The 57,671-nt window shown below is 70.9% G+C and carries 38 protein-coding genes and 3 pseudogenes (1 of these 41 running past the window's edge); 24 read left to right on the forward strand and 17 right to left on the reverse strand.

Annotated elements, in window-relative coordinates; translation table 11 throughout:
* The first annotated feature begins 67 nt into the window (after positions 1-67).
* Both ESG85_RS11475 and ESG85_RS11480 read left to right on the forward strand, forming a co-directional pair.
* On the forward strand, positions 68-367 hold the full coding sequence (locus ESG85_RS11475) for a transposase (protein ID WP_128977975.1): 300 nt from the start codon (positions 68-70) through the stop codon (positions 365-367).
* 2 nt (positions 368-369) lie between these two features.
* Positions 370-1,251 carry an IS3 family transposase gene (locus tag ESG85_RS11480; RefSeq protein WP_246094928.1) on the forward strand — a complete coding sequence of 294 codons (882 nt, stop codon included), beginning with the start codon at positions 370-372 and terminating at the stop codon, positions 1,249-1,251.
* A 17-nt stretch (positions 1,252-1,268) separates the two neighbouring features.
* Here ESG85_RS11480 and ESG85_RS11485 read toward each other — a convergent pair whose 3' ends face one another.
* Entirely contained in the window at positions 1,269-2,240 is a 972-nt protein-coding gene (locus ESG85_RS11485) for a hypothetical protein (protein ID WP_128978159.1), read from the reverse strand.
* Positions 2,241-2,407: 167 nt separating this feature from the next.
* Between ESG85_RS11485 and ESG85_RS11490 the strand changes: the two genes are divergently transcribed.
* Together ESG85_RS11490 and ESG85_RS11495 are read left to right on the forward strand one after the other, a co-directional pair.
* On the forward strand, positions 2,408-3,661 hold the full coding sequence (locus ESG85_RS11490; protein WP_128978161.1) for an IS256 family transposase: 1,254 nt from the start codon (positions 2,408-2,410) through the stop codon (positions 3,659-3,661).
* A gap of 134 nt (positions 3,662-3,795) precedes the next feature.
* A complete protein-coding gene (locus ESG85_RS11495; RefSeq protein ID WP_055646586.1) occupies positions 3,796-4,821 on the forward strand; it encodes a hypothetical protein in 1,026 nt (341 codons plus the stop codon).
* Positions 4,822-5,782: 961 nt separating this feature from the next.
* Here the strand turns inward: ESG85_RS11495 and ESG85_RS11500 are convergent.
* On the reverse strand, positions 5,783-6,775 hold the full coding sequence (locus ESG85_RS11500) for a tyrosinase family protein (protein WP_164986221.1): 993 nt from the start codon (positions 6,773-6,775) through the stop codon (positions 5,783-5,785).
* Between the two features lie 430 nt (positions 6,776-7,205).
* On the opposite strand from ESG85_RS11500, the pseudogene ESG85_RS11505 reads away from it, so the two are divergent.
* From ESG85_RS11505 to ESG85_RS11515, 3 genes and pseudogenes are all read left to right on the forward strand, one after another.
* A pseudogene (locus ESG85_RS11505) lies at positions 7,206-7,905 on the forward strand (transposase family protein).
* A 235-nt stretch (positions 7,906-8,140) separates the two neighbouring features.
* Positions 8,141-8,656 carry a hypothetical protein gene (locus ESG85_RS11510; protein WP_128978165.1) on the forward strand — a complete coding sequence of 172 codons (516 nt, stop codon included), beginning with the start codon at positions 8,141-8,143 and terminating at the stop codon, positions 8,654-8,656.
* A gap of 108 nt (positions 8,657-8,764) precedes the next feature.
* Positions 8,765-9,199 (forward strand): hypothetical protein, encoded by a 435-nt coding sequence (locus tag ESG85_RS11515; protein WP_128978167.1) that lies wholly within the window; start codon positions 8,765-8,767, stop codon positions 9,197-9,199.
* A 274-nt stretch (positions 9,200-9,473) separates the two neighbouring features.
* Here ESG85_RS11515 and ESG85_RS11525 read toward each other — a convergent pair whose 3' ends face one another.
* Both ESG85_RS11525 and ESG85_RS11530 read right to left on the reverse strand, forming a co-directional pair.
* On the reverse strand, positions 9,474-10,103 hold the full coding sequence (locus ESG85_RS11525; protein WP_128978169.1) for a DJ-1/PfpI family protein: 630 nt from the start codon (positions 10,101-10,103) through the stop codon (positions 9,474-9,476).
* Between the two features lie 1,001 nt (positions 10,104-11,104).
* Positions 11,105-12,349: a hypothetical protein gene (locus ESG85_RS11530; protein WP_164986222.1), complete on the reverse strand. Its 1,245-nt coding sequence runs from the start codon at positions 12,347-12,349 to the stop codon at positions 11,105-11,107.
* A 1,039-nt stretch (positions 12,350-13,388) separates the two neighbouring features.
* On the opposite strand from ESG85_RS11530, the gene ESG85_RS11540 reads away from it, so the two are divergent.
* From ESG85_RS11540 to ESG85_RS11560, 4 genes and pseudogenes are all read left to right on the forward strand, one after another.
* Positions 13,389-14,576, forward strand: a complete 1,188-nt coding sequence (locus ESG85_RS11540) for a hypothetical protein (RefSeq protein WP_128978175.1) — start codon at positions 13,389-13,391, stop codon at positions 14,574-14,576.
* A gap of 980 nt (positions 14,577-15,556) precedes the next feature.
* Positions 15,557-24,316 (forward strand): SpvB/TcaC N-terminal domain-containing protein, encoded by an 8,760-nt coding sequence (locus ESG85_RS11550; RefSeq protein WP_128978177.1) that lies wholly within the window; start codon positions 15,557-15,559, stop codon positions 24,314-24,316.
* Positions 24,313-24,726, forward strand: coding sequence for a hypothetical protein (locus ESG85_RS11555; RefSeq protein WP_128978179.1), 414 nt, complete (start codon positions 24,313-24,315; stop codon positions 24,724-24,726). Before ESG85_RS11550 ends, ESG85_RS11555 begins: the two co-directional genes overlap by 4 nt.
* 89 nt (positions 24,727-24,815) lie before the next feature.
* Positions 24,816-25,148 (forward strand): annotated as a pseudogene (locus tag ESG85_RS11560) (IS30 family transposase); the annotation flags it as partial.
* A gap of 7 nt (positions 25,149-25,155) precedes the next feature.
* Here ESG85_RS11560 and ESG85_RS11565 read toward each other — a convergent pair.
* The 4 genes and pseudogenes from ESG85_RS11565 to ESG85_RS11580 form a co-directional block, all read right to left on the reverse strand.
* On the reverse strand, positions 25,156-26,274 hold the full coding sequence (locus tag ESG85_RS11565) for an MASE1 domain-containing protein (RefSeq protein WP_128978181.1): 1,119 nt from the start codon (positions 26,272-26,274) through the stop codon (positions 25,156-25,158).
* A 253-nt stretch (positions 26,275-26,527) separates the two neighbouring features.
* Positions 26,528-27,370: a PP2C family protein-serine/threonine phosphatase gene (locus tag ESG85_RS11570; protein ID WP_128978183.1), complete on the reverse strand. Its 843-nt coding sequence runs from the start codon at positions 27,368-27,370 to the stop codon at positions 26,528-26,530.
* Positions 27,371-27,761: 391 nt separating this feature from the next.
* A pseudogene (locus tag ESG85_RS35855) lies at positions 27,762-28,016 on the reverse strand (GNAT family N-acetyltransferase); the annotation flags it as partial.
* Between the two features lie 423 nt (positions 28,017-28,439).
* Complete coding sequence (locus ESG85_RS11580) at positions 28,440-29,021, reverse strand: hypothetical protein (protein ID WP_128978185.1); 582 nt, start codon at positions 29,019-29,021, stop codon at positions 28,440-28,442.
* Between the two features lie 771 nt (positions 29,022-29,792).
* Between ESG85_RS11580 and ESG85_RS11590 the strand changes: the two genes are divergently transcribed.
* Both ESG85_RS11590 and ESG85_RS11595 read left to right on the forward strand, forming a co-directional pair.
* Positions 29,793-30,188, forward strand: a complete 396-nt coding sequence (locus ESG85_RS11590) for a hypothetical protein (RefSeq protein ID WP_181019013.1) — start codon at positions 29,793-29,795, stop codon at positions 30,186-30,188.
* 194 nt (positions 30,189-30,382) lie between these two features.
* Complete coding sequence (locus ESG85_RS11595) at positions 30,383-30,907, forward strand: MepB family protein (protein WP_128978187.1); 525 nt, start codon at positions 30,383-30,385, stop codon at positions 30,905-30,907.
* Between the two features lie 29 nt (positions 30,908-30,936).
* Here ESG85_RS11595 and ESG85_RS11600 read toward each other — a convergent pair whose 3' ends face one another.
* From ESG85_RS11600 to ESG85_RS11610, 3 genes are all read right to left on the reverse strand, one after another.
* Positions 30,937-31,275, reverse strand: a complete 339-nt coding sequence (locus tag ESG85_RS11600) for a hypothetical protein (RefSeq protein ID WP_128978189.1) — start codon at positions 31,273-31,275, stop codon at positions 30,937-30,939.
* Between the two features lie 334 nt (positions 31,276-31,609).
* The gene (locus ESG85_RS11605) at positions 31,610-31,912 is read right to left on the reverse strand and encodes a hypothetical protein (RefSeq protein ID WP_128978191.1); all 303 of its coding nucleotides are present in this window, start codon (positions 31,910-31,912) and stop codon (positions 31,610-31,612) included.
* A gap of 160 nt (positions 31,913-32,072) precedes the next feature.
* On the reverse strand, positions 32,073-32,591 hold the full coding sequence (locus ESG85_RS11610; protein WP_128978193.1) for a hypothetical protein: 519 nt from the start codon (positions 32,589-32,591) through the stop codon (positions 32,073-32,075).
* Between the two features lie 330 nt (positions 32,592-32,921).
* Here ESG85_RS11610 and ESG85_RS11615 point away from each other — a divergent pair, with 330 nt between their 5' ends.
* The 6 genes from ESG85_RS11615 to ESG85_RS11635 all read left to right on the forward strand — a co-directional run bounded on the left by ESG85_RS11615 (position 32,922) and on the right by ESG85_RS11635 (position 42,061).
* Complete coding sequence (locus ESG85_RS11615; protein ID WP_164986223.1) at positions 32,922-33,596, forward strand: TetR/AcrR family transcriptional regulator; 675 nt, start codon at positions 32,922-32,924, stop codon at positions 33,594-33,596.
* 469 nt (positions 33,597-34,065) lie between these two features.
* Positions 34,066-35,439, forward strand: a complete 1,374-nt coding sequence (locus ESG85_RS11620; RefSeq protein WP_128978197.1) for a GH1 family beta-glucosidase — start codon at positions 34,066-34,068, stop codon at positions 35,437-35,439.
* A gap of 14 nt (positions 35,440-35,453) precedes the next feature.
* Positions 35,454-36,971 (forward strand): MFS transporter, encoded by a 1,518-nt coding sequence (locus tag ESG85_RS11625; RefSeq protein ID WP_246094941.1) that lies wholly within the window; start codon positions 35,454-35,456, stop codon positions 36,969-36,971.
* A gap of 544 nt (positions 36,972-37,515) precedes the next feature.
* Entirely contained in the window at positions 37,516-40,818 is a 3,303-nt protein-coding gene (locus ESG85_RS11630; RefSeq protein WP_128978199.1) for a S8 family peptidase, read from the forward strand.
* A 402-nt stretch (positions 40,819-41,220) separates the two neighbouring features.
* Entirely contained in the window at positions 41,221-41,382 is a 162-nt protein-coding gene (locus tag ESG85_RS34935; protein WP_164986224.1) for a hypothetical protein, read from the forward strand.
* Positions 41,383-41,470: 88 nt separating this feature from the next.
* Positions 41,471-42,061, forward strand: a complete 591-nt coding sequence (locus tag ESG85_RS11635) for a DUF6328 family protein (RefSeq protein WP_219825179.1) — start codon at positions 41,471-41,473, stop codon at positions 42,059-42,061.
* Between the two features lie 255 nt (positions 42,062-42,316).
* Here ESG85_RS11635 and ESG85_RS11640 read toward each other — a convergent pair whose 3' ends face one another.
* A complete protein-coding gene (locus ESG85_RS11640) occupies positions 42,317-43,789 on the reverse strand; it encodes an aminotransferase class I/II-fold pyridoxal phosphate-dependent enzyme (RefSeq protein WP_128978201.1) in 1,473 nt (490 codons plus the stop codon).
* Between the two features lie 288 nt (positions 43,790-44,077).
* Between ESG85_RS11640 and ESG85_RS11645 the strand changes: the two genes are divergently transcribed.
* Positions 44,078-44,887 carry an SDR family oxidoreductase gene (locus ESG85_RS11645; RefSeq protein WP_128978203.1) on the forward strand — a complete coding sequence of 270 codons (810 nt, stop codon included), beginning with the start codon at positions 44,078-44,080 and terminating at the stop codon, positions 44,885-44,887.
* Positions 44,888-45,211: 324 nt separating this feature from the next.
* Complete coding sequence (locus ESG85_RS11650; RefSeq protein ID WP_246094942.1) at positions 45,212-47,767, forward strand: galactose oxidase family protein; 2,556 nt, start codon at positions 45,212-45,214, stop codon at positions 47,765-47,767.
* On the opposite strand, the gene ESG85_RS11655 is transcribed toward ESG85_RS11650, so the two are convergent.
* Positions 47,760-47,975 carry a hypothetical protein gene (locus tag ESG85_RS11655; protein WP_128978205.1) on the reverse strand — a complete coding sequence of 72 codons (216 nt, stop codon included), beginning with the start codon at positions 47,973-47,975 and terminating at the stop codon, positions 47,760-47,762. The genes ESG85_RS11650 and ESG85_RS11655 overlap by 8 nt on opposite strands.
* A gap of 102 nt (positions 47,976-48,077) precedes the next feature.
* Between ESG85_RS11655 and ESG85_RS11660 the strand changes: the two genes are divergently transcribed.
* On the forward strand, positions 48,078-48,956 hold the full coding sequence (locus ESG85_RS11660; protein WP_128978207.1) for an HAD-IA family hydrolase: 879 nt from the start codon (positions 48,078-48,080) through the stop codon (positions 48,954-48,956).
* Positions 48,953-51,343, forward strand: coding sequence for a glycoside hydrolase family 65 protein (locus ESG85_RS11665; protein WP_128978209.1), 2,391 nt, complete (start codon positions 48,953-48,955; stop codon positions 51,341-51,343). Before ESG85_RS11660 ends, ESG85_RS11665 begins: the two co-directional genes overlap by 4 nt.
* 32 nt (positions 51,344-51,375) lie before the next feature.
* Here ESG85_RS11665 and ESG85_RS11670 read toward each other — a convergent pair whose 3' ends face one another.
* Entirely contained in the window at positions 51,376-52,365 is a 990-nt protein-coding gene (locus tag ESG85_RS11670) for an Acg family FMN-binding oxidoreductase (RefSeq protein ID WP_128978211.1), read from the reverse strand.
* A 377-nt stretch (positions 52,366-52,742) separates the two neighbouring features.
* Between ESG85_RS11670 and ESG85_RS35305 the strand changes: the two genes are divergently transcribed.
* Positions 52,743-52,967, forward strand: a complete 225-nt coding sequence (locus tag ESG85_RS35305; RefSeq protein WP_181019014.1) for a hypothetical protein — start codon at positions 52,743-52,745, stop codon at positions 52,965-52,967.
* A gap of 26 nt (positions 52,968-52,993) precedes the next feature.
* Here the strand turns inward: ESG85_RS35305 and ESG85_RS11680 are convergent, their stop codons facing one another.
* From ESG85_RS11680 to ESG85_RS36580, 3 genes are all read right to left on the reverse strand, one after another.
* Complete coding sequence (locus tag ESG85_RS11680; RefSeq protein WP_128978213.1) at positions 52,994-54,784, reverse strand: DEAD/DEAH box helicase; 1,791 nt, start codon at positions 54,782-54,784, stop codon at positions 52,994-52,996.
* A gap of 88 nt (positions 54,785-54,872) precedes the next feature.
* Positions 54,873-55,076 (reverse strand): cold-shock protein, encoded by a 204-nt coding sequence (locus tag ESG85_RS11685; protein WP_007502648.1) that lies wholly within the window; start codon positions 55,074-55,076, stop codon positions 54,873-54,875.
* Between the two features lie 219 nt (positions 55,077-55,295).
* On the reverse strand, positions 55,296-57,671 hold the 3' portion of the coding sequence (locus tag ESG85_RS36580; RefSeq protein WP_281288022.1) for a TIM-barrel domain-containing protein. The gene runs 750 nt beyond the window's last position; the window shows 2,376 of its 3,126 coding nt (coding positions 751-3,126); the start codon falls outside the window, past its right edge; its stop codon occupies positions 55,296-55,298.

Consider the following 57,671-nt stretch of genomic DNA (forward strand, 5'->3'; position numbering starts at 1 on the left):
TGAAGCTTCCCCTTGATCGTGGACACCTGGAGACTGGGATCTGAGGTTCCAGAGGAAGTAGCACCAGGTGGGAAGCAAGTACACGAAGCGGTACACCGAGGAGTTCAAGCGGGACGCGATCGCGCTCGTCGACTCCTCGGGCAAGACGGTCACCGCCGTCGCCCGGGAACTCGGCATCAGCTCCGAGTCCCTGCGCGGCTGGTACCGCCGGGCCAAGGCCGACCAGGGCGAGGGCGTCCCGGGCGAGCTGACCAGCGCGGAGCGTGAGGAACTCAAGCGGCTGCGGCGGGAGAACCGCGAACAGCAGCAGACGATCGAGATCCTGAAAAAAGCGACGGCCTTCTTCGTGAAGGAGAGCGACCGGTGACCATGTTGTACCGGTTGATCCATGCGGAGAAGGCGAACTACCCGATCGTGCTGTTGTGCCGGGTGCTGCACGTGACCCGCTCCTCCTACTACGCCTGGCGCGAGGGCGAGGCCGCCCGCCGAGAGCGCCAGGCCACCGACGACGCGCTCGCCCACGAGATCACCGTGCTCCACATCGCCTCCCGTCGCACCTACGGCGTCCCGCGCATCCACGCCGAGCTGCGGCGTCTGGGGCGGCGGGTGAACCGCAAGCGCATCGCCCGCGTCATGCGCGAGCGCGACATCCGCGGCGTCACCCGCCGCAAGCACCGCTCACTGACCCGGCCGGACAAGAAGGCGAAGCCGGCCCCGGACCTGATCGGCCGCGACTTCCACGCCGCGCGTCCCGGGATCAAGCTGGTCGGCGACATCACCTACCTGCCGACGGCCGAGGGCTGGCTCTACCTCGCCTGCTGGCTGGACCTGGCCACCCGCGAGGTCGTCGGCTACGCCATGGCCGACCACCACCGCGCCGAGCTCGTCGTCGACGCCCTCGACATGGCCTACGGCCGAGGCGGCCTGGAGCCGGGATGCGTGATCCACAGCGATCGCGGCAGCGAGTACACATCGACGCAATTCAGAGATCGAATACGGGAGTTGGGGCTGCGACAGAGCTGCGGACGCACCGGATCATGTTTCGACAACGCCGCGGCGGAGAGTTTCTGGGCCCTGCTCAAGGAAGAGATCGGAACCCGGACCTGGCCCGACCGGGCCACCGCCCGCGCCGAGGTCTTCACCTTCATCGAGACCTTCTACAACCGCCGCCGCCTACGCAAGCACAAGATCTTCGGCTACCTCACCCCGGCCGAGACCAGACAGCGGCACCAACACGCCCTCGCGGCATAACGAACGAGTGTCCGAGATCACGGGGAAACTTCATAGTCCATGACGTCCATGACCACGCCCGCGTAGCCGCCGCCGGGAGTGGCCGTGATGATGCCGAGGGTGATGTCCACCCAGACGGGCTTGTTCATCCACGCGTCGATGAACCCCATCAGCGCCCGGTAGAACGCGGACGGGCTCTCGTCGGCCTCCCACACCATGACCGTCCCGGCCACGAACTTGGCGGCCTCCGCATCGAACACCACCTTGTCGACGCTGGCGAAGGCGCGGGTTTGGCCCTCCTTGACCGCCCCGAACTCCAAGGACTTGTACGCCGGGGCGACGTGCTTGTCCGAACGCAAGCCGGCCGTCCAGTAGATCTCGTCCCGGCCACCCCACTGGTCGCCGACCGCGCGCCGACAGGTGAAGCTCTCGAACTGGAACTTGGCGTTGTAGGCGGGATACTCCGGGCCGGTGTCCGCCTCCACCTGCGGCGGGCCCACCACCACAGTGGTGCCGAAACCGACGTCGCCCACCGCCGCCTCGAACCCGGGGCTGTCCATCGGCGCCCCCGCGCTCACCGCGCCCAGGTCCACGACCGCGCAGTTCGCCCGCCCGGCGTTCTGCGCGCGGATCCTGGGCAGGTGCGCCTTCAGGTCTTCGACGGTAAATCCCTGGGACACCGGCTTGTCGGTGACGACCTTGGGCAGGACCGCCACCTCTCCGAGGTCGGAAACTGCGGCCCGGTACTCCGAGCCGGCGGCGGCGAGTTCCGCGTCGGTGAGGATCGTGCCGAGCGCGTCCAGCAGGTCCCGCTCCAGACTGTTCAGGCCCAGACCCTGGTTGCGGCGTTCCGCGGCGTGCAGTGCCACCCCGAAGAGCACGTTGCTCTCCCGGGCCTGCCGCAGCCCCCGCATCCATTTGCCGTCCGCGCGTGACCCGGTCCCGCGCAGCAGGTCGCGTACCCCGCCTGCGATGTCCCGTGCCTCTGCCTGATCATCGTTCGTCGCCATCGATGCGGGCCTTTTCCTCGGTGGTCCCGCGAGCGGGCACGAGCAATGCTCAGGACTTGTGGATCAGCTCCTTTGGAGGACGCGCGAAGGGCGTACCTTCCCGAGCGAGTGATCGTCAAGTCACCGAGTAGGCCCGCGCTACGAACGCGGGTCGGGAAGGCACGCCCGTGCTCAGAGTGGTCAACGAAGAAGGCACCACCGAGGCCGGTTCCCTGATCGACGAGATCGTCCGCGAGGGTGCTCGGCGGATGCTGGCCGCCGCCCTGGAGGCGGAGGTGGACCAGTACATAGCCGAGCTCGCCGGGCAGCGTGACGAGGCAGGTCGCCGACTGGTGGTCCGCAACGGCCGGCACCGGCCGCGGACCGTGACCACGGCTGCTGGGCCGGTCGAGGTGGCCGCCCCACGGGTGAACGACAAGCGGGTCGACGAGACGACGGGTGAACGGCAGCGGTTCTCCTCGAAGATCCTGGCGCCGTGGTGCAGGAAGTCCCCGAAGATCAGCGAGGTGCTGCCGCTGCTCTATCTCCACGGCCTGTCGTCGGGCGACTTCGTGCCCGCGATGGAACAGTTCCTGGGCTCCTCGGCCGGGCTGTCGCCGGCCACGGTGACCCGGCTGACGCAGCAGTGGACCGTCGACCACGCCGAGTTCCAGCGCCGTGACCTGGCCGGATCCGACTACGTCTATGTCTGGGCCGACGGCGTCCATCCCAAGATCCGCTTGTCCCAGACGCACTCCTGCCTCCTGGTCCTGATGGGCGTCCGCGTCGACGGCACCAAGGAACTTATCGCGATCACCGAGGGTCTGCGTGAGTCCACCGAGTCCTGGGAGGACCTGCTGCGCGACTGTCGGCGGCGCGGGATGCGCGACCCGATGCTCGTGGTCGGCGACGGTGCTATGGGCCTGTGGAGGGCGCTGTCGGAGGTGTTTCCGCAGGCCAGGCATCAGAGGTGTTGGGTTCACAAAACAAGGAACGTCTCGAACGCGCTGCCGAAGTCCGCGCAGCCCGGCGCGAAGAGGGCTCTGCAGGAGATCTACAACGCCGAGGACCGTGCGCACGCGGAGAAGGCGGTCTCCGCGTTCGAGAAGGCGTACGGAGCGAAGTTCCCCAAGGCTGTCAAGAAGATCACCGGCGAGGTCGACGAGCTGCTGGCGTTCTACGACTTCCCCGCCGAGCACTGGGTCCATCTCAGGACAACGAATCCGATCGAGTCGACCTTCTCCACTGTGAAGCTTCGGACCAAGGTCACCCGCGGCGCCGGCAGCCCGGCCGCGGCCCTCGCGATGGTCTTCAAACTCGTTGAGTCCGCCCAGGCCCGCTGGCGAGCGGTCACCGCACCGCACCTCGTCGCCCTCGTTCGAGCCGGCGCCCGCTTCGAGAACGGCCTCCTCGTCGAACGAGATGAGACCCTCGCAGCGTGATCCACCTCAACTGAGGGCCACCGACGAAATGTGCTGACCTGCGGTGATGGCTTCGGTCACGTATGTGGGATCCCGAGCTCGTCGTGGGGCGGCCACGAGGGCCGTTGTCAGAGGTCATTGGCAAGATTGCGGCCATGAATGTCACTCCTGTCACTCCGCCACGGCCGATCGACGTTGTCGCGGTCTTTCCCCAACTGGCTCCGCTGGCCCGCACGGCGACCCGCCTGCACCCCCGCCCCGGGGCGCCGACGTGGCACGACAGCTCGATCGGCGGGCCGCTGCTGTGGCCCGCCGAGGAGCCGTGGCCGCACTGCGAGGAACCGCATGTGGTGGACGGCATCAACCCAGCCCGGTCCCCGGCGGATCTGCGGCTGGAACGACGGATCTTCGCCGCCTCCCACGGCCGGGAAATGACTCCGGAGGAGCGGGAGACTCTGGCGCGGATCCGGCCCCCTCAAACGTATCCGGTGAAGGTGGCGGTCCAGCCGTACGAGGGCCCCATAGCGATGCTGCCCGTCGCGCAGCTGTACGTACGGGATGTGCCCGATCTGAGCCCGCCGGAGGGCAAGGACCTGCTGCAGGTTCTGTGGTGCCCTTTCGATCATCCGATCATGCCCAGGACCCTGCTCTTCTGGCGTTCGGCAGCCGCCGTCACCGACGTCCTCGACACGCCCCCCGAGCCGCCCGCAGTGCAGTTCGACGGCTATCTACCGGATCCGTGCGTACTCGAACCGGAGCAGATCACCGAGTACCCCGACCATCTGGAGCTGAGCGAAGAACTGCGGAAGCAGATCGAGCAGTGGAGTGTGCCGCAGGCAGCAGAGGAAGACCTGACCCCGGACACGTACTACGACCTTGTGCTGTCCAACGCGCCCGGCTGGAAGGTGGGCGGCTGGGCTGGCTGGAGCTCTACCGACCCCAGCCCGCAGCACTGCTCCGAGTGCGGCACCGGCATGGAGATTCTGATGACCGTCGCCACGTTCGAGGAAGGGGACGACGACGCGAACAGCTGGTCACCGCACCCCCACCCAGGCGCTGGACCGTACCCCGGCCACCGCGGCTACAACGCGACCGGCGTCCAGATAGGTAGCGGCTACCGGCAGCACCTGTTCGTCTGCCCAGCCGAGCCCGAGCATCCGCACATCGAGTTGATGACGTAGCCCGTCCGCAGTGTGCAGCCGGGGCATCACGGTGCGGGCATGCCGTGACGCCGGGTGGCCACGAGGCGCAGGGTCCCGAACAACCGACGGAGTTCGTTGACCTGCAGGAACGTGACCTTTGACGCGTGGAGTTCCCGCGCAGGTGGGCCAGCATGCCCTTCCACGAAGGTCGGTAGGGCACGAACGTAGGCACATCCTGACGGTGCCCGACCGGCCCCTGCCTGCGTTTCGTCACTCGGTAAGGCCCACTTCTTCGGTGCCTCACTGATCCACAAGTCTTGACAATTACTCAGCGGGCACCCACGGGAAGAAGAACCGGTGAGCGTCTGGGACTTCACACGCCGGTCCACTTGAGCGGTTCCATCGGATACACGGCGTCAACCCGGAAAGATGAGAGATACACCCGTACAGGGGACGCGAGCCCCGCCTGGCCCTGGCCCAAATCTTGGATGGTTTCGGCGATCTTGAGGGCGGTCACGCAGTTCCGGCTCCGAGCCCGACACTGCCTGCCGCAATGCCAGCTTCCGATCCTGGGGACCATCCGAGTCGGTCAACACGCCGTCAGGGCCACGCGAAGCGGAGATCTGCCGCGCAGCACGGTAGATACCCCATTCAAGATCACCAACGGCATCCGAAACTCGCCCGCTGATCCAAACGAAACTGCCTAGCGCTGCCGTTTCCGGCCGAGGGCCTGGGGACCAAACCTGGGGACCAGTGAGCGATACAAGGATCCCCACGCGTTGCATGACGTCCCCGAGGGCAGGCGGCCCCGCAGCGTGGTCAAGCTGGGACGATCTCGCCGGGGCCGGTTTGATCACAGCGTCGGAGCCGGCCTGGAGTCCCGTTCACCGGGTTGATCGCGCGGCAGTTCTCGACGTCCTGCCGAACCTGAACTGCGCTCCCTACCGGCCCCTTGGCGATCTGGTCAGTCGAAGAGAGCAGATGATGAGGCGTCGTCACGCTATCCGTGATCTGGATCCACCGGCTCCTCCGGCGACTCCTTGCGGATGGGGCGGTTCGTGTCGTAGCGGGGCGGGGTGACGACCGTGATGTGTCGGCAGTTCTTCTGGTTTTCCGGGAGCAGGTTTTCGTTCTCCGGCTCGGTCCACGGCCGAATCGCCGTTACGTCCGGGTTGTCGCTCGGGTTGCCGGCCCATGGCTCGAGCATGGTGAGGATTCCCGGGTCGTAGACGGGGATGGTGGGGTCGATGTCGCTGTCTCCCTCGTCCCCGTACACCTTTTCCGGGTCGAGCCGTTCGGCTTGGAACGTCTGCCAAAGGGCGAAGAGCCGGTCGACATTGGAATGCAGCAGAAAGACGAACGGGTCGTGGAAGGGGAAGTGAGGGTCCCCGCCGACGGTACCGCCGAACCATCCGTGCATCTGGTTGTGCGCCCGCTCCAGCCTTTTTCGGAACGCGGAGTACTGCTGCCCCAAGGGCAGGTCGTCGTCCTCGGCAGCGTCGACAATGGAGCGATCGGTGGGGGCCGGCGGCGATCCCTTGGGGACGTCACGCCAGATCTTCCGATTGCGGGGATCCGTCGAGGCCGGATCCGCCGGCCCGGTGGTTTCGAAGTTCTGGAACGGCCACCCTGCCTCGCCCCTCGGGCTTCCCATGAAGTCCGGCGTGAGCAGATTGACTCCGCTCGAATTCCGAGGGTTGGTGGTCCAGTCCCAGTAGTGGAGCGACAGCCGGTAGTCCACTGTGCGCAGCAGTACTTCCAGCCGGTTGCAGAGTTCGCGGTGCCACGGCAGGAACGCTATCCCACGGGCAGGGGCGAATGCGTGGACGTGCGTGGCCTGGTGAATCTCGTTCTGCTTGTCCCAGTACGAGACTCCGTCCGGATACCGGAATGCGGGATCGTCACTGAGTGAGACGAATGCGTCACGGAGCAGAGTGCGCTCCTCGGGTGAGACCTCTGCGACGTCGCGCCGAATTCCATCGCCGAGTGTCATTGTCGACCACCTGACTTTTCGATGTGCCCAGAGTCCCGGCCTGTGATCTCGCACCTGCCCGCGCTTCTGGCGGCCTGGCGAGCACCCACTGATGCCGAGGGCGCTCCAGCGAGCTGACGACGCTTGCAGTGGTGGACACGGACCACAAGCGCGATCGTCAGATCTGCATTGCCGGTCCCGTCGGCTCAAGGAGAACGACGTTCTTCTTGCCGCCGGTAATTCCAGTGTGCCCACGTGTACGCGCTGCTGTCGCGCCGGATCACACAACTCGGTCGGCCGAGAGGATCGAGCAGGCCAGGGCGACGATTCTGCGCCACTCAGCCTTTCCCAGCTGACGGTGCTGACCGCGTGCTGGACACGCATGCGCGACGACGAAGCTCCTGGTAGACGGGTTCTCGGCCAAGAGCACCCGTGTCTGCCAGGAGTTCGCGTGCTTGGCTACCCATCCTCGGTCGATATGTCCAATCGCACCCTGCGGTTCTTGACTGGGCGGCCGAAGGTCAGGCGGCAGGTTGGGACGCGTTTGCGGCGTCTGCCTGCGGTGCGGTGACACCTACGCCCAACTGGCCGCCGGGTTCGGCATCGGGGTCGCGATTGTCTACCGCTCCGCGAGGCCGTCGAGGCCCTAGCCGATCTTGCCCCGTCCTTGATCGAGGCGATGCGGACGATCCGGACGAAGGTGTTCGTCATCCTCGACGGCAGCCTGCTGCCGATCGACCGCGTCGCCGCCGGCACCCTCTGTTATTCCGGGCAGCACAAGCGCCACGGCATGAACGTGCAGTCATCGCCGATCCGCTCGGGCGGCTGCTCTGGGCCTCGCCGGCGCTGCCCGGGTCGGCTCACGACCCGACCGCGGCGCGACAGCACGGGATCATCGAAGCCCTCGCCGAAGCGGGGCTCAGATGTCGGGCGGACAAGGCGTACCAGGGCGCTGGCGGCTCCGTCCGCGTACCGTTTCGGGGCCGGCGCCTCAAGCGGTAGAAGCACCGCCAGAACACCACCCACGCCAAGATCCGCTGGGTCGGCGAGCAGGCCATGGCCACCCGCAAGGGGTGGCGCCTCTTGCGGACACCAACCGAATCACCGACGTCGTGCAGGCCGTTCTCGTCCTTCATCTCGCATCAAGGTGAGGTTGGAGAAGGGTCACTGACTACTCCGGACGCGCCGCTGGCTTGCGGCATCCTTCCGAATTTCTAATTCTGGCATCAGAAGGGCAACAGCGGCCTGCGTGCTGTGCCTATCCCCCCTATGGAGGAAAATGCCCATGGCCCGCAAAGACATCAACGCCCTCACTGGCGCGGCGCACCCCCTGCCGCCGCTCGACGGGGTCGACCTCGCGGACGGCCGCATCGAGGTGTACTTCTGATGCGCACCCCGGTGTACGAGCTGCACATCCGGCCCATGTTCACCGCTACGGACCGCGACCACATGATCCCCCGCTCGCTGAACCTCTGGTCTTACGACGAGGTGGTCGAGCACGCCGAGAAGATTCTCGAACTTCTGGAGGACGCGGACCCGAACCGGACCATGCCGCCGCCAGAAGTCGGCGGGCCGTGGCCACAGGAGTGGATCGATCTCTTCCGGCGCTGGAAGGAGGGCGGTCGCAAGCGCTTGGAGGTCGGTGCCGCCGAGATCACGGTCAAACGCACGACCGGCGCTGTCACCATCAAGGCGACCGGTACGTTTCCTGCCGCCGGCTACCAAGGGTGGCTCCAGCTGGAAAGCGAGTCCGACACGGCGAAGACCTACGTCCTGTACTTCGAACCGCCCGACGCCCCGGTAGCCGGTACCGCTGGTGCCTTCGAGCTCAAGGAACGCTACAGGGCCACTGACACCCGGACACTGTTCATCCATGACAGCACCGGCGTTCAGGAGCACTGAACGCACCCACCGATTGCGCGCCCGGATTTCCCTAAAACGACGGAAATCCATCACAGACCCTTTCGTGGATCCGCTCGCTCGGAATCACGACATGGCCGAGGAGGAACAGTGCAGGCGACAGACATCACGGGCACCTACACCTACCGAAGTTTTATCGACAGGCCGGAGCCCGTAGACGACTTCAACGATCTCAGGTTCGCTCAGCTGGAGCTCAGGCTGACAGCCTCTTCGGCGGGCAGCGTGAGTGGTCTGCTGGTCTTCCCGGCACCGGCGGGCGAGGAACCGTTGGCGATGGAGATGGTCGGGCAGGCGGACGGGACGCCCTTGACAATCACACTCACAGGCAAGGGGGTTCCGGGAACCCCGATCGAGGACTTCCACTACGAGTACGACGGCGTGGTCCTCCGGCACTGGCCGACGGGAGTGGGGCAGCGGATGACGCTCGCCGGAACCGTCCTTCGTGCCAAGGACCACGGCAGCGGCGCCAACCTCGCTAGAGCCGGACAGACAGCCAGCTTCCTCGCAGTGAAGAGGGAGTCTTGACCTGCCAGTGGGACTGTAGTCGTTCGGCTCTTTCACGCAATCGGTGGTAACGCTGGGCGTCCGTCAGCGTAGGAGGATGTGGTGGCGGAGGAGATTGAAGCCGGCACTTCCGTGCATCTGTCGCCTGATCCTCTTGGCGCGGGTGTTGACGCCTTCGGCGTGGCCGTTGCGGTAGGGCAAGGTAAGGCCGGCGTTCACGGCGGGTCGGTCGCCTACGAGGTGGGAGCTGGTGGCTAAAACTGAGCTGCCGCGTGCACGCTGGGGCTGAGCGGGCTCAGCCGCCGCTGACGAGCTCCCGGGCCCGGGCCACGACCTCGGGCGTCGCCGTGGCCAGGGAGCCGCTGTCGTATGGCGGCTGGGGGTCGTACTCGGTGAGGAGCTGAATGGCCCGTGCGGTGAGTTCGTCGCTCAGCAACGCGCACAGCCCCAGGGCCATGTCGATACCGGCGGAGATCCCGGCCGAGGTGATGATCTTGCCGTGCCGCACGACGCGTTCCGCGGTGTAGGTGGCGCCGAATGTCTCCAGGTGGTCCATTGCCAGCCAGTGGGTGGTCGCGGTCTGCCCCTTGAGCAGCCCCGCTTTCCCGAGGATGAGCGCACCGGTACAGACCGAGGTGGTGAAGCGGGTCGTCTCGTGAATCCGGCGCACCCAGTCGATGAACTCCGTGTCGTGCAGCATCAGTCGCGCCCCCGCACCGCCCGGGACGAGCAGCACGTCGCAGGACTCGACCTCCGTGTACCGGGTGGGCACGTCCACCCGCATGGCGCCCAGCACGTCGGCGATCTGCCCCGGTTCGGGCGCGACGAAGCGCACCTGGGCGTCGGGGACGTTCGCCAGGAGCTCGTACGGGCCGACGGCGTCGAGCGGCTCGAAGAGCCTGAAGAGCGGGATCACGATGTCCATGCCGGGGAGCTTATGCAGGCATATGCGTTGCCCGAGGACGCATCTGCGGACACGCCCAGGCAAGCGTGGCAAGTTCACGAGAACGGGTGCGGAGCCGCCTCAGCCCGACTCGACCAGCCAGCCGCCGTGCTGCCGCCCCCTGGTGCTTCCTCCGCTACGGCCTGTTGGTCTGACGCGTCCTTGCCCGTCTCCTGCACGTAGCCCGGCGTCTTAAGCCGCCCCTAGAGCAGCTACCGTCGGGCCGCCTTACCGTCCCAGACAGCCGGGTGTTCCTCCTCGGGGTCCCAGGTGATGACAGCGTCGACCGTTCCAGACTCCAGCTCCTTCGCAACCGCCGGCCATCGAGGCCGGCTCTGGTGAACTCGGTTGGTCCGTGACTGGTCTGGAACAGCAGGTCTGGAGCGGGAGAAACTGGGAGGAAGAAGAATTTGATACCCGCGTTGAGCGGGTCTAGCCAACGGTGCCTGACGGGCAAAGGCCCAGCTCAGGCGCCGCCTTTCGTATTTGCCGAAGAAGTCGAGCTTCTTCGGCAAATACGAGACGAGGAGATTCTTGGTCGTTGGTGGTACAAGCCTCGTGTGGACGCTGACCAGCGGAAACGACTAAGGGGTCGCGTGGGGGCCAGTTGGGGACCACACGCTACGCGCGGCGGTGCGCGATGCATGCCTCCACGCACAACTTATGCCCGGATTAAGTCCGGGGGGCAAGGGGTCGCAGGTTCAAATCCTGTCGTCCCGACCACGCGGAAACGCAAATCGGAGGACGTTCTCTCATCCATGGGAGGGGCGACCTTCGTGCGTCTGGAGGCGTGGTGGTCGAAGTGCGGTCGCATGCCAGGGCGGGGGCTGGTACGCCGTGGTGCTGATGACGGGTGGTGCGGGGGAGAGGGGCTTGTGGAAGGCTTCGTGGAGGTGGCGGATGCGGTTCGCGGTGGTTGCGGCCATGCGGGTCGGCCCGCACGCTCGGAGGTCTGCTCGGCTCCACGAGTACGGGAAAGGCGGTCATGCGAGGGTGAGCCCCGCGTGGTCCCACTGCTTGAGCAGCACCTCTGCGGGCAGCGCGCTGCCGTCGGGAGCCAGGCGCTGGACCGGCATGTCGTCGGAGGCGCATGCGAGCAGTTGCTCGGCGATGAGGTGGGGAACGAGTAGGGCTGTGGTGCCTGCCTGCCGGTTGAAGGCCACCTGGTAGGTGGCGATGACTGCTGCTTCCCACAAGGTGAGGGGGTCGCGTTCCGGCTCGCCGCGGTGAGTACGGGGGAGGGCGGGAGCCTTTACCGCCACCAGCTGCCATGCCGTACTGCCGGGGCGGCCGGCTTCTTCGCGTGCCTGGCGGATCCAGTCGGCGGTGAACCGGCGGAACTCGGCGTGAGCCTCGGGCTTCCCTTTACGGCGACGCCCGAAGGCGTCGCTGACGACGGTGTAGACCGAGAAGTCCTGATCTTCCAGGCGGCGCCAGGACCAGATGGCTCGCCGACTCCACTCGTACCACGCTCGCCGGAAGGTCTTCTCCGCCTCCGCTCCCAACCCGGCGAAGCCGGGATCGTCGGAGAACTTCGGCGTGGGCAGGACACGTACGGCAGCCGCCTCCAGCAGGCGGATCGGCTGTACGAGGGCCGCGAAGGCCCGACGCTCCTCGTCGAGGGCCGTGGCGAGGCGACTCTGCAGACCGTCGGCCCACGACGCGAGGAAGGGGTACTCGGCCACGGCCTCGTTGCTCCGTGCCAGGTAGGAGTACAGCCGACGCCAGTGCTCGTGACGCCGGGAGCGGAAGCTGCGGGCGCGCTCGTACCGCTCCCGTTCCTCGTCGCGCCCGGCCTCGTCGTCTTCCTCCTCGTCGTCGCTGGAGGCGCTGGCGCGGGGCGGGTACTCGCCGGCGGTGAGAGCGATGGCGGCGTCACGTTCGGCCTCGAGGTCCTCCTCGTCTTTGGACTCCCGATCGAGCCAGATGGCGAGTGAATCCACCTCGCTCACAGCGGCGCCAAGCGGGAGGATGGGGCTGTCTGTGGGCAGAGGCCACCGACAGCTCGCGCAGAGCCGCTCCACGGCTTCGCCGAATGGGACGTCGATCTGGTTCGCAGAGGCGGCTGACCGCAGCGTGCGGCACTCGGGGCTTCCGTGGAGCCTGCCCTTGCCTGTTGCTGAGACGTGGCAGGCAAGGAGTATGTCCCGGGCTGGTCCCAGGGGAACCTCAGGTGTGAAGAGGGAACCGAGCATGACGTGGCGAAGCTCATCGCGAGTCGAGGACATGTCGGCAGGCTATGCGTGGGCACTGACAGTCCGCCGGTCAATCCGCCCTCTCCACCCTGCAGGACCAGAGATGCCAGTGAGTGCCTCGTCGCCAGGACGGTGATCCTGGGGACCAGTTGGGGACCACACGCTACGCGCGGTGGTGCACGATGCCTGCTTCCACGCACAACTTGCGCCCGGATTAAGTCCGCTATATCCAGAAAATACCCTTGACCCTCACTCCTGGGGGTCAAGGGGTCGCAGGTTCAAATCCTGTCGTCCCGACTCGAAAGAGTCGCAGATCAGGGGCCGTTTCAGAGCAATCTGAAACGGCCCCTTGATCGTTTTTGGGGACCAGTTGAGGGCCAGGGGAGTCTCGCCGGCCAGACGGCGACAACTGCCGTGACAGGCAGCGAACGAGGTGCACGGAGCACCATGAGGTGCGCGGAGGGGGCTGCGCCGGCTGCGGTGACGTCGAGTACCGGCTGACGGGAGTCATGCCGGGCACCGAGTTCGAGGTCCACATCGGCCGGGGCGGCCAGCCCTCGACTCCCCCGATCGACGCGACGGCGTTCCCACCGCCGGCGGGGATTCGTGGATCACCGTCGCCGGTCGCACCATCGTTATGGCCGAGGGCGGTCGCGGCGCCGCCGGTCGCCGGCGGAGCGGAGAAGTCACCGATGGTCACCGGAATGTCGTGGCCCCCCGGGCTTCGAGCGCAGCTGCGCGACCATCTGGGGGAACTGTCGATGCCGTGTACGGCCAGGCCGTGCCCGGCGAGGGGCAGGGCGATGCGGCCGGTGCCGATGCCGAGTTCGAGGAGCGTCGATCATCTGCCGGGGACCCTGCCACCTGCCACAACGCTTGTTGCTGACCGGGTGGAACGGCCGCAGCCGTTCCCATTCCGCATCGCTCAGATCGTCCCGCCCCATGCCCACCCCGAACGGAGAGAAGACGTAACAGTCACGTGGTCGCGGCACCCCCGGAGGACACGGAGGAGCCTTCGCGCGGGGATACACGTGATGTCCTGGACGGCCTGGATCGGTGGACCCTCGGGGTGGTGGTGACCTGGACCGTGGCCGCCGACTGGAGCCTCCGTACCTTGACGCTCAAGGTCCCCACCCGCGTCGCCGACAGACTGCTCGCATCTTCGAGCGTCCTCTCCTGCGAGCGTGGGGCCGAAGCCGCGCCGGCGGAGGCCGTCTCCGAGGCGCATCCCGGCTCCCTGCGGCCCGGGGTCTTCGACGACACCGCCGTCTTCGATCGCCAGCCCGTTACCCTTGCTCACTTGCGGGCGCTGCGTACCTACTCATACGCCGCCGACCAGCTCTACATCGTCTTTTCGACGAGCGGAGGTGCGGAAGTCCTGCCCCTTCAGACCATCGAGAAGCGCGTCGAGCAGGGCTGGCTGGGTGTCATCGTCGCTGGCGCGTCGGATCTTCCCGAAAGCCTGCTCAGCCCGTGGGTCAAGGAAGCCACCCCTGCATCGGAGGCCGACGAAGGCCCTCACTTCGGCCACGACAGCGCAAGGCAGGATGACAGCTCCGGGGCTGACCTGGGTCTTGCAGGCGGGGATCAGGCGGCTGTCCGACGGGTGCACGGGGAGCGCGCGAAAGAGCACAATCTGCGGCTGCTCGCCATGGCACGCGGCGTTCCCGACTTGCGGAGCCTCGACACCGGCCGCTCCGGCGTGCTGTCGGTCGCGGTCTGGGAGGGCCTGCTCACCCCCGGCCCTCTGGACCTGACGCCGTTCCGAGCGCCCAGCACCGACCGCTGGCGCCGCGGCAGCGGCCTACCGCTGGGAGTTCTGGGACCAGTGCAGATCTACGCCACGAACGCGGATCCCGCGTGCGAAGGCAAGGGGCATTCACCCTTCTGCCGACACACACGGGACCGAGGTCTGGCGCAGAGCGACGACCTCCTCAGTGTCTCCGACCTGCCGGTCCGTGACGACTGGGACTGGTGCAGCAAGTGCGGCGGCTACTCTGCCCGCCGGCTGACCGACACCCAGCTCTCCTACTATCGCGCTGCCCACCGACTTCACGACATCGCAGGCCAGCTCGACGACGAGCACACCTACCGCGCTCCTGTGGAACCGGAAGCCTTGCGCAAGCGGCTGGACGAGCTCAAGGCCTGGGAGCCCGGCGGCCACGAGAACGTCAACTGGGACGGACGGTGGCGTTGGCGTGAGGTCGTCGGCGACCTTCGCCGCCGGGCCGAAAGCAATCGGCTCCGCACCGCTCCCTGACTCGCCGCGCCCGCCGAGCCGTCCGAGACGGCTGGGCGGGCCGAGGGTCAGGTGGCCTGCTTGGGGACCAGCGCCCATGTTGATGGGCGCACAGCACGTACGGATGTGCACGCTGTGTGCCCATAGATTGAGGCATACGTCATGAATTTTCACCCGACCCCTCGATCTGGGGGTCAAGGGGTCGCAGGTTCAAATCCTGTCGTCCCGACTCGAAAGAGTCGCAGATCAGGGGCCGTTTCAGAGCAATCTGAAACGGCCCTCGATCGTTCTCGGGGGCCATTTCGGGACCAACACGCCTTGACCGCGTCAGCGAGCGACCGCGACCGCGATGGCGGTGGGCAGGGTCCGGGGTGCGCGGTGAGGGCGGCGCCGAGGGCAGTGATCTGGCGGAGGTCGGGGGTGCAGGTACCGCTGGGTGGTGGTGAGCGATCCGTGCCCGGTGATCTTGCGCGGGATTGTGCAGGAGGTGCGCCGGGACGTCGGCGTCGGCGAACCAGGTGAGTCCGGTGTGGCGGAGGTCGTGGCGGCGCAGGCGCTCGTACCCGAGCCTGCTGACAACCACGTCCCGGTGGGTGGCGTCGCGCAGTACGGCGGTGGAGACACGCCCGCCGCGCGGCCCGGTGAAGAGGCGAGCGTCGGGACCGGCCGCCAGAGACGCGCTGAGCGACGACGCCATCAACGGCGGCGACGGGTCCGACCGTGTCCTCACCGTCAGCCCCCGCCCCGCGTCCCGCACACCCCATGCCCACGAATGCGGCCGCGTACGGCGAGACCGTGAACCGCCTCGCCAGGGGAGCGCTCGCGGCAAACAGCCCATAGCGACCGCCCGTTGTCGGATCGTGACCGTCGTCGATCGATCCTGGCGAGAAATGCCGTACGAAGCCTCCCGCCCGCGACCTACCGTTCGGTAGTGCAGAGGGGGCCGTGGTCGTCGTAGGACGCGCGCTCCTGGGGGAGTCCTACGGGGTGGGGGCCAAGCGATGACTGTCCTGTGCGTGTTCCGGCGACGGGCCGGGGTGGTGCTCCTCCTGATCCTCGCCCTGCTCATGTCCGGGCTGACCTCGCCCTGGCCGTTCCGCAGCGTCGCCGCCGGGCCGGACGCGGGGACCGCGGTCACCGGGCCGGAGGGACCGGAGGGGACCTCGTTCAACCCCAACCAGATCAAGGACATCAAGGCGGCCGACCCCGGCGCCGGGGTGAACCTGATCGAACCGCCGACCGCCGACAGCACCGGCGACGCCCGCCTCTCGTATCCGCTCGAAGTGCCGAAGGGCCGCGGCGGAGTGCAGCCCGAGCTGGCCGTCGCGTACAACTCGGCCGGGGGCAACGGGTGGACCGGACTCGGCTGGGACGTGAGCACGCCGTCGATCACCGTGGACACCCGCTGGGGCGTGCCACGGTACGACGCGGGCAAGGAGACGGAGTCGTACCTGCTGAACGGGGAACAGCTCACCCCGGTCGCCCACCGCGGCGAACTCCAGGCGCGTACCGCCGAGAAGGTCTTCCACCCACGCGTCGAGGGCCGCTTCGACCGGATCGTGCGACACGGCGACAAGCCGTCGACCTACTGGTGGGAGGTCACCGACAAGCAAGGCACCCGCACCGTGTACGGCGGCGCGGCGGACGCCACGCTCGCCGACGGGGCCGGCAACATCGCCGTGTGGGCGGCCCGCGAGGTCCGTGACGCGCACGACAACCTGATGCGTTACCACCACGTCCGGGTCGAGGACGGCGGCGTCGCCAAAGCCACCGTGCCGGGCCGCGCCCTGTACCCGCAGCGCATCACCTACACCGGACGCGGCGACACCGAGGGCCGCTACTCGGTCACCTTCCTCCGCGACCGTGACCGGGGCGAACCGCGCCGCGGCGACGTCCAGATCGACGGACGCTACGGCTTCAAGCGGGTCACTGCCGACCTGCTGCGCCGGATCGAGGTCAAGCTCGACGACCGGCTGATCCGTGCCTACGAACTCAACTACCGGACCGGCGCGTTCGCCAAGACACTGCTGCAGTCGGTGTCGCAGTTCGGCGAGGACGACAAGCTCTTCACCACCCACACGTTCGACTACTTCGACGACGTACGGGACCAGGCGGGCGCCTACAACGCCTTCGGCACCGCGGCAAGTTGGTCGGTGCCGGACGACGACCTCGGGCTGAACATCCGCGAGGGCGAGGCCAGCGCGATCTCGGCGAACACGTCCGCCGGCTTCGGCGCGCACCTGTTCGCGGGCTACAACGTGCAGGGGCTGACGACCAAGGAGGGTTCCATCGGATTGAAGGTCGGGTTCAGCGCGGGCCAGTCCGATGGCCTGTCGACGCTGACCGACGTGAACGGCGACAACCTGCCGGACAAGGTGTTCCGCAAGAACAACGACGTTTTCTACCGGCCCAATCTGGCCGGACCGGGTGGGGCGCAGAAGTTCGGTGACACGCCCGTCAAGCTCACCAACCTCCCGGGAATCTCGACCGAGCGCACGCTGTCCGGCACCATCGGCGTCGAGTCGTACGTCCTCACGACCTCGGCCCAGCTGGACTTCGTGGGCACCACGACCACCTCGGACCGGTTCTTCAGCGACGTCAACGGCGACGGCATCGCCGACCTGGTGAACAACGGCGGCGTGCTGTTCGGCTACCTGGACGCGAACGGGCAACCCGCCTACAGCGCGGACTCCACCCGCACCCCGGTGCCGGTCGGGGGCGGCGCGGTGACCGGCGAGATCGTCGGCGATCAGACCGCGCAGTTCAACCAGCAGGTGGACAACTCGCCGCTGCTGGACACGGTGCGCCGCTGGGTCGCCCCGTTCGACGGCACCGTCCGCGTGGACGGCGGCGTGCAGCTGACCGAGGACCCCTCCCCGGCGCGGGCGGCCTACACCAAGGCCGACGGCGTGCGGGTCACCATCCAGCACAAGGACGCCGAACTCTGGGCACAGCGGATCGGCCCCGACGACCACACCCAGTTCACCCCGGGCAACGTGGCGTCGATCCCCGTGAAGAAGGGCGACGCGCTCTACTTCCGAACACAGTCCATTCTGGACGGCAAGTACGACACCGTGGCGTGGGACCCGGAGATCACCTACACCGACCTGCCGGCCGGCACGGACGCGAACGGGCTGGCGAACACCGTTTTCCGCGCGTCGACGGACTTCACCTTCGGCGGCAGGCCGTCCCTGGTGACCGTGCCGGTGAACGGCACGTTGCGGCTGACCGGTGACGTGGTCAAGTCGAAGGCGACCTCGGACGACGTGACCGTCGTGATCGAGAAGGGCAACGGCGTCCACCCCGGCACGGCGGTGTACAGCAAGGTCCTGCCCGCCGCGTCGACCGGCACCACCGCGATCGACGTGAGCATCCCGGTCAGCATGTTCGAGAAGATGTCGTGGAAGCTGAAGACCGACTCCCCGATCGACGTCTCGGCGGTGAGCTGGGCGCCGAAGGCGCACTACACGGCCGCGCAGGGGGTCGCTTCGGTCGTCGACGCCAAGGGCGATCCCACGCTGGTGATCACCCCTCCGTACGACATGACCATGTTCCCGGCGGACACCCTCACCGCGCCGCAGCAGTCCTACAAGGCGCCCAGGACCGGCCAGTTGAAGGTGCGGCCGAAGCTGTCCTTCGACTTCAATCTCCTCGGAGATGCCAAGATCGCGTTCACGGTGAAGAAGCGCGGCGGACAGCTGCTCGGCAAACGGACCTTCCAAGCCAAGGACACCTCCCCCTTCAGCGGCAAGAACCTGGACCTGACCGTGCCGGTCACCGCCGGCGACGAGCTCTACATCGACTACTCCACGGTGGAGACCGGCTTGCTCGGACTGCTTGTCGAGCAGTCCGCGTCGGTCACCTACGACGTGACCTCGAACTGGCCGGCCTTCACCCCCGCGCCGAGCGCCATGCACGGTTCCGTCGGGCAGGGCGCCTTCGCCCAGCCATACCGCGGCTGGGGTGTGATCGGTTACCAGGGCAACCGCGACCGCGCCACCCAACCGATCAAGCAGGCCGAACTCGCGCTGGACCAGAGCTTCAAAGACCTGCTTCCCAAGGAACCCAAGGAAGCGGACGTAGCGCCGTTCGCCGCGAATCCCCGGCTCACCATGCCGCGGCTCGCGGTGTTCGCCCCCGTTCCCGCCAAGGGCGGCTGGGCCGCCCAGGACGAGTCCTCCTGGATCACCGCCGCGATGGCGACGAGTTCCCGCCTCGGCGCGGACACCATCGACATCGTCACCGACGCCGATGTGAAGGGCGACCGGACGGTGATGCGCCGCGGAGTCACCGGCCAGGTGTCGGCCACCCTCGCGGCCGGCCCGTTCGGCGGCACCGTGGTCGGCGGCATCACCGCGGGTTCGGTCGACTACCTCGACCTCAACGGCGACGGCTACCCCGACGTCGTCGGCGCCAAGGAGATCCAGTTCTCCGACATGAACGGCGCGCTCGGCGCCACCCGCGGCACCCTCGGCGGCAACGTTCGCGAGGCGGACAACGTCTCCGGCAACGTGTCACTGTCCGCCGGCAGCGAGACCGCCACCATCGCCAGCGCACAGGGCATGGCCGCGCCCGACGCGGGCACCAGCGCCAACACCGCCACCACCGGCGCGGTCCAGCCGTCGCTCGGTATCGGCGGCAGCCTCGGCGGCGGCGAGTCCGACACCCGTGTCGACCTGATGGACATCAACGGGGACGCGTTGCCGGACAAGGTGTTCGCCAACGGCGACGCCCAGTTGAACCTCGGCTACTCCTTCGCCGCTCGCGAACCCTGGTCGGCCGGGCCGATCAACGACGCCTCCACCCGCAACGTCGGCGTCAACCTCGGGTTCAACGTCGACCGCTACGGCTTCGCCGGCGGCCTGTCCGCCGAGCTGGGAACCTCGTACACCAACGCGAGCATGACGGACGTCAACGGCGACGGCCTCGTCGACCGGGTGTTCACCGACGGAGCCAACCCGATCAAGGTCGCGGTCAACACCGGCACCGGCTTCACCGCGCCCACCCCGTTCCGCGGCAGCTTCCCCGACATCGCGGTCGACAAGAACGCCAGCCTCGGCGGGGGTGTCTACTTCACCGTCGGCCTGCCCACTCCTGTCGGCGTCTTCGTCTTCAACCCCGGCGTCAACGCGACCACCGGCATCGGCCGCGCCGAGACCAGTCTGCGTGACGTCAACGGCGACGGCCTCGCCGACCACGTCAAGTCCACCCGGGACGACGAACTCCTGGTCGCCGTGAACAAGACCGGCCGCACCAACCTGCTGCGCTCCGTCAGCCGCCCGATGGGCGCCCGCATCGACCTCGACTACACCCGCACCGGCAACACCGCCGCGATGCCGGAGAGCCGCTGGTCGCTCTCCCGCACCACCGTCCAGGACGGAGTCACCGGCGACGGCGTCGACACCCGGCTCACCACCTTCCGTTACGAGCAGGGCCGGCACGATCGCCTGGAGCGCGAGTTCCTCGGCTTCGGCCGGGTGGTGACCGAGCACCGCGACCCCGCCGCGGACGACGCCGTCCGCCGCATGGTCACCGACGAGTACCGCACCGACGGCCACGTCGGCCGCGGCCTGCTCACCCGCTCCCTCACCACGGACGGCGCGGGCCGCCCGTACCGCGAGACTCTCAACAGCTACCGGCTGCACGACACCGCGACCGGCACCGAGGCCGATCCGGACAGCCCCACCGCCGCCGTCTTCCCGCAGCTGGTCCGCGTCGAGGAGAAGTACCACGAAGGCGTGGCCACCGAGGGGCGGAGCACGTACACCGACCTCTCCTACGACGCCTACGGCAACGTCGTCCGCACCCTCGACACCGCCGACGAGGGCACCGCGGACGACCTGGAGACCACCTACGGCTACAGCGCCGCCGACCCCGCCTGCCGGGACCGCGGCGTCGTCGGCATCGCCAACGCGCTCCGCCAGAAGGCCGCCGCGACCGGCACCGTGCTGCGGCACCGCGAGGCCGACGTCGACTGCGCCACCACCGAGATCCGCCAGGTCCGCGAGTACCTCGACGACGACACGGCCGCCGTGTCCGACCTCACCTACCACCCGGACGGCAACCTCAGGACGTCCACCGGCCCGCCCAACGCCACCGGGCAGCGGTACACCCTGACCTACGGCTACGACACCGTCGTCGGCGTCCACGTCGAATCCGTCGTCGACAGCTTCGGCTACCGCTCGTCCTCGACCCACAACCTCAAGTACGGCCTGCCCGAACGCAACACCGACCATAACGACCAGTCGGTGCGCATGTCGTACGACAGCGTCGGACGCCTCGACACGGTGACCGGGCCGTACGAGACCGGCGGCGGCCCCGCCACCATCGACTTCGAGTACCACCCCGAGGCGCCCGTCCCGTACGCCACCAGCAAGCACCTGGACCGCACCGCGACCGGCGTCCGCACCGACACCATCGACACCATCACCTTCAGCGACGGCCTCAAGCGGATCCTGCAGACCAAGAAGGACGCCGACGTCGCCGCCACGCCCGGGGCCACTCCGGCCCGGGTGATGACGGTGTCCGGCCGGCTGAAGTTCGACGCCTTCGGCCACGCGGTCGAGAAGTACTACCCGGTGACCGAGCCGAAGGGCGCCACGAACACCACTTTCAACACTGCCTTCGACACCGTCGCCCCCACCGAAGAGACCTTCGACGTGCTCGACAGGTCCGTGAAGACCGTGCAGCCGGACGGCATCACCACCAGCACCGCGTACGCCTTCGGCCCCGACCGGGCCGGGACCACTCGGTTCGAGACCACGGTGACGGACGGCAACGGCAAGCAGCGGCGCACGTACACCGACGTCCGGGGCGTGACCACGGCGGTCAAGGAGTTCAACGGCCCGACCGCGATCTGGACCGGCTACACGAACGACCCGCTGCGGCGAGTCACGGCGATCACCGACGACAAGAACAACGTCACCCGCGCCGCGTACGACGGGCTCGGCCGCCGCACCGTCTTCGACAGTCCCGACGCGGGACGCACCGAGACCCGCTACGACCTGGCCGGAAACATCACCGCCAAGATCACCCCGAACCTGCGGGCCGCGAGCCGGACCATCACCTACGAGTACGACTACTCGCGCCTCAAGGCGATCCGCTACCCGACCTTCCCCGGCAACGACGTCAGCTACTCCTACGGCGCCCCCGGCGCCCCCGACAACGCGGCGTCCCGGATCACCGAGGTCCACGACGCGGCTGGCACGGTGACCCGGGCCTACGGCGCGCTGGGCGAGGTGACCAAGGAAACCCGCACCATCACCGCCACCGGCGGCGCGCCGCGCACCTACACCACCGCCTGGCGCTACGACGCCTTCAACCGGGTCCTCCAGCTCACCTACCCCGACGGCGAGGTGCTGAGCTACGCCTACGACTCCGGCGGCCAGGTCACCCGGGCCACCGGCACCAAGAACGGCACCGATTACACCTACCTGGACCGCCTCGACTACGACAAGTTCGGCCAGAAGGTCCTCCAGCAGACCGGCAACGGCGTCCGCACGACGTACAGCTACGACGCCGCCGACCGCAGGCTCGCCGGGCTCGCGTCGACCGCCGCGAACGGGACCGCCTTCCAGAACCTCGGCTACACCTACGACGACATCGGCAACCTCACCGGCCTCGCCGACAACGCCCCGCAGGGCGGCCCGACCGGCGGCCCGAGCAGCCAGACCTTCGGCTATGACGACCAGTACCGGCTGACCTCGGCGTCCGGCCGCTACACCGACAGGAACCACCGGCTCAACACGTACACCCTGAACCTTGGCTACGACTCGATCCACAACACCACGAGCAAGTCGCAGCACCACGAGGTCGTCGGCGGCGTCCCGGCCTTCCCTGCCACCGGTGGGCGCGCCGGACCGATCGAGCCGGTCGACGACCCGTCGAACCCGGCCGACGTCCAGGACCGCACCAGCTACGACTACACGTACACCTACGACACCGCGAGGCCGCACGCCCCGAGCAAGGTCGGCCCGGTCACCCACGCGTACGACGCCAACGGCAACCTGACCGGCGCCGTCAACACCGCCGTCAGCGGCAAGCGGCGCCAGTACGTGTGGGACGAGGAGAACCGCCTCGCCTGCAACCAGGACACCGCCACGGCCACCGTCACCCAGGACCCGGCCGGCTGCCCCGGGGCGACCGTCGGCTACACCTACGACGACAAGGGCGACCGCGTCGTCAAGCGCGGCGACGGGCTCTCGCTCTACCCCAACCGCACCTACAGCGAACGCGACACCACCGGCTACAAGCACATCTTCGTCGGTGACACCCGCCTGACCACGAAGACGGTCGTGGCCACCGGGACCGAGGACGCACAGTGGTTCTTCCACGCCGACCACATCGGCTCCTCCGGCTACGTGACGGACAAGGAGGGCGCGGTCACCGAACACCTGGAGTACTTCCCGTTCGGCGAGACCTGGGTCGAGGAACGCACCGGCGACCCGGACGCGCCCGGTACCCCTTACCGCTTCACCGGCAAGGAACTCGACGCCGAGACCGGCCTCTACTACTACGGCGCCCGCTACTACAACCCCAGAACCCAGCTCTGGGCGAGCCCCGACCCCGCCCTGCCCGACTACCTCGACAAGGACATCGCCGGCGGCCTCGACGAGCCCCGCAACCTCGCGGCGTACACGTACACCCACAACAACCCGCTGAAGCTGACCGACCCCACCGGCAAGTGGCCCAAGATGCCGTCCTGGAAGACCATCGGGCACACCACGCTCGACGTCGTCGGCATGGTCCCCGTCGTCGGCGAGGCGGCCGACCTGACGAACGCCGGCTGGTACGCGGCTGAAGGCGACTACGTCAACGCGGGCCTGTCCGCGGCCGCGGCGATCCCGGGCGCGGGATACGCGGCGAACGCGGCGAAGTACGGCAACCGGGCCCTGGACGCCACTCAGGCGGCCAAGAACGCGACCAACGCGACGGACGCGGCGAAGACGGTCAAGGCCGCGGACGACGCCCCCGCCCCCACCCCCGCCTCCTGCACCACGAACAGCTTCACCCCTGACACCCCGGTCCTCATGGCCGACGGCACCCACAAACCGATCTCCGAAGTCCGGCTGGGCGACGAGGTCATGGCGACGGACCCGGAAACGGGCGAGGCGGGCGCGCGACCGGTGACCCGGCTGATCGTGGGCGAGGGCGAGAAGCACCTCGTCGAGATCACGATCGCGACCGCCGATCACGCCACCGCGAAGGTCGTCGCCACGGACGGCCACCCGTTCTGGGTCCCGGCGCTGGGCGCGTGGGTCCGTGCGGCGGACCTCGCCCCGGGAACGCTGCTGCGCACGGGCAGCGGCACGTACACGCAGGTCACGGCGGTCCGGGCGTGGACAGAACACCGGCGGGTGCACAACCTGACGGTCGAGAACATCCACACGTACTATGTGCTGGCGGGGGCCACGCCCGTACTCGTTCACAACTGCAACTTCGCCCCCGGTAAGGCGGATGAGCACTTCGACAAGCATGTGCTGGGGCTTGACAACGCTGGCCAGCCGACGCGTACGCCGGATATGCCGGAGTACGACATCCCGGACCTCGACAAGGGTTTTGACAATTATGTGGCCGACGCTAAGTCTCTGATGTGTTCGAGTACCTGCCCGGCTGGCGCCCGTGAGGCCATTCGAAGTGACGGTGTAGTTATCCGAATGGACACGCAGGGAAGAGTTGGGATGAAGAACGGGAACACTATCACGACCTATTTTCGACCGGATGACCCCGCTACCTATTTCGCGAGGGAGGCGGCTAGGTGACTCGAAGAATTGCCAACTTCGAAGAAGAATTCTCTAGCTTTATCAGGGCGTCGGGCCGCTGGCGGGACACTGCCCCAGAGGCGCTGCTGGGGCGCTGGTCGAGGTTCGTTGACGATTGCGAGCAGGGTTACCCGCGCGATGCTGAGGACTACTTCAATGATCTCACCTCAAGAGATTCCTTGGAGCGGGCTCTGACTTCTGTGGAGTTGCAGGAATTCCCTGAAATGTCGCATCTGCGCGCAAGGGTGGAAGAGATCGATTCAAGGTTCCGCGCGCTTCTGATTCCAGAAGTTTTTCCTGGGATTCCAGGTGAATTCTGGTGGGCTCGCGGCATGGTGAAGGCTGGCGGGAAGCGTCTCGTAGAGGACGTGCGCCGTGAATATCGCATCGACTTGATCGAGGTTGAATAGCGTGCCGATTGCGCTGAGTTTTGCAGCTAGTGCGTAGGTGCAAGCGCTATGTAGCGGCAGCAAAGTAGAAGCCCTGTCAGGTGTGCGTCCTGGCAGGGCTTCTGCGTTGGGTCCGGAAGCCTCAGGAGCCCGAGAAGCTGACGGCTGAGCGGGAGGCATACTCCCAGCTCATGCGGCAGGGCCTGAGCAGCAAGGAAGCGTGCCGGATCGTCGGGATCAACCCGGAGACCGGCAGACGCTGGCGGAACGGACGATGCGCGTCCGGCGGGAGCAAGGCGGCACCACCGATCCACGAGGTGGTGCCGCCTTCCGCGCCGTCGCCGTACCTGAACGAGGCAGACCGCATCCACCGCGCCGACCGGCTGCGGGAGAAGGCCACGGTCCGCGTGATCGCGGCCGAGCTGGGCCGCCTCACCCACACGGCCACGGTCACGGCCCGCCCCCTCCCGGACCAACGACCCGACCGTGAGCGCCGCAACCGCCGTTGAGGGGATCCGTCGTGGACGCGGAGGGGCATGGATCCCGGAGGCCGCCGGGTGGGGCCGGCCGGCTCTCGGAGGGCTCGGGCGGGGGCCCGGTGGGCGGAGCCGGGGAGGGCTCGCCCACCGCGAGGTGCTCCAGGACCTCCGCCAGTTCCTCGCAGGCGTGGCGCACCGAACGGCGGGTCGCACGCTGCTCGGTGATGACGGAGGCGAGCAGCAGGGCGGTCAGGGCGGCGGAACCGTTGAACGTCTGGAGCTTGACCATGATCTCGACGTCCGACAGGTGGGAGAACGAGCCATGGTCGGAGGTCGCCACGACGGTGGCGAACACGGATGCGAAGAGCGCGCACAGCATGCTTCCGGCGAGCTGGAAGCGGAGCGCCGCCCAGACCAGCAGGGGGCAGACGAGGAAGAGCAGGCCCATCGGGCTGAGCACGGCCAGGGGGACGAGAACCAGGGTCGTCAGCCCCAGAAAGGCCGCCTCCTTCCAGCGCCGTACCCGGAACCGTCCGGACGGCCCTGCGAGGACGAGCAGGAGCGGAGCGACGAGCAGAACCCCCATCGTGTCACCCGCCCACCAGGCCAGCCACACGGCCCAGAACTCGCTCCTGTCCAGGGAGCCCTTCACCACCTGTAGTCCGACCCCCGCGGTCGCGCTGATCAGCATGGCGCCGAAGCCCCCAAGGAAGATCAGTGAGAGTCCGTCCCGCAGCCGCGCCATGTCAAGCCGGAAGTCGGCCCGTCTCAGCAGCAGGAAGGCGCAGAGCGGCGCGACGGTGTTGCTCACCACGGTGACCGCCGTGGTGGGCCCAGGGGTGGTGAGGGAGGTGATGACGAGGAAGGAGCCGAGGGCGATCCCGGGCCAGACCCGCGCGCCGAACAGCAGCAGGGCGGCGACGGCGACGCCGGTGGGCGGCCAGATGGGGGTGGCCACCACGCCTTCGACGACGAGGCGGCCCAGCAGGCCGAGCCGTCCGGCCGCGTAGTAGCAGACCGCCACGGCCAGCGAAATCAGCGCCGCGTCGGTAAGGGGCCGGAACTGCCGATTAACGAACACGCCAGCCATAAGACACCGGCCGGGCCGCCACGGCCGGGCAAGGACCCCTGCGTGTCGGGCGCCGCCGTACGGCACGAGTCCGGACCGGCCGGCGGAGTGAGGACCGGCTGGCGGAGTCCGGACCGGCTGGCGGAGTCAGGACTGGCCGGCTGGCGGAGTCAGGACCGGCCCGAGGTCTGGCCCGAACCGGGGCGGGCCGACAGGGGGGCGGGCCGGCCCCGGCCAACCCCGGCCGACCCGGGCCGCCCATGGGCGAGCCCCTTCACCCCTCGACCGTCGACGGAGCGGGACCGCCGTCATGGCCGACGACCAGGACGGCTGCGTCGTCCTCGTGCCCCACCGTGGCTGCCAGCTTCATGACGGCGGTGGCGAGCGCGTCGACGTCCAGCCCGGCGACGGCGGTGATCCCGGCGAGCCTCGTCACCCGGTCCAGACCCTCATCGACGTGGAGGGAGGGCCCCTCCACCACCCCGTCGGTCAGGAGGACGAAGACACCGTCGGCGGTGAGCCGGTGGCGCGTGGCCGGGTAGTCGACGCCGCGGAGCACACCGAGCGGAGGCCCGCCCTCGCTGTCGTCGATGCCGGAGCGGCCGTCGCTGGTGGCCCAGATGTGGGGGATGTGACCGGCCCGGGCGCACTCCAGGATGCCGGCAGCGGGGTCGAGCCGCAGGAAGGTGCAGGTGGCGAAGAGGTCGGCGCCCAGAGAGACCAGCAGGTCGTTGGTGCGACCGAGCAGCTCTCCCGGGTCTCCGCTGACGGAGGCCAGCGCGCGCAGTGCCACGCGGACCTGTCCCATGAAGGCGGCGGCCTCGATGTTGTGCCCCTGGACGTCACCGATGGACATGCCGATCTGCCCGCCGGGCAGGGAGAAGGCGTCGTACCAATCACCGCCGACGTTGAGCCCGTGGTTGGCGGGCTCGTAGCGGACGGCCAGCCGGGCGCCCGGAAAACTGGGCAGGTCCGAGGGCAGCATGCCGCGCTGCAGGGCCACGGCGAGCTCGACACGGGAACGCTGGGTCTCGGCCAGCTCCCGAGCCTTGGCGGTCAGCGACCCGAGCCGGACCAGAAGATCCTCGCTGTTGTCGGCCGGCCGTTTTCGGAACATCGATCACTCCGACGTCACGACAATCCTCGTATCACTCCGTCCCGTCTCCAGCACGCGGGACCCCAGGGGACCACCTCGGTACGAACAGGTCCTTCCCCACTCTGCCCGCAGGGCACGACGCCCGCATCTCATCGCCCCCGCACCCCCGCACCCCGCACCCCGGCCCGATGGCGCCGCCAGGAGATCGGGATCCGGATCCGGGCGCCCCGATCCGGCGCGATCACCGCGCCGGCAGGACGGTCCGTGCACTTGAGCGCACGTGCAACGTCTCGTGGCGGACCGTCCGCAAGCCCCTCGATTCCGCCTGTCCGCAGTTCGTGGGCAGCTGCCGCCGCGGCCGAAGGTATCGATCCCTGCCTGGCCGTGATCGACGGGATGCCGCGGGCTGACCTGGATGCGCGTAAGCCGTGGCCCCGACCGCCCGCCCCGAAACCCGATCCACCTGCGCGTACGGGGCAAGCTTCCCGTCAGTGGCGCGGGTGAGCTGGGCGTCGATGTATCCCTCGACCTCGGTGGCCTTCGGCACCCATGTGAACCCATACGAGCCGCGGTTCTCCTCCGCCGCCGGGGCCAAGCCCTCCGCATGTCGGTGGCTCAGCGGCTCCAGGCATACGACTGCGCCCTCCAGAACCGGTCCCTCAAGCACGAAGCCCGTTGATCACCACTCCAGTTATCGCACCGAATGATCACTCTGTCCCCCGGGCCCGGACCGCAGAGTCCCAGAGCCGGCGCTCCCTGTCGCATGAATTACGTGGCAGCGAAGAGGTCGGCAAGGCGGAGCGCTGAGGACAGCCGTCCTACGCAGCCGGGAAGATCAGAGCCGTACACCGACACGGGCCGTCCCACACAGTGACGTCCGTTCTCGGGTGAACGATCTCGCGGCCCATCACATGCCGCCGTCCGGTCCGCATCACCGAACTCGTCGAAGCCGTCCTCGCCCTACATCCGACCGGCTCAGCGTGCAGTGGGACAGAGCTCAGTGAGTGCCGACGCCTCACATGCCTCGGCCCGGGCCGCACCATGGCTCGGGACGTTCGCTGGCAGACATTAGGCACGAGCGCCGAGTTGGTCACGGGTGCACGCCCGCCTGCGCAGCCAGATACTCGGCGCCGCGGTGGCCGGACTCCTTGGACACGTGGACGTGGACCGCGTGCCGGCCGGACGGCAGTGCGGGGTCGGAGTGGTCGCCGCGGAAGGCGACCTGTACCGCGTCGTGGCGGAAGCCGTGCAGGCCGTGCTCGGGTCTGTCAGGCCAGCGGCCCGGCCATACGAGGAAGACCGCGTTGCCGTCGTCGCCCAGGGCCGCGATGACCCGGTCCTCGGCCGTCCCCGGTGCGAACCGTGCCGACATCTCGAGCGGCAGGTGTGCCTCCAGTTCACTGTCGTCCATGACCGGCACGTCCGGTTCGCAGCCGCCGGCGCCGCAAGGGGGTCGGGAGCCAGGGTAAGGGCGGTGGACAAAGCGGGGGTTCGGCAGCGCCGCTGCCATTCGACGGACCTCGCCGACGCTTTCCAGATGCGTCAGCAGCTCCGCCTCCTCACCGCGGTGTTCCATCAGCGCGCACAGCCGCATGGCCTGGCGGTACGCGTCGGTGGCGTCAGCGGTGACGTGGACACAGCGTGTGTAGCCGGGCAGGCAGTCTTCGCACATGACCGGATGGTGACACCCGCTGATCCGGACTGTCGCCCCCATTGATCGGCGGACCCCGATGCCGAGGGGCGGCACCGGGCCCGGTGTGCGCCTTACGGGAAGTCGTTCTCCGCACGTGCCCAGACCAACTGCTCATCGTTCAGCGGCGGGGTGAATCCGTCTGGAAGCATCAGCATGCGGCCGTCCGGCCACATGTTCTCCAGCCCGTGTTCCGCGCAGTCCAGGGCGATGAGATGTGATGGTCCACCCCGGCATGCGTCACCTCGGTACGGACCGTCGTGGGACTGGCACACGTATCCGAAGGACGTGCAGTCGTCCTCATCGGTCGGTTCGTGGAAGCCAGGGTCACGGACCACGAGCGTCACCGGTTCCTGCAGGTTGTCCCTGGGAATGGGACGCGGGTCGCACCACAGCAGTCGGGGAGGGAGCATGTGCTCATCATCCTGCGTGGCAACCCTCCTCGGCCACAGCCGTCCGCAGCCTCGTCACAAGCAGCCCTCTCTCAAATTCATGCCGAAGCGGATACTGCAGACTCAACTCGCCAAATGAGGTCTGCCGTAAGGGTCGTCTCGTGACTCCGACGGCCTTGGCTTCGACTGTGACCGGAATGCTTGGGCAGGTGTCACTGGGGCCGGGAACCCAGCCGGTGTGCTGGGCCCGGGCGTCGGCGCGTCGGATGATGGCCCATACGACGGCATCGCAGCCGCTCTCGTCCGCCATCGCAAGCTGGTGGCCTGCCTGGCACGCCCGGGAAAGGGGACGATCCGCAGCATGATCGGATGGATGCGCCACACCCCGCGCTGGTCGGTCATTTCGGTCTGTGTGATCGCGGCCGTGCTGCTCTTCGTCGGCGCTTCCGCGCATGCAGCCGACCTTCTCAGCCACGGTCTGCACCCCTACGCTTGGGCACCGAGCCGGCTCAACCTCTACTGGTCGTCCCTGGCGCTCTTCGACACGCTTGCCGCTGTGTTCCTGATCAGGGGTGAACGTCTGGGAATCGACCTCGCCTGCGCCATCATGGCCACCGACCTCGCCGCCAACTGGTACGCGGACTACGGCATCCAGCACAGCAGCTTCGCTGCCCAGCCCGGCCTTCAACGACTGACCGTCTTCGCCGCACTCGTCCTGGGAACGGCACCGTTTGTCCGGCGACACCTCGCCCAATGAGTCGGCGTCTCAGGCAGTCGGCTCGCCCACCGCGACAGCGACCGTCGGGCCCGGCCCTTCGTCGTGCCCGTCCCGGCGGGTCTTGGCCTGCGCCGCCGCCGACGGCTGCCGCACCGGGGTCGCACCCTCCCTCCGGGCCACCGCCGTCAGCCGGGTCGAGACGGTGCCCCCGGACGTGATGGCAGGATGTGCGCATGGTGACGCACGAGCCGTGGGCGAGGCTGCACGGGGACCTGTCGGCGGCGAAGGCACGGGTGTACGACCCGGGCGGGTTCGCCTGCTCGTCGCCGGTGCCCGAACCTGAGAGCGCCGAGTACGCGGCCTGCTCGTTCACGCTCGACGGGCGTTCGGTCCGGTTCCGCGCGGCCAAGACCACTCCGACGAAGGCCGGTCAGTTCGTCACCGTGTGGCAGCGGTCCCAGGAGGGGCCGATCAGGCCCTTCGACGCCGACGACCGGGTGGAACTCTTCGTCGTCAGCAGCCGCGACGGCGGCGGCTTCGGACAGTTCGTGTTCCCGTGCGAGGCGCTGTGCGAGCGCGGCATCGTCTCCCGCGGCGGCGCCGGCGGGAAGCGCGGGTTCCGCGTCTACCCGCCGTGGGTGACCACGACCAGCCGGCAGGCCCGCAGCACCCAGGCGTGGCAGGTGGACTACTTCCTCCACGTCGGCCAGGACGAACCCGCGGATCTGGCGCGCGCCCACGCCCTCTACCGCGCGTAGCGCCCGTCACCGCCCCGCCACGAGCCGTCTCACATGGCGTGGTTGATCCAGCGCCGGAGCACCGCGTGGGTGGTGTCGTCGAGCGTGCACAGGGCTTCGATGGCGTCGAGGTCGCCGGGCAGGGGCGCGACGCCCGCGGTGGTCAGGGCCGCGTGCAGCTCCAGACGGCGGCGGTCGACCGGGGCGAGCGCAGCGCACAGGCGGCTCGCCGGGTCCGGTGCGGGAAGAACGAGGTCGTCGGCCTCCATGACGCCGTACGCCGACGGCGTGCGCTCCGGCTCACCGTCGAAGACCGCGGCCGGGAACCGGTAGGGGTCGAGATCCTGCAGTGCAGCGGTGCCCGTGGTGAAAGCCTGGAACCCGGTCACGAGTGCCTCCTTGGTCGTCGTACCACTGCCGACAACGACAGAAGGGAGACCGGCGGAGGTTGCGGAGCACCGCGCACTCCACTCGAATGTCCCCTACGGCATCTCGTCACAAGACAGATGAACCCACCGCGACCGCCGGTCGGCCGCAGCCTGCGCCCGCCAGGACTGGTGCCGCGGCCGTACGCGCACCGACGGTGCGGGGCAGGTCGGGGCACGTCGGAGCAGGTCGGGGTAGGCCGGGGTAGGTCGGGGCAGGTCACGGTGGGTCCGGGTCGTGGTGGGTCCGGTTCGCTTGGGGTCGGACCGTGACGGGTCCGGTCGGCTTCCGGTCCGGTCAGCTTCGGGTCGCCTTCATCTCCGAGAGGCCCTTGGCGAGCTCGTCGGCGTTCATCACCGGCACCACGGAGATCTCGGCGTGGAACTGCATGAAGAGGTCCTCCAGGAGAGGAGGCATCCGCGAGGAGTCCTCGAGGTCGAACACCATCCAGCAGGTCCGTACGCCCTCGTCCACGCCGAAGTACGCGGCTTCCGGCTTCAGGGATTCCATCAGGCTCTTCACGGTCTGCGGCAGGGCACCGCTCTTCAGTCCCTCGTTGCCGGCCGGTGTGTCGATGTGGGCCTTGAGCATGACTCTCATGCGGGACTCCTTCCGTCGTCCTCAACCGTTGGGCACCCCCACCGGCTCGGCAACCAGACGGACTCCGTCCGGGCCGAAGCAGCGTCCGGCAGGGGCAACGGAGCGGCGTGCCGGTGGCCCGATCGGCTCTTCGCAGCCGGACAGGCCATAGGGGGAGTGGTCAGCCCGTGCCGGTGTAGACGAAGAGCTGCGGGGACCAGGGTGTGCAGTTGCGTCCCTGGGCGTCGTCGATCGACTGGGCGCATGCCCGGACCTTGAAGTTCCAGCTGCCGCGCTCGGGGTCGTCCCAGGTCGCCACGCGGCGTTCGCCGATGCGGACCTGCCAGGTCTTCCAGTCGCGCCCGGTCGGGTGGGTGTACTGCACCTCGTAGTAGGCCCATCGGGGGCTCGTGTGGCCACCGTAGTAGAGCTTGAGCGTGCCGGCGCAGCTGTCGTAACGGGCGCCGACGTAGGGCGAGTTGGCGAACCTGTACTTCATGGGGCTGCCGCCGATGCCGGTGTTGCGCGCGCCCGGCGGATATCCGTCGCGGACGGTGCAGGGTGCCTCCGGGGTCGTGGCCGGTGCCTTGGCCGGCGCCGGTGCGGCGGCCGCGCCGGGCGCCGCCGCCAGGCCGCTCGCGAACATGACGGCGGTGCAGAGGAGCACCGGCGTACGGTGCCGGCTTCTGCGGACGTTCATGGTGGCTCCCTTCGTCACCGAAGGGCCCGCGTCAGCGGCCCGTGACGATGGTGTGACGGAGGCTCCGCGCGCCCTCGCCTCCCCTGTGTGGTCAGAGGCCGGGCGGCCGTGACGGTCCTCGACTTCAGGTTATCGCCGCGCGACCGGCGTCTCGACCGGGGCCGCCGTGCGCACCCTTCCTTCCTGCGGCCGGGAAGGCGTCTGTGCGCCGGTCCGCGCCGCGTCCCTCAGGGCGCGGCCTGCTCGAACCTCGACCTCGTCGGGCACGCGGTCCGTTCGCGGGCCGCGTGCTACGTTCCCCTGCGTCGGACGACCGACCGGGAGCGTGGGGTGACGGAAACAACGGGACCGCAGTCGGCGTCGCAGCCGGCCCCGCGGGCGCGCCTGCGGCGGCAGCCGCAGCAGGCGCGGAGCCGGGCCCGGGTCGAGGCGGTGCTCGCCGCGGCCGACCGGATCCTGTCCCAGGAGGGTTACGAGGCGTTGACGATGCGGCGGATCGCCGAGGAGTCGGGCGCGCCGGTCGGCAGCATCTACCAGTTCTACCCGGACAAGGCCGCTGTCGTGGACGCGCTGGGACACCGGTACCTCGACGCGTTCCGGATCACCATCGACGACCTCGTGGACCGGGCCGTCGAGGGCGGGCTGCCCGATCTGGTGGACACCATGGTGGACGTCTACGCCGAGCTGTTCCGCACCCAGCCGGGCGGCATGGCGCTGTGGGCGGGGCGTCACCTCAGTCCCGAGCTGGCCCGGGCCGACGAGACGAGCAACGCCCTCATCGCCGAGGGCCTGCGGCGCATCGTGGAACACGTGACGGGCACGCCCGGCGGCGAGCGGCTGCGACGGGCGACGCGCATGGTGGTGTGGGCCGCCAACGCCGTGCTGCACGAGGCGTTCAAGGGCGACGGCGAGCCGGACCTGGAAACGGTCGAGGAGCTGAAGCGGATGCTGAACGCTTACTGGGCGGACCTGCGCGAGCGGTCGTCGGCAGCCGCGGATGCGTGAGCGCGGCAGGGGACGCGTGAGCAGAGCCGCGGAGGTGTGAGCGGAGGCGGGGAGGTGTGAGCGGAGGCGGGGAGGTGTGAGCGCAGCCGCGGAGGCGTGAGCGGGGGCTGGGAGGCGTGCGCGCGGCCGCGGAGGCGTGAGCGGAGCCGTTCCGGCCCGCCCGTCCATGCCGCTCTGGCCCGCCTGTCTATGCCGCTCTGGCCCGCCCGTCCATGTCGGTCCGGCCTCCTTGAGTCCCTCCAGCGCGCCTCCGGGCCGTATCGGCGCGCCCGCCGGCCCCTGATCCCGCCCCTGCCCCCGCCCGTGCGGCCGTCTCGCTGCGCCCTCCGACCCATAGAACGCGAACATTGGTTCATGTTAGTGTGCGGCCCACCCCGGACGGCAGGCCCGCTCGATCTCAACTGCCGTCCTCTCACGTGCCGTTGGAGCGACCCCTCGAGGGTTCTCCGCGTGCCCGTCACGGAGGCAGGTGCCTGTGACCACGAGTTCCGCCGACCTCGCCCGGCTCCCCAGGTTCCCCGAGGGCTTCGTCTGGGGTGCCGCCACGGCCGCGTACCAGATCGAAGGCGCGGCCGAGCAGGACGGCAAGGGTGCTTCCGTGTGGGACACGTTCGTGCGGCGGCCCGGGGCCGTGCGTGACGGTCACACGGGTGAGGTCGCCTGCGACCACTACCAGCGGTTCGACGAGGACGTCGCGTTGATGCGCCGACTGGGCCTCGACGCGTACCGGTTCTCCGTCTCCTGGCCGCGCGTGCTACCGGCGGGCACGGGCAAGGTCGAGCCGCGCGGGCTCGACTTCTACGACCGGCTGGTCGACGCCCTGCTCGACGCCGGGATCGAGCCGACGCCCACCCTGTTCCACTGGGACCTGCCCCAGGCCCTCGAGGACGAGGGCGGGTGGCTCAACCGGGACACCGCCCACCGGTTCGCGGAGTACGCGGCCGTGACCGCGGAACGGCTCGGCGACCGGGTCAAGCGGTGGATCACCCTGAACGAGCCCTTCGTGCACATGTCCTTCGGCTACGGCTTCGGCGTCCACGCCCCGGGCCACGCGCTGATGCTGGACGCGCTGCCCGTCGCCCACCACCAGCTGCTCGGCCACGGGCTCGCGACCGCCGCCCTGCGGTCCGCCGTTCCCGACGCGCAGGTGCTCATCTCCAACAACTGCACCCCGGTGCGCCTGCGCACCGACGCCCGGTCGGACGAGGACGTCGCCGCGGCCGAGGCCTACGACATCCTGCACAACCGGCTGTTCAACGACCCGATCGTGACGGGCGGCTACCCGGACCTGTCCGCGTACGGCATGGCAGACCCGGAGTGGGGAGGCGTGGTGCGCGACGGCGATCTCGCCACCGTCGCCGCACCGCTGGACGGCCTCGGCATCAACTACTACAACCCGACCTGGGTCACCGCCCCCGGCGACCCGACCGCCGGACTGCCCTTCGACCTCGCCGAGCCCCAGGAGGCGTACCGGCGCACCGCGTTCGGCTGGCCCGTGGTCCCCGAAGGGCTCACCGAGCTGCTCACCGGGCTCAGGGAGCGCTACGGCGCGGCCCTGCCGCCGGTGTGGATCACCGAGAACGGCTGCTCGCAGCCGGCCGGACTGCGGGACCAGGAACGCATCGACTACCTCGCCGGACACGTCGCCGCGGTCGGGCACGCCCTCGGCCACGGCGTGGACGTACGCGGCTACTTCACCTGGTCGCTGCTCGACAACTTCGAGTGGGCCGAGGGCTATCACCAGCGGTTCGGCCTCGTCGAGGTGGACTTCGCCACCCTGCGCCGGACACCCCGGGCGAGCTTCGCCTGGTACCGCGACCTCATCGCCTCCCAGCGGTCCTGAGCGACGGAGCCACCATGACCTCTGCTCCCGCGCCGGACGGTGCGGGCCGCGCGGATCGCGGCGCGCACTCCGTGGGCAGCGCCGCCGAGGTCGCGGATGCCGCCGTCACCGTTCCCGAGGTCGCGGATGCCGCCGTCACCGTTCCCGAGGTCGCGGATGCCGCCGTCACCGTTCCCGAGGTCGCGGATCCCGCCGTCGCCGTCCCCAAGGTCGCCGATGCCGCCGTTACGGTCGGCGCCGTTACCGCCGGCGCCGTCACCGATGCCGCCGTCGCCGATCCCGGCTCCGGTCTCCCGGCCGGCACCGCCGTCCTGCACGAACCCACCGTCCCCGTCACCGCCGCCTGGACCACGAGCCTCTCGCTCGCCACGCTCGCCGTGTTCATGGCCTTCATGACGCCCATCCAGATCCTGCTGCCGCTCCAGCTGGAGCACATCGACCCGCACGACAAGAACGCCGCCCTCTCCCTCGTCACCGGTCTCGGCGCGCTCGTCGCGGTGCTCGCCAATCCGCTCGCCGGCGCCTGGTCGGACCGGACCACGAGCCGGTTCGGCCGGCGGCGGCCCTGGATCCTCGGCGGGGCCCTGGCCGGGGCGGCGGGGCTCGTGGTGACCGCCGTCCAGCACACCGTGGCCGGGGTCGCCCTCGGCTGGTGCCTCGCGCAGGCGGGGCTGAACGCGATGCTGGCCGGCGTCGCCACCCCGGTCGCCGACCGCGTACCGCTGACCCAGCGCGCCCAGGTCTCCGGCTGGACCGGCCTCATGCAGTCCGTCGGCCTCGTGCTCGGCGCGCTCATCACCACCCTGCTGGTCACCGGCGTGCGCTCCGGCTACGTCACCCTGGCCGTCCTCACCGTCGTCCTCGCCCTGCCCTTCGTGCTCCGCCACGCCGAGCCGCCGCTGCCCCGGGCGCTGCGCCCCGCCTTCGACGCCCGCGCCTTCGCCCGTTCGCTGTGGGTGAGCCCCCGGCGGCACCCCGACTTCGGCTGGGCCTGGCTCACCCGGTTCCTCATCAATCTCGGCAACGCCCTCGGAACCCTCTACCTCTTCTACTTCCTGGCCGACGCCGTCCACTTCGGCGACCCCGGCACCGGCGTACTCGTCCTCACGCTCGTCTACACCGTCTGCGCCGCCCTCACTGCCGTCCCCGTCGGCGTGCTGTCCGACCGCGTCGGGCGCCGCAAGGGCTTCGTCGTCCTCTGTTCGCTGGTGATGGCCGCCGCGGCGCTGCTGCTCGCCCTGTTCCACACCTGGCCATCCGCCCTCCTCGCGGCGGCGGTCCTCGGCGCGGGCTACGGCATCTACCTCGCCGTCGACCAGGCCCTGGTGACCCAGGTCCTGCCCGAGGCCGCCGACCGCGCCAAGGACCTGGGCGTCATCAACATCGCCAACTCGGGCCCCCAGGTCCTGGCGCCCGCGCTCGCGGCGCCGGTCATCGCCCACCTCGGCGGCTACACCGGCCTCTACGTCGTCGCGGCCCTGGTCATCCTCGTCGGCGGCGTCCTGGTCACCCGTATCCGCGGCGTGGCCTGAGGGCACACGACCGTACGGGCCCCAGCAGGGTCCCTTGTCCTGGCCCGTGCCGCACACGGGGCCGGGGTCGTCGGCGATCGAGATGACGAAGATCAGCCAGGCGCAGGCGACCATGAAGCCCCCCCACACCCGGCGCAACCCGCGACCGGATACGGCCAATGGGAGGCGCGCACTCCGCCCGCGAGGGCGTCGGTCCGTGAAACCGGTGCGGGCCTGCACCGGAGCCCGGGGCGGGCCGGCCGGCCGGCGTCGCCGTCGCACAGAGATCGTCCCGCCGTCATGGAACGGTCACGGTGCCGTCGTCGCCCCATCGAAGTTCCCGCAGGCTTGCTGACCTGAAGTGTTCCGTCGCAACGCCCGCCTCCAGCACGGTCGTTGATCACGTCACATACTGCGCTGACCGGCGGCGGGCGCGACCGTGCGCCCCGCCGGAACCGACCCATCGACCTCATCCCAAGCTCCTGGGGGAGACTTGCGCGCACACGTGAAGAGAGCACGCGCCTTCACCATCGCAGCGGCCACATCGGTGGCCCTGGTAGCAGGCATGACCGGCCCCGCGACGGCGAACGCCGCGTCTGCGGAGGCCACGCCCGACCTCGCACGGCTCGACGGTGGCCGGCGGATTCCGCTCGTCACCGGCGACCGGGTCGTGGTCGACGGCGGCGGCCGGATGGTGGCCTTCGAGGCCGCCGAGGGCCGCGAGCGCATACCCGTACAGGTGCGGCGCACCGGGGACCACACGCTCGTGCTGCCCGCCGACGCCGAGCCGCTGATCGCCTCGGGACGGCTGGACCAGCGGCTGTTCGACCTCGGCGTGCTCACCGACCCGCGGCTGCGCAAGAGCCACGGCGACGGGCTCAAGCTGATCGTGCAGTACGAAGGACGTGCCGCGGGCGCGCGGGCGGAGATGCGCGCGGCGGGCGACACCGAGGTCCGGCGCACGTTCCCGACCATCGGCGCCGACGCCGTCCGCGCCGCCCCCGACGACCTGGGCCGGGTGTGGGACGCGCTGACCGACGGGAAGCGCACCGGCCTGCGCGCCACCGCCACCGGCGTCGGCCGGGTGTGGCTGGACGGCGTCCGCAGCGCGCGCCTGGACCGCAGCGTCCCGCAGATCGGCGCCGACCGCGCGCAGGCGGCGGGCTTCGACGGCAAGGGCGTCAGGATCGCCGTCCTCGACACCGGCGTCGACAGGACCCACGACGACCTGAAGACCCGCGTCGTCGCCGAGAAGAACTTCTCGCCCGCCCCGGACGCCGTCGACCGCGTCGGGCACGGCACGCACGTCGCGTCGATCGCCGCGGGCACCGGCGCCAGGTCCGGCGGCCGCTACAAGGGCGTCGCGCCCGGCGCGGAGGTGATCAGCGGCAAGGTCCTCGACGACGACGGCAGCGGAGAGGACTCCGCGATCCTGGCCGGGATGGAGTGGGCCGCCGCCGAGGGCGCGGACGTCGTCAACCTCAGCCTCGGCGGCCCCGACGGCCCCGGCGTCGACCCGCTGGAAGAGGCGGTGAACCGGCTGAGCGCCGAGAAGGGCATCCTGTTCGCCGTCGCCGCGGGCAACGAGGGCGAGGGCGGCGAATCGACGCTGGGCTCGCCCGGCACCGCGGACGCCGCCCTCACCGTGGGCGCGGTCGACAAGAACGACCGGCTCGCGCCCTTCTCCAGCCGAGGCCCCCGCGTCGGCGACGGCGCCGTCAAGCCGGACGTGACCGCCCCCGGTGTCGCCATCGCCGCGGCCGCGGCCCCCGGCAGCACCCTCGACACCAAGCCGGGCGTCCCGCACCCCGCGCCCGGATACCTGCAGATCGACGGCACCTCCATGGCGACCCCGCACGTCGCCGGCGCGGCCGCGATCCTGAAGCAGCGGCATCCGGACTGGACGGCCGCCGAACTCAAGGGCGCCCTCATGGCGTCCGCCCAGGGCGGCGCGTACACCGCCTTCGAACAGGGCTCGGGCCGGATCCAGGCGGACAAGGCGCTGGCGCAGACCGTGATCGCCGATCCGGTCTCACTGCACTTCGGCACGGCGCAGTGGCCGCACGCCGACGACCGGCCCGTCGCCAAGAAGGTCGCCTACCGCAACCTCGGCACCACCGACGTCACCCTCGACCTGTCGGTGACGACCCTGGACCCGGAAGGCAAGCCGGCACCGGCCGGGTTCTTCTCGCTCGGCGCCTCCCGGCTGACGGTGCCCGCGGGCGGCCGGGCCGAGGTCGACCTCGTCGCCGACACCCGGCTGGGCGACGCCGACGGCAGCTACTCCGGCTACGTCACCGCCACCGGCGCGGGCCAGTCGGTCCGCACGGCCGCCGTGGTCGTCCGGGAGGCGGAGGCCTACGACCTCACCCTCCGCACGATCGACCGCGACGGCACCGCCGCCGCGCACTACGCCGACACGCTCATCGGGGTCGGCGGACCCGCCGCCGGGTTCGCCGCCCGGGTCGCCGACGGGCCGGGCAGCGACACCGTCCGGGTGCCCAAGGGCTCGTACGTCTTCTACTCCTCGCTCTACCAGGACCCTACGGACCTCGCCCGCGGCACCGACTGGATCGTCCAGCCGAGACTGGACGTCACCCGCGACATGACGGTCACGGCCGACGCGCGCACGACGAAGCCGGTCACCGTCACCGTGCCCGGCATCGACCGTGCGGACTACGCGCAGACGTATTTCGAGATGGCCACCGGCATCGGCCGGGTCGGTGCCGGCTGGGAGCTCCGGGGCTTCACCGGGTTCCGCCTTGCCCACCAGGGACCGGCCGTCACGGACGGCTCCCTGCTGCAGACCTGGGACGCGCACTTCCTCAAGGACGCCACCAGCCAGTACACCGTTGCCTTCGGCGGCAGGACGGAACGCATCGCCACCGGCTACACCCGGCATGTCCGGGCGTCCGAACTGGCCACGATCAAGGTCGGCCTCGGTGCCTCCGCACCCGGGAAGGCCGTCCTCGCCTCCCCGCACTCCAGCATCCCGGGCGCGCCCCTGGGCATCGGGTACTCGGCGCCGCAGGCCGCGCCCGGCACCCGCACCTTCTACGTCTCCACCGCCGACAAGGTCAGCTGGCTCACCAAGCTCGACCAGCTGGGCGAGCCCGACGAGTGGGGCTACCCGGCCTTCGAGGGCGAGTACTCGATGCTCCGGCCGAAGCGCTACAAGACGGGCCGGACGTACCGGGAGACGTTCAACACGGGTGTGTTCGGCCCGCTGGTCGGCGAGCACGAGGGTGTCTTCCGCACCGCGCCCGACCCCGGGACGGGTGAGCAGCAGATCGTCGGCTCCCTGCCGCTGTTCGCCGACGGCAAGGGCCACCGGGACGACTGGCTGCCGGACCTCTCCGCCACGACGACGCTGTACCGCGACGGGGTCAAGGTCGGCGAGAACGACGACCCGCTGACCGGCAGGCAGCCCTTCACGGTCGACGGCGCCGACGCGGAGTACCGCCTGGTGACCTCCGTGAAGCGCCCGGTCACCCTCGCCGCGGTCTCCACCCGCGTCGAGGCCGGCTTCACCTTCCGGTCGAAGCAGGTCGCGGACACCACGGCGCTGCCGGTGTCCACGGTCCGCTTCGCCGCCCCCGTCGACCTCACCTCGCGCATCCCGGCGGGCACGACGGTCTCGGTACCGGTGACGGTGCAGGGCGCGGCGGCCGGGAGGAACCTGAAGTCGCTGACCGTTTCCGTGAGTTACGACGACGGCCGGACCTGGAAGCAGGTGCGGGTCCGCGACGGCCGGATCTCCGTGAAGAGCCCGGCGAAGGACCGCGGACTCTCGCTGTCCGCCACGGTCACGGACAAGCAGGGCAACGTGTCCACGCTGGCGATCCACGACGCGTGGCTCGGCGGGTGACACCGGCCCTGCGCCCGATGACAGCGGCCCGCTGACCGCCGTCCGTCCGACCCGGCGTCACCACCGTGGGGGTGGTGACGCCGGTGGGCCTTCCGACGGGCATCGTGCAGGGCGGCGACGTCCACCGGTTCATCACGTTCTTCGCATTCTTTGCATTCTTCGTATTCGTCGCGCGATGGAGTGTGGCGGGGCGGCAGGGTGATGGGGTGATGGGGTGACGGGAGGGGCGGGGGTGACGGAGGGTGACGGGGAGTCGATCTCGACGAATTCGAACAAAAGTCGACTTCGTGGACGGAAGGGCGACTTTCCGCCGCTCAGGCGGGTAGGCGCGTGTCCGACGCTCCGACCGCGGGCGGGGGCCCGTGATGAGAAGGGCCCTGAAGGCAAGAGGAGATGGCGACGATGAACACGTGGAGCGACACGCCACCGGCCGACGAGGTCATGACCACGCGCGACACCAGCCTGTGCACGTGCCGACCCGCCCGGATCGCGCCGGACGACGCCTCGCCGGACGAGCGGAACGGTGGTGATCCGGAGCGGCACATCATCCGCGGAGACGACTGACCGGCCGCGGAGATGCCTGACCGACCGCGGAGACGACTGATCGCGTACACCCGCCGGGAACCGCCCGCCGGGAGAGGAGGCCGCCGCCATGACCGTCACGTCGAGCAACTCGGGGAACACGACCGGGGTAGCCGGGCCGCCCGAGCCGGCCGACGAGCGCCTCGACGGGGTGGACGGGGTGGACGGGGCCGATGGTTTCGACGGGGCGGGGCCGCCGGAGACGGCGCGGGAACGCGTCAACCGGCGGTGGACGGAGATCCTGCAGGAGACGCGCGTGGCGCAGACCGGCGTGCAGATCCTCTTCGGCTTCCTCCTGAGCATCGCCTTCACCCCGCGCTTCGGCACCCTGTCGACCTTCGACCGGGTGCTCTACGTCGTCACCGTGGTCCTGGCCGCGTCGTCGACAGCCGCCCTGATCGCCCCCGTGTCGATCCACCGCTGCCTGTCCGGGCTGCGCATGAAGCGCGAAGTCGTCGAGGCCGCCGGCCGCATGATGACGTGCGGCATCGTGCTGCTGGCCCTGACCATCGCCTGCACGCTGCTGTTCATCCTGAACGCCGTGCTGCCGACTCCCTTCGCCCAGGTGATCGTCGGCGGGGTCATGGTCTGGTTCGCCCTGTGCTGGTACGTGCTGCCCTTCAGGCTCCGCCGCAGGGCAGCCGACCGCAGGGGCCCCTGAGCGGGCCGCCGCGGCACACGGCGCGTACGGGCGGGTTCGCGACGGGCGCCCGCCCGTACGCGAACCCGCCATATGGGCGGACGGGCATACGGGCGGACGGGACGGGCGCTTCGAACCGCTCCTTCTCCCGCGGACGGTGCCCGCGGCGGGGACGCGGACCGGGTCAGGTCGGCGCTGACCCCACCCGGCGGCCACGCTCGGTGGTGCCGGCCTTCAGTGCTCTTGGCCCGCGCGTCAGCGGTCCTGGCCCGGGCCTCAGTGGCCCTGGCCGCGGGCCACCACCCGGAACGTCTCCAGGGACGGGTCGGCGGCGTCGGGGATCAGCAGGCCGTGCGCGACGCCGCTGCGCAGGTACTCGACCACCTCGGCGTTGATCACCTCGCCGGGCGTCACCGCCGGGACCCCGGGCGGGTACGGGCTGATCGTCTCGGCCGAGATGCGGCCGACCACGTCCCTCGCCGCCACGTGTTCCGCCTCCCCGAAGAACGCCTCGCGCGGCAGCCTGGCCTGCTCCAGTTCCAGGCCCGACGGCTCCGGCAGCCGCACCGGCGGCCGGGGCTCCAGCTCACCGGCCCGCTCGGTGAGCGCCCGCAGCGCGTCCACCAGCACCTTCTCGGTGGTGTCGTCGTCCGCGTGCGTGAGCGCGGCGTTGATCCGGCAGGTGTCGGAACCTCCGACGTCGACGTGGCACTCGTCCCGCAGCCACTCGGCCGCCTGCATCCCGCTGATGCCGAGGCCCCGCACGTCGACCACGATCTTGAGCGGATCGAGATCGGCCGCGAGACCGGCCTCCACCACCTCGGCGCCCATCGGCACCAGTCCCGGCAGCTCCGCCACCGCCTCGCGCACCCGGGCCGCCCGGCGCAGCGCGCCGTCGAGGAGCTCGCGGCCGTGCTCGGCCATCTGCCGCCGCCAGCCGTCGAGCGTCGCGTACACCAGCGAGGACGCGCTCGTGGTGCCGAGCAGGTCCTCCCGCTGCTTCAGGACCTCCGGCGACACCCGGTCGTACTGGAGATGGAAGACGGAGCTCTGCTCGATCGCCCCGCCCATCTTGTGCACGCTGGTCACGACGAGATCCGCGCCCGCGTCGATGCCCCAGACGGGCAGGTCGGGATGGAACGGCAGGTGCGCGCCCCATGCCTCGTCCACGATCAGCGGCACGCCCGCCTCGTGGCACACCTCGGCCACGCCCTTCACGTCGGCGCAGCTGCCCCAGTCGGTGGGCGTGATCAGCAACATGCCCTTGGCGTCCGGGTGCTCCCGCAGCCTGGCGCGTACGTCGTCGGGCTCGGGAGGATGCGCCAGGTGCCGGTCGGCGTCGAACTTCGGGTGCACCCAGATCGGTTCCACCCCGTTCACCACCACGGCCGCGATCACCGACTTGTGCGCGTTCCGCGACAGCAGCAGCTTCTCGCCCGGACCGGCGACGGCCAGCATGGCCGTCTTCACCGACAACGAGCTCCCGCAGGTCGAGAAGAACGCCCGCTCCGCGCCGACGGCGTCCGCCATCAGCTCCTGGGCCTGCTCCAGCACGCCCTGCGACTCCCGCCGGTCGTCGAGACCGTTGAGCAGCAGCACGTCCGAACGGAACACGTCGTACCCGACGACGTCACCGACCCGGGGATCGACGCCGCGGCCCTGCTTGTGACCCGGCGGTCCGAACACGACGTCCCCACGCCGCCGGAAGGCCTCCAGCGCTTCGAGCACCGGTGCGCGCGAGTGGTCCATGGCACTCCTCCGTCTCGTTTGCCGGGGCACACGGACGGCGCCCCGAGGGCGTGCCGCGCGTGTGCCCCGCGGGGCCGCGGAGAAACGGCCCGCCGCCCGAGCCGGCGGGCGCGGGATCCCTGCCCGGGCCCGGGAGCCCGGCTCCCGGAGCCCGGACCCACCGGACGCGCGCCCCGTCCGAGCCCCCGTCCGAGCCTCCGTCCGAGCCCCCGTCCGAGCCTCCGGCCGCGCATACGCGGCGCTCGCGCGGGCAGGGGCGCTCGCGGGGGTGGCGAGGAGGGTGCCGTCATGAACAGTCCGTCGAGGTTCCACCCGCGGACCGCCGTCGTCACGGGAGCCGATTCCGGGATCGGGCGCGCCACCGCCGTGCGCCTCGCCGCGTCCGGCGTGGACGTCGGCATCACCTGGCACCGGGACCTGCGCGGCGCGGAGGAGACCGCGGCCGAGGTACGGAGCCTGGGTCGGGAGGCGTGCGTCGAGCCGATGGACCTCACGCTGCTGCCGGCCGCCGCCGAGGCCGTCGACCTGCTCGCCGACCGGCTCGGCGGCGTCGACGTCCTGGTGAACAACGCCGGCACCGGAACGGCGACGCCCTTCCTCGACCTGGACCACGAGACCGTCCGGCGGATCCTCGACGTCGACCTCGTCGGCCCGCTGCTGTGCGCACAGCGCGCCGCCCGCCGCATGATCGGCCAGGGGCGCGGTGGCCGGATCGTGAACGTCACCTCGGTCCACGAGCACCAGCCGCGGGTCGGGACGGCGCCGTACTGCGCGGCGAAGGGCGGACTCGGGCTGCTGACCCAGGTCATGGCCCTGGAGTTGGCCGTTCACGGCATCACCGTGAACGCGGTCGCCCCGGGCGAGATCGCCACGCCGATGACGGGCCAGGAGGACCAGGACGTCACCGCCGAGCCCCGTCCCGGTGTCCCTCTCGGGCGCCCGGGAGACGCCCGCGAGGTCGCCGCCGTCATCGCCTTCCTCGCCGGCCCGGACGCCTCGTACGTCACCGGCGCCTCCTGGTCCGTCGACGGGGGCATGCTGCGCGTGGGCCCGATGGCCGGCTCCCACCTGCCGGACGACAGCTGGCGCACCGTCTGACCCCGCACCGCCCCGTCCCCACGCTGCCCCGCCCCGCCCGACCCTCGGTCCGGCATCCGGCGCCGCATCCCGTACGGCCCCGCCCCGGCGGCCCGACACCGCAGCCGGCCCGACACCGCAGCCGGCCCGAGGCCCGGCCCGCACCCGCCACCGCGCCCGCCACCGCGCCCGGCGGTGCGGCGCCGTCGGCGACTCGCCGGCCGGAAGGGGTGGTTCCGGGTGCAAGGGGTGGAATCGGGCCAACTCTCCTTTTCCATAGTGCAGTTGCTGCTTCTCGACCTATCTTCTTGGGGCCCGCGGTTCGCGCTCGCCCAGGAGGTCCGATTGCAGCACAGACGTGTCCGCGCCATGGCCGGAGCATTCCGCCGGCCACCTCTCCTCATCGCCTTCGCCCTCGGGTCGCTGTCCCTCGGGCTGACTCCCTGGCTCGGCGTCGCGGACGCCGCACCGGGCGGGCGGGGGCCGACGCCTCCGCCGGTCGCCACGCCGTCCGGGCAGCAGACCGCCCAGCAGTCGCCGCACCACGGCGTCGCCCCGGCGAACGCCATGGAGCCGATGGCCCCGGTGCTCGACCGGACCGGGTGGACGGCCACCGCGAGCGACGAGGAGACCGTCAAGGAGAACGGCCGCGCGGCCAACGTCCTCGACGGCAACACGGCCACCATCTGGCACAGCCGGTGGTCCGGGACCCCCGCCCCGCTGCCGCACAGCATCACCGTCGACATGCACCGCACCACGGTCGTCTCCGCGCTCGTCTACCAGCCCCGCACCGACAAGGCCAACGGCCGCGTCGGCGAGTACAGCATCAGTCTGAGCACCGACGGTCAGCACTGGGGCAGTCCCGTCGCCACCGGCACCCTCGCGGACGACGCCGGCGCGAAGACCCTCGGGTTCGCCCCGCAGGGCGCGCGGTTCGTCCGCCTCACCGCCCTCACCGAGGCCGGCAACCGCGGCCCGTGGAGCTCCGCCGCCGAGCTGAACCTGCTCGGCGACCCCGGAACCCCGGCCGCCACCGTCGACCTGCCCCGCACCGGGTGGACGGCCACCGCGAGCGACGAGGAGACGGCCAAGGAGAACGGCCGCGCGGCCAACGTCCTCGACGGCGAGGCCGGCACGATCTGGCACAGCCGCTGGTCCGGGACGGCGGCCCCGCTGCCGCACAGCATCACCGTCGACATGCACCGCACCGCGGCCGTCTCCGCCCTCGTCTACCAGCCCCGCACCGGCAACACCCACGGGCGGGTCGGCGCGTACACCGTCACCACCAGCACCGACGGCACGACCTTCGGCGCACCCGTCTCCTCCGGCACCTGGCGCGACGACGACACCGTCAAGACCGCCACGTTCACCCGCGCCGTCACCGCCCGCTACATACGCCTGACCGCGACCAGCGAGGCCGGCAACCGCGGACCCTGGACCTCCGCCGCCGAGATACGCCTGAGCGGACCGGCCGCGCCGGCCACCCACGGCACCTGGAGCCGAATAACCGGCTTCCCGCTCGTCCCGGTCGCCACCGCCGTCCTGCCGGGTGACAAACTCCTGGCCTGGTCCGCGTACGCGGTCGACCGCTTCGGCGGCAGCAACGGCTACACCCAGACGGCCATCCTCGACCTGAAGACCGGCAAGGTCACCCAGCGCCGCATCGACAACACCGGCCACGACATGTTCTGCCCGGGCATCGCGATGCTCGCCGACGGCCGCGTCCTCGTCACCGGCGGCAGCAACGCCGAGAAGGCCAGCATCTACGACCCCGCCACCGACGCCTGGTCCGCGACGAGCAACATGAACATCGCCCGCGGCTACCAGGCCATGACCCTGCTCCCCAGCGGCGAGGCCTTCGTCCTCGGCGGATCCTGGAGCGGCACCCCCGGCGACAAGTCCGGCGAGGTCTGGTCGCCGACCACCGGAACCTGGCGCAGGCTCCCCGGCGTCCCCGCCACCCCCGCCATGACCGCCGACCCGACCGGCGCCTACCGCGCCGACAACCACATGTGGCTGTACGCCACCTCCGGTGGCAAGGTCCTCCAGCTCGGCCCGAGCAAGCAGATGAACTGGATCACCACCGCCGGCAACGGCAGCATCACCTCCGCCGGCACCCGGGCCGACAGCCCGGACGCCATGACCGGCAACGCCGTCGCGTACGACGTCGGCAAGCTGCTCACGCTCGGCGGCTCGCCCGCCTACGAGAACCAGCCCGCCACCCGGCGCGCGTACACCGTGGACGTCGGCGGCGACGGCCGGGTCCACACCGCGCGCACCGGAGACATGGGCCACACCCGCGGCTTCAGCAACAGCGTCGTCCTGCCCGACGGCAAGGTCGCCGTGTTCGGCGGGCAGGCGCTGCCGGTGCCCTTCAGCGACGCCACCTCCGTGCTGACCCCCGAGCTGTGGGACCCGGCGACCGGTCGCTTCACGCCGCTCGCCAGCATGGCCATCCCGCGCAACTACCACAGCGTGGCGAACCTCCTGCCCGACGGACGGGTCTTCTCCGGAGGCGGCGGACTGTGCGGCGACTGCGCCACCAACCACGCCGACGGCGCCGTGTTCACCCCGCCGTACCTCCTCAACGCGGACGGCTCGCCCAAGCCGCGGCCCGTCATCACCGGCGGCGTACCGCCGCGGGCCGCCGCCGGCGCCTCGCTCACCGTCACCACCGAAGGCCCGGTGGCCTCCTTCGTCCTGATGCGGGCGGCCGCCGCGACCCACTCCACCGACAACGACCAGCGGCGCGTGCCGCTGGTCTCCACCGCCTCCGGCACCGGTTCGTACACGGTGACCGTCCCGGCCGACAAGGGCGTGGTCCTGCCGGGCACCTACATGCTCTTCGCGCTGGACTCCCAGGGCGTGCCGAGCACCGCCCGCTTCATCACCGTCACCTGACGGCACGACGACGGCGCGGCCTCACCGAGGTCCGGCCCAGCGCGGCGAGGCCGCACCGTACGCCGTCGACCACGCCCTCGACGGCCCGGCCGGACGGGCCGTCGAGGGGGACGACCGCGCCGTCGCGGCCCTCGCCGGACAGCCTGACGACCCCGGCGCCGACCCCGGCGCCGACCCCGGCGCCGGCCCGGACGCCGATCTCGTCCACGTGACGTCACGCCCCCGGACCGGCCGGCCCTCCCCGCTCCCGGTTGCGGCACGGCGAGGCCGCGAAACCCTGGAAGGGACCGCAGCCGAGGAGGAGACGCGCATGGACCCTGTCCCTCCCGGCGAGCCGGTGCCTCCCCGCGGTCCGGTGCCTCCCCGCGGCCCGGTGCCTCCCGGCGGTCCGGTGCCTCCCCGCGGTCCGGTGCCTCCCCGCGGCCTGGCTCCTCCCGGCGGCCCCCGCCCGCCCCGTGCCCTCGTCCTGGACACGGACGGTGTGCTCCTCGACTCGGCCCGGCTGCACGCGGCGGCCTGGAAGGCCGCGCTGGACACCTGCCTGGAAGCCGTGGCCGGTGCGGAGCAGCCGCCCTTCGACGCCGACGTCGAGTACCGCCGGTACGTCGACGGAAGGTCCCGCCACGACGGGGCGGCGGCCTTCCTCGACGCCCGGGGCATCGACCTCCCGGCCGGCACGCCCCGCGACCCGCCCGGCACCGACACGGTCCGGGGGGTGGCGGCGCTCAAGGAACGGGCGTTCGTCGACCTGCTCCGCACGGAAGGCGTCGACGCCTTCGCCGACGTCCGCCCGGCCCTCGCGGCCCTGCGCGCGGCGGGCGTGCCGTGCGCCGCGGCGTCCGCCTCCCGGCACGCCCGGCAGCTGATCGGCGCCGCCGGGCTGGACGGTCTCCTCGCCGGCGTCGTGGACGGCGAGGACGCCGCCCGGCTCGGCCTCGCCGGCAAGCCGGACCCCGCGCTGTTCCTGCGCGCCGCCGCCCTCCTCGGCAGCCGCCCGCAGGACACCGCGGTCGCGGAGGACGCGCTCGCCGGCGTCGCGGCGGCGCGCCGCGGCGGCTTCGGTCTCGTCGTCGGCGTCGACCGCACACCGCTGCGGCAGGCCGCCGCCCCGCTGCGCGAGCACGGAGCCGACCTGGTGGTCCCCGACCTGGCGACCCTGGTCCGCCGCGTGTGGGGTGAGCGCGGATGAGCGACGGCTGGACCTGGCGGTACGACCGCTACGAGCCCGACCGCGAACCCCTGGTGGAAGCGCTCTGCACCCTCGGGAACGGCCGGTTCGCCACCCGCGGCTCGGCCCCCGAGTGCGCCGCCGGGGGCGTCCACTACCCCGGCACCTACCTGGCCGGCTGCTACGACCGGCTCGCCTCGGACGTCGCGGGCGAGCGGGTCGAGAACGAGGACCTGGTCAACCTTCCCGACTGGACGCCGCTGCGCTACCGCTGCCGGCCGGACGACGGCCCGGCCGGCGACTGGCTGACGCCCGACTCGGCGGAACTGCGCCACCACGAGGTGCACCTCGACCTGCGCGCGGGCCTGCTGACCCGCCGCCTGTACTTCGAGGACGCCCACGGCCGGGGCCTGCGCGTCGGCCACACGCGCCTCGTCCACATGGCCGACCCCGGTCTCGCCGCCCAGCGCACGGTGTTCCGCGCCTACGGCTGGAGCGGCACCGTCGAGGTGCGGTCGGTGCTCGACGGCGCCGTCACCAACGCCGGAGTCGAGCGCTACCGGCACCTCGACGGGCGTCACCTCCGGGACCACACCTCCGGATTCGGCCCCCTCGGCGTCGCCTGGCTGACCTGCCGAACGACCGATCCGGGCGTCCGGATCGCCCTGGCCGTCCGCACGGCCACCCGGCCCGTACAGCAGGCGCGCGAGGAGGCCGCACCGGCCGGCACGGTGCAGACCTACCGGCTGCCGGTCGGGCCCCGCCGCTCGGCGACGGTCGTCAAGACCCTGACGCTGTGCACCTCGCTGGACCGGCCCGGCGCGGACCCGCTCTCCGCCGCCCTCGGGGCGACGGCCCGCGCCCCGGACTTCTCCGCGCTGCGCGCGGCCCACGAGGCGGCCTGGCAGCGGGTCTGGGAGCAGGGTGAGCTGCACGTGCCGGGCGAGGCGGGCCGCATCCTGCGGCTGCACGTCTTCCACCTCCTGCAGACGCTCTCCCCGCACACGGCGGAACTCGACGTGGGCGTCCCGGCCCGCGGGCTGCACGGCGAGGCGTACCGGGGGCACGTGTTCTGGGACGAGCTGTTCGTCCTGCCCTTCCTCGGTCTGCACTTCCCCGAGGTCGCGCGGGCGCTGCTCCTGTACCGGCACCGCCGGCTGCCGGCCGCCCGCGAGGCCGCCCGGTCCGCCGGCCGCCGAGGGGCCATGTACCCCTGGCAGAGCGCGAGTTCGGGCCGTGAGGAGACCCAGACGCTGCACCTGAACCCGCGCTCGGGCCGCTGGATCCCCGACCACTCCCGGCTCCAGCGCCACGTGGGCTCCGCCGTCGCGTACAACGTCTGGCGGTACGCGCAGGCAACCGGCGACCGCGGTTTCCTCCACTCCGCCGGGGCGGAGATCCTCCTCGACGTGGCCCGCTACTGGTCCTCCGCCGCCACGTACGACCCGGTGCTCGGCCGCTACCGGATCCGCGGGGTCGTGGGGCCCGACGAGTACCACGACGCCTATCCCGGCGCCGGGACGCCCGGCATCGACGACAACGCCTACACCAACGTGACCGCCGCCTGGGTCCTCGCCCGCGGCCTCGACCTGCTCGGCGAGCTGCCCGCTGCCCGGCGCGCCGAGATCGCGGAGCGGCTGACGCTGGACGACGGCGAGCTCGCCCGCTGGGACGAGGTGTCGCGCCGTCTGTACGTGCCGTTCCATCGGGGCGTCGTCAGCCAGTTCGAGGGCTACGGCGAGCTGGCGGAGCTCGACTGGGACGGCCTGCGGGCCCGCCACGGCGACATCCGCAGGCTCGACCGGATCCTCGAGGCCGAGGGCGACACCGTCAACCGCTACCAGGCGTCGAAGCAGGCCGACACCCTCATGCTCGGCTACCTCTTCCGGCCCGAGGAGCTGTACGGCCTGTTCGGCCGGCTCGGGTACGTGCTCGACGACGCGGTGTGGCGGGCGACCGTCGCGTACCACCTGCGGCGCACCAGCCACGGCTCGACGCTCAGCAGCCTCGTCCACGGCTGGGTCCTGGCCCGGCAGAAGGGTCCCGACGCCTGGCGGTACTGCGAGGAGGCCCTGCTCGCCGACGTCGCCGACGTCCAGGGCGGAACGACCGGCGAGGGCATCCACCTCGGCGCGATGGCCGGCACCGTGGACCTCGTCCAGCGCGGGATCACGGGTCTGGTGACGGGGCCGGAGGGGCTGCGGGTGGAGCCCGTGCCCCTCGCGGAGATCCCCCGGTTCGCCTTCACGCTGTGCGTCGGCGGGCACCGGGGCGTGCGGCTGCGCATCCTGCCCGGGCGGCTGGCCGTCCGGGTGCCCGCCTCACCGGAGGGCCCGCTCGTCGTGCTGCTGCCGGGCGACCGGCGGGTCACCGTCCCGACCGGCGAGGAACGGTGGTTCCGGCTGTGACGGGCGGCCGGCCCGCGAGGACGAGCCGGCGGTCAGCCGAAGGTCAGCACCTCGGAGACCGGCCGACGCGGTGTGGCTCGTCCCGGCGGGCCGTAGCCCAGACGGAACACCATGTGCACGAAGCCGACGGACGAGCCCGGATCGCGGGCGTCGGACCGCAGCTCAGGCCACTCCAGCGGCTGGGACATCAGGGAGGTGGCGAGACCGTCGAGGGTGGCCTGGAGCAGCACGCGCTGCATCGCCTGGCCGGCCCGCAGCCATTCCTCCGGCGTGTCGCCGGCCGTGCCGAGCAGGGCGATCTGCGGGCTCCTCTCGAAGCGCGCCGACCCACGGCCGGACGCCTGCCCCGCAGCACCGAAGTCCCGGACGGGCGAGGTCACGTCGTACTGCCGGGGCCCGAAGGCGTACGAGGGGATGCCCTCGGTGTCCGGGCCTTCGCCGGCCGCGCCCGTACGCGTCCAGGCGGCGATCTCCGCGCGCACGGCCTCGTCCGCCGCCTCGAACAGCTCGGAGGCGTGGACGAGACCCATGACGGTGTCGGTGTGCCACGGACCCGGGACGACGAGCCGGCAGCCCTCCAGGAGGGCCGCGGCCCGGAGGCCGTCCATCACCTCGGTCGGGACGCGCTCCTCGGTGAACGGGAAGCGGCTGGTGTGCCGGCGCGCCAGGGCTGCGTGGAGCGGCTCCAGGTCGCCGTCGGCGCCCTCGGGGCCGTCGAAGCGCACGTCGGCGAGGTGCCAGGGGTCGTCGGGGGAGGGCAGCGGCGCGACCACGGGGCGCAGCCCGCGGTGCACGGCGGCGACCCGCAGGCCGAGGAGCGCGGCGCCGCACCCGAGGTGCAGCGCGCGGTGCTCCGGGTCCTCCCGCGGCAGGGCGCGCCGGGGATCGCCGTGGAGTTCGACGACGCCGGCGTCCTCCTCGCAGCGGAACGACCAGGGCTGTGCGTTGTGCATCGAGGGAGCCGTGACGGCGTCCTCGACGAGGGACGTCACGAGCGGTCGGGTCAGAGCGGTGGGGGACACGGTTCGTCCTGTCTGCCTGTGAGACGTGCGTCGTGTGCGGTTGTTCCCGCGTCACCGGCCTCTGACGCGCACGGTGGCCGAGACGAGGGCCGAATGGCCCAGCCAGGGGACCCGAAGGGCTCTCCGGCCGTGCGGGACCGGCTGCCGGGGTGGAGGGGAGGGCTTCCGGAACCCTTGAGGGAACACGCCGGAGCCTCGGGAAGCCGCGGACGCTCGGGGAAGCCCCGGATGCGCGGGGAAGCCGCCCGGACGTTCGGGGAAGCCCCTGGCCCCGCGCGGAAGCCGTCCGGACGGGGTGAGGAAGCCGCCCGGACGCTCGGGGCAGGGGCAGCGCCCGGACCCGCGCTCGACGTGGCTCGGACCCGTGAGGAGGCGCCATGAACGGCACCACGGCCGGTACCGGCCCGGGCAGGGTGGTCGTCGGTGTCGACGGATCACCGCCCGCGCACACCGCCGTGCTGTGGGCGGCGGCGGAGGCGGCACTGGCGGTGCGCGGTGCCGCCGAGCCGGCCGAGGCCGGTCCGGTGCTCGCGGCGGTCCGCGACGGGGCCGGGGCTCGGCCGCGCTTCGTCCCGAGAAGCGGACCGAGCCCCGCGCCCTGAGAGTCCCGCCTTCCTCCGGCGTGGACTCAGCGGGTCCCGCGCGCCGCGCCGCCGCGGCCGCGGCCCGGCCGGGACGTCCGCGCGGCGGAGTCGTCCGAGGCGGCCGGACGGCCGGAGCCGCGGCCGTCCGCCGTGGCGGTGCGGCGGCCCGTCCTCGCGGTGGATCCCGCCGTCCGGTCCGACGCCCTGCCGCCGCGTCCGGCGGCGGCACCGGTCGCGGACCCGTTCCCGCCGCGGCCCCTTCCGCTCGCGCCGCCCGCGGAGCCACCGTTCGCGGAGCCGCCGGTCGTGGAGCCGCCGTTCCCGACGGCACCGTTCGCGGTGCCGCCGTTCCCGCCGCCGTTCCGGTGCCGGCGAGGACGCTGGTCCGGTTCGGGCGTGTCCTTCCGCGGCCGGCGCGGCCGCCTGCCCGGCTCGGCCGCGTCGGACGGGCCCGCCGGGCCCGTCCGGTCCGCGCGGCCGGACCGGCTCGAACGGCTTGGCCGCGAGGACTTCGCCGCCTTCGGCGCAGGGGTCGCGGGCGCGGGCACCTCCACCGTGACGGCCACGCCGGACGGCTCGCGGGCACCCGTGAGCGCCGCCAGTTGCGGGTCGCTCGACGTGATGCGGGTGGTGCGGGCACGGATGCCCGCGTGGGACATGGTCCGGTCGACGTCCCGCTTCTGGTCGGGCAGCACGAGCGTGACGACGCTGCCGGACGTGCCGGCGCGGGCCGTGCGCCCGCCCCGGTGCAGGTAGTCCTTGTGGTCGGCGGGCGGGTCGACGTTCACGACGAGGTCGAGGTCGTCCACGTGGATGCCGCGGGCCGCGACGTTGGTCGCCACCAGTGCCGTCACCTGGCCGTTCTTGAACTGCTCCAGGGTGCGGGTCCGCTGCGACTGGGAGCGCCCGCCGTGCAGCGCGGCGGCCAGGACGCCCGAGCTCAGGAGACGCTTGGCGAGCCGGTCGGCGGAGCGCTTGGTGTCGAGGAAGAGGATCACCCGGCCGTCGCGCGCCGCGATGCGCGTGGCGACGGCCTTCTTGTCGGTCTCGTCGAGGACGTGGAACACGTGGTGCTCCATCGTGGCCACCGCCGCGGCCGACGGGTCCACGGAGTGCACGACCGGGTCGGACAGGAACTGCTGCACCAGCCGGTCGATGTTGCCGTCCAGCGTGGCGGAGAAGAGCAGCCGCTGGCCGTCCGGCCGGACCTGCCGCAGCAGCTTGGTGATCTGCGGAAGGAAGCCCAGGTCGGTCATCTGGTCGGCCTCGTCGAGCACGGTGATGCGCACCTGGCCGAGCTCGCAGTCCCCGCGTTCCACGAGGTCGTTGAGCCGACCCGGGGTGGCCACGACGACCTCGGCGCCGCGCCGGAGGGCGGCGGCCTGCCGGGTGACGGACAGCCCGCCGACCACGGTGGCGGTCCGGAGGTTCACGGCCGTCGCGTACGGTGCCAGCGCGTCCGCGACCTGCTGGGCCAGCTCACGGGTCGGCACGAGGACGAGCGCGAGCGGCGCCCTGGACTCGGCACGCAGCCCGGCCGTACGCGCCAGCAGCGCCAGGCCGAAGGCGAGCGTCTTGCCCGATCCGGTGCGGCCCCGCCCCAGCAGGTCACGGCCGGCGAGCGAGTTCGGCAGGGTGGCGGCCTGGATGGGGAACGGCACGGTGACGCCCTGGGCGGTGAGCGTGTTCAGCAGCGCCGTCGGCATGTCGAGCTCGCCGAACTCCTCGACCGCGGGCAGCGCGGGGGTCGTGCTCTGCGGCAGCCGGAATTCCTTCGGCGCGGCGGGTGCGGGTGACGGCGTGCGTCGGCCCGGCTTCTGGGCCTTCCGGGACATGCGGATGTCTGAACCTTCCTCGAAACAGCACAAAAACCGGGGCCCGCACCGAAAGTGCGGACCCCGGCGGGGGAATCGTGTCCGGCTGTCAGGCGGGAACGATGTTCTCCGCCTGCGGGCCCTTCTGGCCCTGCGTGACGTCGAAGGAGACCCGCTGGCCCTCCTGGAGCTCACGGAAGCCCTGCGTCGCGATGTTCGAGTAGTGGGCGAACACGTCGGGGCCGCCACCGTCCTGCTCGATGAAGCCGAAGCCCTTCTCGGAGTTGAACCACTTCACGGTTCCCTGAGCCATGACATTTCTCCTTCAGTAGGCAGAGGCCCCATCCGGAGATGCCGGAAAACAAAACATGCGCCCGAGGAAGCATTTCCTGTCAGGCGCACATAGGTTCATGGGTACCACAACTGCAACACGTCAACCGTAACACAGGTTCTCGGTGGTGCCTCCGGCCGACGCGTCGCGAGGGCCGGAGGCACCGGTGGGGGGTGGGGGAGAGGGGTCAGGGGAGAGCGGTCACGGCGTGGGCGTCCAGCGCTGGGCCGTGGAGGAGGCGGAGCAGGTGGCGAGGGTCAGTTTCGTGCCGTTGGCGGTGCCCGACCCGACCGGCGCCAGGCAGCGGCCGCCGCTGGTGATCGCCGCGTCGGGACCGAGCTGCCACTTCTGGCCGGCCGAGCCGTCGCAGGGCCGGACGGCCACGCGGCTGCTCGAGCCGTCGAGGCAGACGCCGTCCTTGCCGGTGAGGGTGCCGGCGGCGGTGAAGGTCCAGCGCTGGTTGGTGCCGCCGTGGCAGGTGTACAGGGTGGGTTCGGTGCCGGCGGTCGTGGCGCCGTACGGCAGGTCGACGCAGGTTCCGGAAGCCGCGTTGACCAGGGTGGCGTCCGTCGGGAGCGGTGTCGCCCGGCCGGTCGCCGAGATCTCCGCGGCACTGGTCCACGGGCCCCGGTTCCCCGCTTCGGACAGGGCCTTCAGCCGCAGGTAGCGGCCGGTCTTCGGGGCGAACGCGGCCTTCTTCTCCGCGGCGGTGTCCGCCCAGGTGCCGGTAGCGACCGGGCTGCCCCAGTCCGCCGTCGAGTCGGAGACGTAGATCTCGTACGAGCCGATCCGTCCGTTGACCCCGCCGTCCTGGCGCGGCAGGTAGGAGACGCCGTCGACGTCGTGGCGTGCGCCGAGGTCGATCCGGATCTCGTGCGGGAGCGCGGCGGTCTTGCCGCCGGAGTAGGCGGTGTGCCACAGGGTCGAGGAGCTGCCGTCGACGGCGTTCGCGGCGGCCCCGTTCTCGGCCGAGGTCTCCTGGCTGTCGGCGTACGGGACCGTCCAGCCCGCCTTCGGGATCGGCGTGCCGGAGGCCGGCACCGCCGTGGCCGGCAGCAGCGTCAGGCCGCTCGCGGTGACCGTGAAGGCCCCCGACTTGCTGCCGGTCTTGATCCAGAGGGTGCCGGAGCGGTCGGCGCCGTCGAAGTACCAGCCGGTGGTCGCGGAGTCGTACGCGCTCCTGGAGGTCAGGGCGGGCAGGGCGGAGCCGTCGGCCGTGACGGCCGAGGGGGCGGCGGCCGCGTGGACGGTGAACTCGTAGCCGCGCGAGGCGGGCTTCCCGGCGTACGTGCCGGTGCTCGCGCCGACGGCGAGGCGTACGTCGCCGGTGCCGGAGGCCGGGGCGGTGACGTCGACCTTCTGCGTGGCGTAGGCGCCGTTCCGGTACTGGCGGGTGAGGCCGTCGTCCTCGTAGAGCGTGTACGTCGAGGAGCCCCGCGGATAGACGTCGTAGGTGAGGGTGGAGACGGGCTTCTCGCCGGTGTGGTTCATCTGCGGCCACATCGGCACGATGCCGCCGCCCCTGACGAACAGGGGCAGGGTGTCGAGCGGGGCGTGGTAGCCGTTGAGCCAGCCCGGGCCGGCGTAGGTCCTGCCCGTCCAGTAGTCGGTCCAGGTGCCGGCCGGCAGGTAGATGCCGTCGCGGGTGGTCGTGTCCGTCACGACCGGTGCCACCAGGAGCGAGTCGCCGGACATGAACTGGCCGCTGGTCTGGTTGCCGCGCGCGACCGGGTCGTCCGGGTACTCCAGGACCATGGCGCGGACGGTCGGCGTGCCGGTCTCGGCGGCGACGTGGCTCGCCGAGTACAGGTACGGCATCAGCCGCATCTTCAGCTTGAGGTACTTGCGGTTGACGGAGAGGTACGGCTCGGAGAACCGCCAGGGCTGCTTGTCCTGGTAGCCGGCCTCCGGGTGGGTGGCGCCCCAGCCGGACATCGTCATGAAGGCGGGCGTGAGCGCCTTCCACTGCAGGTCGCGGGCGTAGGTCTTGGGGCTGCCCTGGAAGATGCCGTCGACGTCGCCGGAGGCGTAGTTGAAGCCGGACAGGCCCGCGCCCGCGATGGCCGGGACGTGCCAGCGCATGGCGTCCCAGGTGCCCGGGGTGTCGCCGGTCCACACGACGGCGTTGCGCTGGGTGCCGGCCCAGCCGTCGACGGTCCACACGTAGCGGCGGGCGTCCGAGTTCTTCTCGATGCCGTCCACGGCCTGCTGGACGCCGTCGAAGGCGTACTTGTAGCCGGAGCCGATCCAGGCGACGTCGGTCTTCACGCCCCGGGTGCCTGCGGTGCCGACCTCGGTGCCGATGTCCGCGAGGCCGGTCGACGTCCACAGACCGGTCTGGAAGCCCTTCGCCTTCAGGCCGTCGACCGTGGCCTTCAGATCGGTGTAGCCGCAGCCGTAGCCGTCGTTGGGCAGGAACCAGCCGGACGGCATGTCGGCGGCGCGGGCGTCGGCCGCGTAGCCGAGGACGTCCTTCGTGGTCTGGTGCCGGAGGCGGTCGTGGTCACCGCGGTAGTCCGGGTTGGAGGCGTTCCAGCAGTCGGCGTTGCCGAGCTCGAAGCCCCACATCGGGGCCAG

The sequence above is a fragment of the Streptomyces roseicoloratus genome (genome assembly GCF_004117935.1).
Classification (GTDB): Bacteria; Actinomycetota; Actinomycetes; order Streptomycetales; family Streptomycetaceae; genus Streptomyces; species Streptomyces roseicoloratus.

Excerpts from the sequence above, each read along its gene's own strand:
- ESG85_RS11480 (WP_246094928.1), top strand. The coding sequence starts at position 370 with ATGTTGTACCGGTTGATCCATGCGGAGAAGGCGAACTACCCGATCGTG.
- ESG85_RS11485 (WP_128978159.1), bottom strand. The coding sequence starts at position 2,240 with ATGGCGACGAACGATGATCAGGCAGAGGCACGGGACATCGCAGGCGGG.
- ESG85_RS11495 (WP_055646586.1), top strand. The coding sequence starts at position 3,796 with ATGAATGTCACTCCTGTCACTCCGCCACGGCCGATCGACGTTGTCGCG.
- ESG85_RS11500 (WP_164986221.1), bottom strand. The coding sequence starts at position 6,775 with ATGACACTCGGCGATGGAATTCGGCGCGACGTCGCAGAGGTCTCACCC.
- ESG85_RS11510 (WP_128978165.1), top strand. The coding sequence starts at position 8,141 with ATGCGCACCCCGGTGTACGAGCTGCACATCCGGCCCATGTTCACCGCT.
- ESG85_RS11525 (WP_128978169.1), bottom strand. The coding sequence starts at position 10,103 with ATGGACATCGTGATCCCGCTCTTCAGGCTCTTCGAGCCGCTCGACGCC.
- ESG85_RS11530 (WP_164986222.1), bottom strand. The coding sequence starts at position 12,349 with ATGTCCTCGACTCGCGATGAGCTTCGCCACGTCATGCTCGGTTCCCTC.
- ESG85_RS11550 (WP_128978177.1), top strand. The coding sequence starts at position 15,557 with ATGACTGTCCTGTGCGTGTTCCGGCGACGGGCCGGGGTGGTGCTCCTC.
- ESG85_RS11565 (WP_128978181.1), bottom strand. The coding sequence starts at position 26,274 with ATGGCTGGCGTGTTCGTTAATCGGCAGTTCCGGCCCCTTACCGACGCG.
- ESG85_RS11570 (WP_128978183.1), bottom strand. The coding sequence starts at position 27,370 with ATGTTCCGAAAACGGCCGGCCGACAACAGCGAGGATCTTCTGGTCCGG.
- ESG85_RS11580 (WP_128978185.1), bottom strand. The coding sequence starts at position 29,021 with ATGTGCGAAGACTGCCTGCCCGGCTACACACGCTGTGTCCACGTCACC.
- ESG85_RS11590 (WP_181019013.1), top strand. The coding sequence starts at position 29,793 with ATGATCGGATGGATGCGCCACACCCCGCGCTGGTCGGTCATTTCGGTC.
- ESG85_RS11595 (WP_128978187.1), top strand. The coding sequence starts at position 30,383 with ATGGTGACGCACGAGCCGTGGGCGAGGCTGCACGGGGACCTGTCGGCG.
- ESG85_RS11605 (WP_128978191.1), bottom strand. The coding sequence starts at position 31,912 with ATGAGAGTCATGCTCAAGGCCCACATCGACACACCGGCCGGCAACGAG.
- ESG85_RS11610 (WP_128978193.1), bottom strand. The coding sequence starts at position 32,591 with ATGAACGTCCGCAGAAGCCGGCACCGTACGCCGGTGCTCCTCTGCACC.
- ESG85_RS11625 (WP_246094941.1), top strand. The coding sequence starts at position 35,454 with ATGACCTCTGCTCCCGCGCCGGACGGTGCGGGCCGCGCGGATCGCGGC.
- ESG85_RS11630 (WP_128978199.1), top strand. The coding sequence starts at position 37,516 with ATGACCGGCCCCGCGACGGCGAACGCCGCGTCTGCGGAGGCCACGCCC.
- ESG85_RS34935 (WP_164986224.1), top strand. The coding sequence starts at position 41,221 with ATGAACACGTGGAGCGACACGCCACCGGCCGACGAGGTCATGACCACG.
- ESG85_RS11635 (WP_219825179.1), top strand. The coding sequence starts at position 41,471 with ATGACCGTCACGTCGAGCAACTCGGGGAACACGACCGGGGTAGCCGGG.
- ESG85_RS11640 (WP_128978201.1), bottom strand. The coding sequence starts at position 43,789 with ATGGACCACTCGCGCGCACCGGTGCTCGAAGCGCTGGAGGCCTTCCGG.
- ESG85_RS11645 (WP_128978203.1), top strand. The coding sequence starts at position 44,078 with ATGAACAGTCCGTCGAGGTTCCACCCGCGGACCGCCGTCGTCACGGGA.
- ESG85_RS11660 (WP_128978207.1), top strand. The coding sequence starts at position 48,078 with ATGGACCCTGTCCCTCCCGGCGAGCCGGTGCCTCCCCGCGGTCCGGTG.
- ESG85_RS11665 (WP_128978209.1), top strand. The coding sequence starts at position 48,953 with ATGAGCGACGGCTGGACCTGGCGGTACGACCGCTACGAGCCCGACCGC.
- ESG85_RS35305 (WP_181019014.1), top strand. The coding sequence starts at position 52,743 with ATGAACGGCACCACGGCCGGTACCGGCCCGGGCAGGGTGGTCGTCGGT.
- ESG85_RS11680 (WP_128978213.1), bottom strand. The coding sequence starts at position 54,784 with ATGTCCCGGAAGGCCCAGAAGCCGGGCCGACGCACGCCGTCACCCGCA.
- ESG85_RS11685 (WP_007502648.1), bottom strand. The coding sequence starts at position 55,076 with ATGGCTCAGGGAACCGTGAAGTGGTTCAACTCCGAGAAGGGCTTCGGC.